The following is a 57,671-nucleotide window of genomic DNA, read 5'->3' as shown; positions in this document are numbered from 1 at the left end:
CCTTATAATCACTTGCCATCTTATCAATTTCATCAAGTAAGAAGACAGGATTCATGACACCAGCTTTTTTCATACCCTGAATAATTCTACCCGGCATTGAACCTAAATAAGTTCTACGATGTCCTCTGATTTCTGATTCATCAGTGACACCACCTAAAGAAATCTTCACAAATTTACGATCTAATGCACGTGCAATAGATTTAGAAATAGAAGTCTTACCAACACCTGGTGGGCCTACTAAACAGATAATAGGTGCCTTTAAAGACTGGGTCATCTGTTTTACAGCAAGTTGTTCCAAAATTCTTTCTTTAGGTTTCTTTAAACCAAAATGATCTTCATCAAGGATCTGTTCTACCTTAGTTATATCCTGATTATCTTCAGTCATTTCAAACCAAGGAAGTTTAGTCATCCAATCAAGATATGTACGAACAACATTGGCTTCAGGTGAAGTAGAAGGCATCATTTCATAACGTGCTAACTCTTCAGTCAACTTATCTTTAACATTCTGTGGATAAGGATTATCTTTGATCATAGAACGGAATCTCTCAACTTCATCCTCACCATTAGGTGTATCACCTAATTCTTCTTTAATCGCTTTAAGCTTTTCTCTTAAATAGAATTCTTTCTGGTTTTCATCAATACTCTTCTTAACACGATTATTGATAGAATTTTCAATTTCATTTATTGCCTTTTCTTTCTGCATACATGCAAGAACTAATAAAAGACGCTTATTTACATCAGGCTCGGCAAGAATCTTTTCTCTTTCAACAAGTTCAGAGTTAATATAATGACCGATAGTATCAGCAAGTTCACTTGCTGATAAGCCGTTAGTAATATTTGCAATCAATTCTCTAGGTAATAGCTGATTTGCCCCATTCATCGACTGCATCTGTTCAGTAATTCTACGTACTAAAGCAATTTCTTCATTTTGATCACCATGGATATCTTCTAAATAGCGTACCTTTGCATAATAGCATTCACCTTCAGTATAAAGTGATTCTAATTCAACACGCTTTTCACCTACTACAGTAAGCTTGATAGTACCATGATTATCTTTTTTAATACGTTTTGTAATTTTACAAAGTGTGGCATGGTGGTAAACCATGTCAAAATTTATTTCTTCTTCTAAAGGATGGATCTGTGACACTAATACAATATTAGAATCATGCTGACTAACAGATAGATCCATTGCATTTAAGGAAAATGTACGTCCTACATCTAAAGACAATTCATGTCCTGGAAATACAAGCATACCGCGCGTACAAATAACAGGAAGATCAACTGTCACATTTAAATTTTCCATAACCTATTTCTCCTTTCTTAGAAAAAATAAGACGCGTAGGCGTCTTATTTCACATTATCTTTTATTAACTGAAGAGCCTTTCTGTGAGTTAAATCACCCTTTAATACATGTTCCTGACCACCAAGAACCTTCTGAACTTCTTCAAGTGGCATGTTGTAGTATGTAGCGATTTCTTTCATTTCATCTTCCATTTCTGCATCAGTCACTTCAATGTTTTCAGCCTTAACGATCTTATCAAGGATTAAGTTTAACTTAACTCTTTCTTCAGCCTGATCCTTAACATCAGCCTTGATATCATCCATTGTCTTACCAGTCATCTTAGTGTATAATTCAATGTTTAATCCCTGCTGAGATAAGTTCTGGTTGATTTCGTTAATGATGTTCATAACTTCGCTATCAACCATTGCATCTGGTACATCGATTGTATTGTTAGCAACAACAGCCTTAATTACTTCTTCGTTGAACTTGTTTTCAGCTTCAGCCTTCTTCATAGTTCTGATTTGATCTTTGATCTTTTCCTGTAACTGTTCTAATGTTTCAACACCTTCAATGTTAACATCTTTTGCTAATTCATCATCAATTTCAGGTAAAACCTTTGCTTTGATTTCATGAACTTTAACCTTGAATACTACTTCAGCACCTGCTAAATCAGCTGCATGATATTCTTTAGGGAAAGTTAAGTTGATTTCTTTTTCTTCACCAGCAGTCATACCAATTAGACCTTCTTCAAATCCAGGGATGAATGAGTGAGAACCGATTTCAAGTGAATAGTTTTCTGCTTTTCCGCCTTCAAAAGCAACACCATCTTTGAAACCTTCATAATCGATAACAGCTGTATCGCCTTCTTCAACTGTTCCTTCTTCTTTAACTACTAATTCAGCAAACTGCTTCTGGTAGTCATTTAATCTTTCTTCAACATCTTTCTTAGTTACTCTTACCTGAGTCTTCTTAACTTCTAATCCTTTGTATTCACCTAATTCGAATTCAGGTTTAACTGGACAAGTGAAAGTTACTTCTAATTCAGTTTCAGTAGACTTAACAACGTTTGCAGTTGGCTGAGCAACTGGAGTTACATTGTTGTCAATGAAGATCTTAGCATAGTTTTCGCTTAAGATTTCTTCAACAGCCTGTTCTCTTAATGCCTTAGCACCAATCTTAGCTTTTATTAAATTCTTTGGAGCATGTCCCTTTCTGAAACCATCTAACTTAACTGAACCAGCTAACTTATTTAAAGCCTTTTCCTGAGCTGCTGCCCATTCTTCTGTATCGAAAACGGCTTTGATTTCAACCATTGATTTCTCAAGTTTTTTAACTTCTGTATTCATTTCTTAATCTCCTTTACTATTTGCAATTGCTATTATACATGAAAGATTCATGCAATGCAACAATTTAACACTCTAATTGTTTGAGTGCTAAGATTTCTTTTTCAACGTCTGATAAATCGCAATTGTAATCAATTTCTATATCAGATGGATCGACTGGTATATTCTGTAAAGTCGCAACATAATAGTGTATAGTTGCTGCAACTAGGTCACAGTCTTCTGGCATAATATCTTTAGGATAGAGAGTATAAAGATAATATTCCAAATAATCGAGACATTGTGAGAGAAGCGTAGGATTATGATCTTCTAATACTCTTGAAAGAGATTTACCAATCAATATGTAACATTCTCTTTCTAATACTAAAGGACTATAAGAGCCATTAAAGTAATATGTTTCATCACCTTTCACTACAGTGAATTCTTCATCCACCTGTTGATCAATCAAGATTTCCATAATAAGTGTCTTCGCAAAAGATGACTTATGAGGATTTTCTAAGAATCTTCCTACTTCAGGAATGATCATACGGATGTTTAACTGCTGCAATTGATCAAGTGCCATATAAATCAAATCATCATTCACTTCATCTCTATCAAGCAGACGACCAATTTCCTGTGCAGACATAATGGTACTCTTGTTTTCTAGCTGGTAATTCTTTTCCTGCTTCATAAGAATAATTTCATCATAAACCGCATTGAATAAGTTTTCATACTGCTGAGGGATATAAGGCATGGATAATTCTTCAATAAGAATATTAATTGCCTGTTCATATTCTTCAAGTTCTTTTAAAGCATTTAAATATAAAGCAGTCACTTCATAATAAGTGTTATTGGCCTGCATTTTCGCAACGGCCCCTTCCTGCATACATCTTTGATAATCTTCTAATGCATTCAAGCATACAAGACGATAATATCTAGTCATCTCGTCATCCATATCTGTCAAACGACTTAATGCGACTTGATACTGGCCTTCTTCAATAAGTTCTTCTATCATTTTTGCCTCCTTGAGTTTCCATTTTATCAAAATTAGACTATCTGTCAACATAATTAAAAAACCTTACAAAATGTAAGGTTCTTGTCTTATTATTCATCACCAAATGATACGCCCATGGCTTTAGCAGCCTGAACAAGATCTCCATTAGGATCAACAAGCTTCTGCTTACCAAACTTCGCATCACCGATTACTTCTTCAAGTGAAGTATATTCCATGTTGCCACCCTTTAATGATACAACATTTCCAAATAAGCCCTCATCAATCATAGCACATGCCTTATTACCAAATCTGATAGATAAGATTCTGTCATATGCATCAATATCACCACCACGGATAATATGACCCGGATTGACAGAACGTACTTCATGATTAGGAATGACTTTTTCTAGATCATCAGCTACCTTTGCAGCAAGTCCAGAATAACGAATTGGATCTGGTGAATCTTCTACAATCTTGCCGATTGACTTTGTACCATCTGCATACTTAGCACCTTCAGCTACTGCAATAACAGTATATGGAAGACCTGCTTCATCACGTTTCTTAACTGCTTTCGCAATATTTTCAATAGTAAATGGAATTTCAGGAATCAATACAACACCCGCATTACCTGCAAGACCTGCATACAATGAAATCCATCCAGCTTCTCTACCCATTAATTCACAACAGATGACACGATGATGTGATTTTGCAGTAGTCTGAAGACGATCTATGAATTCAGTACCAACACTCATCGCACTGATGAACCCATATGTTAAATCTGTAGAAGTAAGGTCATTATCCATAGTCTTTGGTACACCAATGACATTGACACCTTTTCTGCTGAAATCTCTAGCACTTGTTAATGTACCATCGCCACCTAATACAACTAATACATCAACACCATCTTTCTTAAGATTTTCAACGCCTACATCACTTACGTCTTTTCTTACTTTCCCACCATTTCCATCATCTACAAGATAATCGAATAGGTTATCCTTATTAGAACTATAAAGAATAGTTCCGCCTTCCTTATATATATCCTCTACCTTGTCTACAGTTAATTCAACATAATTATTATTATACAATCCACGATAACCATATACAAAGCCAATGACTTCCCAATTATATTTTTCAATCGCAATCTTAGTGATTGTTCTGATTACCGCATTTAAGCCTGGGCAATCTCCTCCGCCAGACAATAGCGCAATTTTTTTAACTTTTGAATTCATGATATTTCCTCCTTATGTAAATTCCACTCTCTATTATAAATTAAATTGTTAGCGTTTTCAATATAAATATGAAGCGCTTACATGTAAGCATAAAAAAAGAAGCCTATAATGGCTTCTCAATCATTGTTTCAATGACTTCTATTACATGCTTTACTGGGAGTCCAATGACGATATCAATATCTCCCTGCACTTCTTCAATGAATTTTCCTGCAATACCCTGAATCGCATAAGCACCCGCTTTACCCTTCCATTCATCAATAGAAAGATAATCATCAATCATATCATTGATATTCTTGAATGTAACTTTTGTTTCATCTACAAATGTACAAACCTGATTTTTATAGAATACAGCTACTGATGTAAACACACTATGTGTATCACCACTTAATGATTCAAGAATTTCTCTTGCTTCATGAGCACTGTGAGCTTTACCAATAATCTTTCCATTATGATAGATTGTTGTATCAGCACTGATTACAACATCATCAGGATATTTCTCATGAATAGAAATACCTTTATCATATGCGAGTTTCTTAAGTCTTTCTTCTATTTCTAGAGACGAATCAAGATATTCAGTAATAGAAGAGGCATCGATAATAAAATCAATGCCTTCTCTTTCAAGCAGTTCTTTTCGTCTAGGAGAAGTACTTGCAAGAATAACTTTCATTATTTCTTTTCCTCAGCAGGTGCTTCATGTTTAACGATTGGTTTTGGTAATAATGCTTTTCTAGAAACATTCACACCCTTATCAGTAATCTGAGTTACTTTAACCTTTACTGTATCGCCAAGATTGATCACATCGCTGACTTTATTTGTTCTATCCCAAGCAACATCTTTTACATGTAAGAATCCATTTGTACCAGGGAATAATTCAATAAATGCATACTTTTCTTCAACTCTTACAGCCTTACCATCGAAGATTTCGCCTACTTCAACTTTTCTAGTTAAATCCTTGATCATACCCATTGCATGGTCAATGGCTTCCTGAGAGTAATGATAGATAGTAACATTACCTTCATCATCAATATCAATCTTAACATTATCACTTTCCGCAATAATCTTATTGATCATATCTCCACCCTTACCGATTACATCTTTAATCTGTTCAGGTTCAATCTTCATCATAGCAACCTTAGGAGCATATGGACTTAAGTGATCTCTAGGTTCACTAATTGCTGACATCATGCAGTCCATGATTTGTCCTCTTGCAACCTTTGCCTGAGCTAATGCTTCCTGTAGAATTTCTTTAGTAATACCATCAATCTTGATATCCATCTGTAATGCACAGATACCGTTCTTTGTACCTGCAACCTTGAAATCCATATCACCAAGATGGTCTTCCATACCCTGGATATCAGTTAAGATTGTATAGTTTTCGCCTTTTTTAACAAGACCCATAGCGACACCAGCCACTGGATTACTAATTGGAACACCAGCAGCCATTAAAGCCATAGTTGATGCACAAATAGAAGCCTGTGAAGAAGAACCGTTAGATTCTAATACTTCAGCAACAACTCTGATTGTATATGGGAATTCTGTTTCAGAAGGAATAACCTGTCTTAAGGCTCTTTCACCTAAAGCACCATGGCCGATTTCTCTTCTGCCTGGAGAACCCATTCTTCCTGTTTCGCCTACACAATATGGTGGGAAGTTATAATGATGCATGAAACGTTTCTGGTCTTCCATTCCAAGACCATCAATTTTCTGAACTTCACCTAATGCACCAAGTGTGCAGGCAGATAATACCTGAGTTTCGCCACGAGTGAACATAGCAGAGCCATGTACACGTGGTAATAAATCTACCTGTGCGTCTAACGGACGTACTTCATCTACTTTACGACCATCAGGTCTTACCTTTTCTTCAGTAATAAGACGTCTTACTTCTTCTTTTTCAAGATCACCAAGAACCATCTTAACCTGTTTAATAGTCTTATCATGTTCCTCAGCAGTTGCATATTCTTTTTCTTCAAAAGATTCCACAACCTTAGCATCTAATTCATCAATAGCAGCATATCTTTCAAGCTTACCAGGAATAGAAATGGCTTTGATCATTTCTTCCTTAGCCATTGCTTCTACGCTAGAAACAATATTTTCATCTAATGCAAATAGTGGAACATCAATCTTTTCCTTGCCAACAGCTTCTACAATCTGTTCCTCGAAAGCAATTAATTCCTTAATCTTTTCATGACCGAATATCAATGCATTCAACATTGTTTCTTCGTCAACTTCTTTTGCATCAGCTTCAACCATGTTAATAGCATCCTTTGTACCTGCTACTTCAAGGTTGATTTCACTTCTAGCCATATCTTCAGGCCCTGCGTTGACAGTAAATTCACCATCAATTAAACCTACGTTAACACCTGCAATTGGACCATTGAATGGAATATCAGAAATACATAATGCAATTGATGCACCAAGCATTGCTGCCATTTCTGGAGTTGCTTCCTGATCAACTGATAGTACAGTATTAACAACCTGTACTTCATTTCTGAAACCATCTGCGAATAATGGACGGATAGGTCTATCAATCATTCTTGCAGTTAATGTACCATGTTCACTAGGACGGCCTTCACGCTTTAAGAATCCACCTGGAATCTTACCTACAGAATATAACTTTTCTTCATAAGTTACTGTTAATGGGAAGAAATCTACATCTTTTGGTTCTTTCCCTGCACATGCTGTAGAAAGAACGACTGTATCATCATATCTTACTAAACAAGAGCCGTTTGCCTGTTTAGCCATTTCACCGACTTCAACCTGGATTTTCTTACCATAGAAATCCATACTAAAAATTTGTTTTGCCATAAATTCACCTCATATTCTTCAAAATTATATCATAAATCAACTATTACACAAACAATTATTTGACAGAGACATGAAAAAAAGCCCCATAGGGCTTTTGTTTTTTATCTTCTTAATCCTAACTTATCAGTTAAAGCTGTATATCTATCAAGATCTTCACTCTTAAGATACTTTAATAAGTCTCTTCTCTTACCGATCTTCTTTAAAAGACCTCTGTTAGAATGATTATCCTTTGGATGCTGTTTGAAGTGACCGTTTAACTTGTTGATATCAGCAGTTAATAATGCAATCTGAACTTCTGGAGAACCAGTATCCTTTTCTACGCGACCATATTCAGCCATGATCTTAGCTTTTTCTTCTTTAGTTAACATTATGTTTTCCTCCTAAATTATACTCTTCGCAATATCCAAGCTAGATGTAAGAGGTACAAATATCCTAGACATTGTTGCAAGGCTTATTCTACACTATTTTGATATAAAGTCAAATACTTTTTCATGACTTGACTTAAATATTTCTTGTCTTCTGTTAACTGTGTTTTTAGTCCTTCTAATCCATTAAAAACAGTTTCTTCACGCTTATATAAATAGAAAGTAACCTCTACTTCTTTACCATACACATCTTCATCAAAATCAAAAACGTTGACTTCTAATGAAAGACGATTGATATCATTGAATGTAGGATTCATACCAATATTCGCCATTCCTATATAATAACGATGATTGATTTCTACAATTGTGCCATATACCCCTCTTTTAGGTAAGTATTTCATGCCATAATCAATATTTAATGTAGGAAAGCCAATCAAGCGTCCTCTTTGTTTACCATGAATAACTGTTCCCTTTACTTGATAAGGTCTATCAAGCAATGTATTGACTTCTTCAATCATTCCCTGATCCATCAGTTTCTTAATAAGAGTTGAGGATACTTTTTCCGTTTCATTATACATAACAGCATCTTTCACAATAAGATCAAATGACTGTTTTTTCAGATCTTCTATATTACCGCTGTTATGAACACCAAAATGGAAATCATAACCACATACAAGTCTTTTCAAAGGAAGCTTATTTAAATATTCATCAATAAATGCCTGTGGACTTAATGCTGCTACTTCCTTAGTAAAATGAATAACAAGGAGATAATCAATCCCCATTTCTTCTAGAAGCTCTTTTTTCTCTTCTAAAGTGATAATTGATTGTCTCTTTTCACCCTTTAAGACACATAAAGGATGCACATCAAAGCTCATGACAGCTGTTTTTGTTTCTCCTTTATATTTCAATACTTCATTAATCAAAGACATATGACCAAGATGTAAACCATCAAAAAAGCCAATTGCAAGAGAAAGAGGTTCTTTTAAATTCGCCTCTTCCATTTTTATGACCTTCATTAGAAAAGCCCCCTCAAGCTCTTTAAAGAACCTTTTCCATCTGGGCCATATATTGCAAGTAACTTACCTTCCTTTGAATAAACAGCCACATTATGATCTATGTCACTCTTGATTTTCTGACCAGTCATGACAATTCTTTCATCTACGACAATAGAATCATAATAAGAGAATACTTCTTCTAACGGAATCACTGGTCCATTGTTTTCTTCAAGTTCAACTAAAGTCACTGCCTGATCAATAGTGAAATGTCCTGACTGATTTCTTACTAATGCAGTCATATGAGCAGGATAGCCTAATGCCTTCCCAATATCTACACATAAAGAACGGATATATGTTCCTTTAGAGCACTTAACATCTATAGTTATTTCATCATCATGTGCATTGACTAAATCAAGTTTATAAATAGTTATTGGCCTTTCTGGAACTTCTACTTCTATACCTTCTCTGGCATATTCATAGAGCTTCTTACCATTAATTTTAATAGCTGAATACATCGGAGGCTTCTGCATAGAATCTCCTTTAAAAGAAGATAGTACTTCATCTAGATGATCATAACCAGTAAAAGGCTTAGTTTCTAGAACCTTACCCTCAGAGTCATATGTATCTGTAGCACTGCCAAGTTTAAGGGTCGCACGATATTCTTTTTCTTCACTCATTAAAAACTGCATTGCTTTAGTGGCTTTATTAATACCAATAACTAAAACACCAGTCGCCAAAGGGTCTAGTGTGCCACAATGTCCTACTTTTTTAGTATGCATAATACGTCTCACATAATTAACGACATCATGACTTGTCATACCCTGTGGTTTATTAATTAAAATAATACCATCCATCTACTCACATCCTTCCTAAAAAAAGCAGACTATTGTCTGCTTAGATATGATTAATAACGAAGTACTTCTTCTTACCTCTTCTAATAACAGTCACCTTGCCACCAAAAGCATTATCTTTAGATACAACAAACTTTTCATCAGTGACCTTTTCACCATTTACAAGAACACTTCCACCTTTTACGAACTGTCTTGCTTCACGATTACTAGAAGCAGCACCTGCTTTTACTAATACATTTAAAATCTGTTCATCTTCAGTGACATCAATACTTGGCACACCATTGAAGCACTGTTTTACCTGTTCATAAGTCATGCTCTTGATATCACCACTGAACAATTTTTCAGAAATGTTGACAGCTTCTTCATAAGCATCTGCACCATGAATGAAAGTAATAACTTCTTTCGCAAGTGCTTTATGTGCTTTTCTTAAGTGTGGTTCATTCTTATTTGATTCTTCTAATGCTTCAATTTCTTCTTTAGATAAGAAAGTGAGATATTTTAAGTAATCAATAACTTTGCTGTCTTCACTATTAATGAAGAACTGATACATCTCGTATGGTGAAGTCTTTTCTCTGTCTAACCAGATTGCATTTCCTTCTGATTTACCAAACTTAGTACCATCACTCTTAGTAAGTAAAGGCATAGTGAATCCATATGCTTCATCACCAGTCTTCTTTCTAATTAATTCAATACCTGCAGTAATATTACCCCACTGGTCCTGACCAGCAACCTGTAAATCACAGCCTTTATTTTCATGTAGGTAATAGAAGTCCATTGCCTGCATAATCATATAAGAGAATTCAGTGAAAGTGATTCCTTCATCTAATCTTCTTCTGATAATATCCTTTGATAACATGTAGTTGATATTAAAATATTTACCATAATCTCTTAACCAGTCAATGAAATTTATATCCTTAGACCAATCTAAGTTATTGACTACTTCAAAACCGAATAAGTCTTCAGCCTGCTTCTTTAAGCAGTCGAAGTTATGCTGTACCTGTTCTTTTGTGATCATTGGTCTTTCAGTTGTTGGCTTTGGATCCCCAATCTGTCCAGTTGCACCACCGACTAAAAGAATTGGATGATGACCTGCATCCTTTAATCTCTTAGACATTAAGAAAGATGAGAAATGTCCAATATGTAAAGAATCCCCAGTTGGGTCAGTACCAATATAGAATGTCATTCCTCCTGCATTTAACTTATCTTTTAAGTCTTCAGAACTTACATCTTTAATGAGGCCACGCCACACTAATTCATCATAAAATGTCATAATTTCCTCCTATAATATAAAAGAGAATCCATCCAAAGGACGAATTCTCGCGTTACCACCTTTATTCATGTCATAGACATGCTCTCTTGTTGATAACGGTGTACTCACCGTCTAGACTTTGCATCTAGAAGCTCCAAAGTGTATTCGTTCATACTGCTGCTCTTATTTTCACCAGCCATAAGTTCTCTAAACCAGCGCATATGAATTACTTGTCTTCTTCATCGCAATTAAAAGTCTACATGAATTCATGATGTTTGTCAATATCAGCTTGTAAAGACACTTTCCAACATCAGTTTCGTCTCATCAAGGTGGAATGCATCTACTAAGACAATGACACGATCTCCTGAAATAAGCTTAGTATCTCCTTTTGGAATGATTTCTTCTCCACCACGAATAACGGAAACAATCAAACTGCGGCGTGGCAGCTGCAAATCCTTAATATACTGATCACAAGTTTTTGAACCAAGGCCAACTGTATAGCCAATGAGTTCCTTACTATCCGCATATTCATCCATAGAATGATAAGGCTGATTGTTTAAAAGATTTGTTAAAAGACTCTCATAAATTGGTTCGCTATGTAAAAGATTGGCGACATAGTAAGAAACAAAGGATACTAACGCAATTGGTAGGAGCATCTTTAAAGTTCCACTCATTTCCGCAATAAGTACAATACCAGTAATCGGTGCTCTTACAATGGCACTAAAGTAAGCAGCCATTGCCATAATAATGAAGTTCATAAAATACTCAGAAGGAACACCACACATAATAGCAACCTTACCTACACTTGCACCAATCAGACTTCCAAGAATGAGTAATGGAAAGAAGATTCCTCCAGCCGCACCTGATCCAAATGAAACACATGAAATCAATAATTTTAATATAAACAATAAGACAAGAGTAGATAAAACAAGATTTGGTTCATTGAGATATTCTACAAGTTTATGTCCTCCACCCATGACAAGTGGACAATAAAATCCTAAAATTCCAGATAACACCAAGGGTATAAAGACTCTTTGATGTTTCTTTAAGAGTGGTGTTTTCTTATAAAGTTTAATAGTTCCCATTGTAACCTTATTATAGAAAGCACCTAATATACCAGCGACAATACCGAGAATAATAACCCAGAAATAATTCTTTAAAGGGAATGTCTCTTTGATTGAGAAAGCTAAAGTAGGTGATAACCCAAAGATATTTCTACTTAAGAAATCCGCAGTAATAGATGCAATCATTACAGAAACAAGTGCACTTGTAGAGAAGTTCTTATGAACTTCTTCTAAAGCAAACATGATACCTGCAAGAGGTGCATTGAATGCGGCTGATAAGCCAGCTGCGGCACCTGCTGTCATTAAATAACGTTCTTCAGTTTTTACACGTTTTCCTTTTTTCGCAAGAGCTTTACCAACCATACCACCTAGCTGGATACTTGGACCTTCTCTCCCTAATGATAAGCCGCCTACAAGTGCAAGTGCACCTGCACAGAATTTTGCAAGTAAGACTCTCCACCAGCATTCATCAATACGTCCCTGTACTTCTGCTTCTAGCTGTGGAATACCAGAGCCTCCAATCATAGGCTCCCACTTTAAAAAGACTGAAATAATAAGACCTAATACAATAAGGCCAATGATCCACAAAGGCCAATAAGACACGTTATGTGCGACAAAGTCCCTTATAGTAAAATAGATAGATTCTGCATTTGATAAAACAAGACGATAAACGATACAGACAGCACCTGACACGATACCAACAAGTAAGCCTTCATAAGCCAAGCGCTTATTGAGTTTGCTTCTTTCTCGTAATATATTTGCAGTATCAGACTGATTTTTAAGCATATATAATCCTCCCAGTAATTATAATGAGCCATACTATTTTAGCACATTCTAAACCAGTAAAAAAGGATGCCTCAGCATCCTTCTTTGGTTATTTAGTTGTATTACGCTTAATGAACGCATAGTGCATTGGCACTTCTGCTTCATCAATTTCTTCATGATTTAAAATCTTTGTAAGAAGTCTAATTGCGATAGCACCCATATCATATACAGGTACATGAATAGTAGTAAGAGGTGGACGACAAATATTAGCATAACTTGTATCCATCATACCAACAACCTGCATATCTTCAGGTACATTGATACCATGATCAATTGCTGCATTGACAACAGCGACCGCTTCCTTGTCATAGCCTGTTAAAACAACATCATGCTTATGAGTATCAAAATATTCCTTTAATTGAGGATAGCTTTCTTCATAATGGTTAGAAACATCCACAATATAATCTTCAGGAAGTGATACACCACTATCTTTAAATGCTTCTTCAATACCCTTCGCAAAATCATTTAAATCAACTAAGTTTTGAGTTGCTCTTACAAAGCAGATATCCTTTTTACCCTGTTCAATAAATTGTTTAGTCATATCATATGCAATACTCTTTGCATCAACATATACAGAACAGATATCTTCATCAGAAATCTTATATCCAACAACAACTGCAGGAATACGGTATTTTTTAATGAGATCAATTTCTTTATTAATACAGTTATTATTGAATAATACAATCCCATCAGCTCTTGATTTAATAACTTTCTCAATTACTTCTTCAATCGGATTACCTAAACCAAGTTCATCAGTTGTATATATAATGATATTGAAATCTAAAGTACGTCCAGTATCTCCAATACCACCAATCATATCTTTTACATGTCCAAATAGTGACTGTGGGAATACAACTGCAATAGTTGTAGTTTTACTAGTTGCAAGACCTCTTGCAATCTGATTAGGCTTGAAATCGAGTCGTTTAATTGTTTCAAGTACACGTTCTCTTGTTGCAGGCTTTACAACATTTGAACCATTAATTACTCTTGAAACTGTTGCAAGTGAAACATCAGCTGCTTCTGCAACATCATAGATTGTTACTTTCTTCTTCATACTAGTCCTTGATTTCCTCAATCATTTCATCTAGCTGTTTTTCAACATCATCAATTTGCTGATCAATCACATCATCATCAATCACGGCAGCCTTATCATTAATCATTGTTTTCACTTCAGCAATTTTCTGATTCACACGTCCAGTTACTTCGACAACTGAACCTTTCACCTTATCAAATTTTTCACTAGATTTTACTTTTTCTGCTAGAATTTCTAACTTTTTCTGTACTTCATCTACTTTTTCTTTAGTAGTTTCTTTAAAATCATCAGGATCAAATTCATCTACTGACTTTTTAATATTTTCAATTGTTTCTCCTAATTTAGCTTCAACATCTTCTCTAGTAAGACTTGCTAAACAGTCATAAGTAGATTTTGATTTAGCTTTGATGTCTTCTCTTAATTCGCTACCTTTCTTAGGTGCAAATAATAAACCAGCTAAAACGCCTAATCCTACTCCGAATAATACTTTTCCGAATTTCATAATTATACCTCCTATTTTTTCTTAAAGATATTTTTCAAGCCTAGTACCGTTCCTAAAACACCTGCGCCTGATCTCTTCCTATTAAAAATACCACTTACCACATTGATAGGTTCATTGAGCTTATCCATTTTATAGTTAATATCATCCACTGTAACATTTACTTTAGAAACTGTTGTTTCTAAATGCTGTGCCAAATGACTGACATCCTTTAAAGTTGTAAGTGCATGGATAAGAAATACTCCTAGAGACACTAATGCAAATACACCAGCGAGCACTAGAATACATAGACAAATTGTTAAGATATCCATGGGATGTCCTCCTATGCTTTTTCTTTTTCCTTAATAACTAAATCTTCTAACTTATAAATATCCTTAGGACTCATAAATAAGAATACTGCATTATCATATTGAGCCAATTCTTTTGCACCTGCTTCATCTTCAGTGACCACTTTAGAACGAGGTAGGTTCTTAGTAATAACACTGACATCAATATCGATTCCTGGTTCTTTTGGCGCATTTTTAGGGAAATCTACAAAATATGGATGATCAACTGTATCCATGATTCGTGCATAATCCTTCGCAAATCTTAAGCCACGAGAATATCTATCTGGCTGATAAACCGCAACAATCTGCTTACCAGGGAAACGTGTTCTTGTTTCTTCAATTACATATTTAATAGCTGTTGGATGATGTGCATAGTCATCAACATATACGTTATTGCCTACTTCTTTCACTGCATAACGTCTCTTAGTTCCCTTAAATGTACTTAACTGACTCTGCATATAATCAAAGTCCATACCTTCAAGATAACCTAATGTAATAACACCTAATGTGTTATAAAGTGTATGCATACCATAGAATGGTAAAGTGAAATGTCCAAAAAGATCACCATAGATATATACATCAAATGAAAGACCTTTTTCATTATTAATCACATTTTTAGCCTGAACATCATTACCGTCTTTTACACCGAATTTTACAACTCTCTTTGTATAATTCAAATGTGGAAGATGTGGATCATCACCCCAGATGACAATAGCCTTTTTTGCCTGGTTGGCATATTTTTCAAAAGACTGTTCATACTGTTCCATTGACTTGAAATAGTCTACATGATCCATTTCAATATTGTTGATATAAGAATAATCTGGATGATACCATAAGAAATGATCTTTATATTCACAGCATTCAGCTATAAAATACTTAGCACCCTTAGTAGCATAGCCAGTACCATCTCCAATTAATACATTTGTCTTATCATAATCTTTAAACAAATGATAAGCCATACCTGTAGTAGAAGTCTTACCATGTGTACCTGCAATACCGATAGTAATATGATCATCCATAAGCTTAGCTAGGAAATCATAATAATGGTGAATTGTTACATTAGGATTATCTTCTGCAGCAGCCACTTCTTCATTAGATCGATCAAATGCATTCCCTACAATAACATCCATACCGTCTTTAATGTTGTCTTTGTTAAATGAATAAATAGGAATATTTCTTTCTCTTAATCCATCTTCAAGGAAGATATACTTATCAATATCACTTCCTGCAACTTCATAACCTAAATCATATAGAATTCTCGCAAGAGAAGCCATTCCTGAACCTTTAATACCTATAAAATAATACATATATTTTGTCACCTCGATAATATATTAACACAAATTAAATAATGATTACATAGATATCACTTAAAAATGAAAGTATTTTCATAAATTGGTAAGAAAAGGATCGTCTATCCTAAAAGTTGGTGTATCAAATATCTCACTTTCACCCAAATGAATAGTCAAAACCTGTTCAATAGTGAGTCCAATAGTTTCACCATCTTTAAATACCACATTGTTCATAATAACATAGAGTGCAGTGTCTTTAATGAAGTCTAATACAGCCATAGGTTCCCCAATAGAAGAAACTTCTATTTCATGATAGCCGAGCTTTTCAAGACCATCCGTATAAGCCCCTACTCCATTTTCTAATGGATATAAACCAAACCAGATGACGTTATAAATAGGAAACATATCCTGATCAATCATCTTGGCCATTGTTTGATAAAAAGATGGTTCATAAATGACATCATTCATATAAACTCCTACAACATTCTCATCAATGTTTGAACATACTTCTTCTACAAATAAAGGACAGTCTGTCTGAATGGTTTCAATTGCCTTATGGATATGAATCATTCCCGTATGATTTTTAGTACATGCATCTGCTTCTTCCCACATAAAATTATTTAAAGCTGCATTAAGACGTACTTTGTCATCTAATGGCTGATTAATATAATCACTTGTTTCATTGAATGGTTCTTTTACTAATAAAAATGCTTCTAATTCCATCTTTACTCTCCCTCAAACAATAAGTCTTCTAACTCTTTTACAGACTCGACATAATAAGTACATTTATTCTTGATATCTTCTTTGATTTCCTTGATATCATGAGCCCATCCAGCTCCACATGCATCAATATGCGCATCTCGTGCCATCTGTATACCTGGTAATAAATCATCTACAAGTAAGACATCTTCTTTATTTAAATGAAGTTCTTCAATAATTCTTTCAACAGGCCAAATAGATGGTTTACGCTTTTCAGGAGGTAATTCCCATCCATATATAATAGAAGGCTCAGGTAAATCATTATTCTTATAATCACGTATAATAGTATGCTTCATTGAATGAGATATAACACAGATAGTGCCACCTTCATTCACATAACGCCATAATAAATCATGAATGCCATCAAAACATACTGGTGCATGACCACGAATATAAGACTGCCAGTTGTTTTCCTGTATATGCATTTCTTCTTCAGTGAACTTAAGTATATCAAAACATAATGCAGTAAATCCTGGCTTATAATTATACTTAAAATAATCTTCACAAGTCATAGTAACACCAGGGCGCAATTTACTTAATGAGTCTAGGAATGCAGGAAAGTTCACTGTACGTGTGCTATCTACAATCGTATCATCATGATCTAGTATCAAACATTTATATTTCATTTGTTTCTCCTTTTTGATATGCAAGACATGTTATACCTTGCGTATTGACTATTGTCCCACACTGTTTAAATCCACAAGATTCTAATAAATTCTGCATAGGGATATTTTTGATTCCCGTATCCATCTTTAAATTAGGAATCTGACTATAAGCCCAGTTCAAGATAAACTTGCAGGCCCCTTTCATAATATGTGCAGAAACAACACGATGAACAACACCATAAGGTGCATCATTGAGCCATTGTCCCTCTATTTCCTTATAATCTTGATCTTCTTCTATCGCATAATAGAAAACAGCCGCAATTTGATTTTCATACATACATAAATACATTTTATCTATATCTTTAGTAATCATTTCTTTTGAAGGATAACCTAAAGGCCACTGATCTTTATTGCCATGATTATCCATAAATATCTTTGCATCTTTATAAAGACTCATTATTTCATCTATATGAGCCCTATCTGCTTTTTTTATTTCCATAGTAAACTCCTTTATTTAATATAATAGCACAAAAAAGGGTCTGAAAAAATCAAGTAACTAAATAGACTTGAGGTTAACTCAAGTTTTAAAACTGCCAGGGTTGTGAACTCCTAGCAGTACTTTTAGGATGTAAACTTTTTAGAGGCAGTTTTTCGCTATCTATTTTGTTTATTTCATAAATCATTTATCATATTCTTAAGATCAATAAATCTATAGAAAGAAAAAAAGGATAAGCATCGAAAGTCTGGCGACGAGATGCTTATCCTTTCAATAAGAACACTATGGTAATAATAAAACTTTTTGAATACCCATAATCAACAGGTGACGATTTAAGAGAAGTGTGGAGCAGAAATATTCAGGATATAGACTATCTGCCTATGACTGATAGGAAATGATTTCTGCAGGTACTTCTTGATTTTATCCATAACAGTCTTTCCCATATTTCTATGGTTAAATCTATACTCCTGTTCATTCAGGAATAAAGGCATCTCTCTTTTAGTTATTCCATGATATATCCCAGTAATATTATTTTTAATATTACCGATTATTATATTTAACCAGAGTAGTCTATGATTCTTTTCTTCATAGCTGATTTTCTCGTTCTTTACCTGTATTTCTGTGCCTAATGTATTAAAGCCTTTCTCGCCATCAGTATTAAGCAATGCAGCATGTGATAATACACAGCACTGTTCTATGTTTTTCTTAAGTGACAGACCAGTATAATCATTGATGAGTCTTAACTTAATAAACCGGGGATAGTTATTCTCTTTATCTGTAGATAGAATGCCCAAAACAGGTTGCTGTTCACTTGCACGACCCGCTTTATTCTTGGATTTTGCGCCAATATTAAAGACATCTGCTTCATAGAAAAGGCTGTTGAGCAGCTTGTCTGAATTGCTTAGTGACATAAGAATTCTACACTTGCTTTCAAGAAGAAGTGCAGTCTTATAGTTGACGTCTAGTATTGAACATAACTCTACTGCACTGATTCCTTTATTTTTATTAAAGAAAAGGAAGATACCTAACAGAAGCTTGTATAGATCAAGCTTGCAGCTCTGAAAAATAGTGTCTGAAAGCAGTGAGTGCTGCTTATGGCATGAACTGCATTCAAGAACATATGAAGTCTTGGTCTTTCCTACACGCTTGACTAGGTAATACTTATGACAGCCACAACGGTCACATGAAAAGCCGTCAGGCCATTTCATGGATTTGAAGAATTCAATGCAGTTATCAATATTGTTGGAATATTTCTGAGTGAACTGATAAAGAGAAGCTTTCTTAGGCTTTAATACTTTGTTTGACATATGATTATACCTCCATCTGATTTCTAATCTAATTATAGAACAGATGGAAATTTCGTGTGTCCGGTTCAGCTTCATGAACGCCGTTTAATCGGTGCTTATGAAATTTAATTTTCACTAACCTGTGGTTTGTGGGTATTCAAATAAAACTTTCATCCAAAATCAAGCATATTACTGAAAATCAATATAAAAAGATTATTCTACCTATATATGAATTAACATAGTTAATAAAAAAGATTCCGATAATATTAAATACTGAATGTATAGTGATTGAAATTTCATTTTTTCAATAAATCTTTCAACAAGCAAAAAAGGATAGCTAGAATCTACATCCTAACTATCCTTTCTACATAAATTATTCAATTATAGTTAATTCCTTTGGATAACTATTTAATACCTTACAACCATCTTCAGTGACCATAACTAAGTCTTCAATACGAACTCCAAAATCACCCTGTAAATAAACACCAGGTTCAATTGAGAAGATCATACCAGGCTTTGCGATAATATCACTCACAGAAGATACATCACCAAATTCATGTACATCTTTACCAATGAAATGACCTAAACGATGATTGAATTCTTTACCATAACCTGCTTCAGTAATGATATTTCTTGCGACTGCATCAATTTCAGATAATTTCATACCTGGCTTGATAGCAGCTTCAGCTGCTTCATTTGCCTTTAATACAAGATTGTATACTTCTTTCTGCTTTTGGGATACTTCTTTATAGAAGAATGTTCTTGTCATATCAGAACAATATCCTTTATAGATACATCCCATATCAACGATAATAGAATCTCCTGGCTTTAAACGGCTATCATCGCATGAATGATGAGGGTTAGCCCCATTGGCACCATAACCCATGATTGGACTAAATGAATGCCCTGATGCACCTAATGACTTGTAGTAAGCAAGTAATGCTTCATCCATTTCAATTTCAGTCTTATCTGTTGCAAGTAATCTTTTTACTTCAGCCATTGCTGTATCATTCATTTCACTTGCTTTAAACATAAGTGCCTTTTCTTCATCATCCTTCTGCATTCTTACTTCATCCACGCATAGTGATCCTAAAACATATTTCGCATTGACGCGATCCTGTACAGGAATCAAGAAACGTGCTGGCATATTCTTATCTACACCAATTACTTTTGCATCCTTTAAATAATCTGCAAGTAATGCTGGAGCATTATCTGTATCATCAAACCAAGTAATAGGCATGCCTAAGTCCTTTTCTACATAGAATAAGTTATTGAAGAATAACTGATGATTTCCTTTAGAAGAAAGAACCATGACATACATTCTTTCACCTGGATGATTAACATAATCCAATAAATAATCGATAGAAACAGGGTCAGCGACTAATAAATAGTCAATGCCTCTTTCTTCCATCTTTTCTAATACTTTATTTATTCTCTTCTGATTCATATTCAGTAACCTCAATTCCTAAATCCTTTAACTGATCATTATCTACTGGTGTAGGTGCTTTTGACATTGGACAAGTTGCACTTGTATTCTTAGGGAAGGCAATAACGTCTCTTAAAGAATCACATCCACATAATAACATTGCGAAACGGTCTAATCCTAATGCGAATCCAGCATGAGGTGGTGCACCATATCTAAATGCATCCACAAACCAGCCAAACTGTGCATCAATTCTTTCCTGTGTGAATCCTAAAGCCTTGAAGGCACGATCCTGTAATTCTTCTTCATAGATTCTCTGAGATCCGCCACCAAGTTCAAAACCGTTTAAAACAATATCATAAGCATCTGCTAAGCAGTTTGCTGGATCTGTATCAATCTTATCTAGATCAGAATCCTTTGGACGAGTGAATGGATGGTGCATTGCATAGTATCTTCCATCTTCTTCAGAATATTCAAACATTGGGAAATCAACAACCCATAAGAAGTTGAACTGACGAGGATCATATAACTTTAATTCTTTACCTAAATGATTTCTGATTGCTGCAAGAGCATCACATACAACCATATAATGAGTATCACTCACAAATAGTAATAAATCTCCTACCTCAGCATTCATCTTTTCTAATAAGGCGCTCATCTGTTCTTCAGTAAAGAATTTTGCGATAGGTCCAGATACACCCTTATCAGTCACTTTTAACCAAGCAAGACCTTTAGCCTTATATTTCTTAGCAAGTTCAGTTAAAGCATCAATCTTCTTACGTGAATAGTTATCTGCTTCCCCCTTGACATTAAGACCTTTTACATGTCCTCCTGCTTCAAGTGCACTCTTGAATACGACAAAGTCAACATCCTTCACTGTTTCATTTAAATTAACGAGTTTCAAATCAAAACGTGTATCAGGCTTATCGATACCATAAGTTTCCATCGCATCATGCCATGTCATTCTTGGAAATGGTAATTGAACATCAATATTCATAACATCCTTCATAACCTTCTTGATTAAGCCTTCACCAATACCAATCACCTGATCAGTATTCATGAAACTCATTTCTACGTCCACCTGAGTGAATTCTGGCTGACGGTCAGCACGTAAGTCTTCATCACGGAAACATCTAGCAATCTGATAATAACGTTCAAAACCAGCTACCATTAATAACTGCTTAAATAACTGTGGAGACTGTGGTAATGCATAAAATGAACCATTATGTACACGTGAAGGTACTAAGAAGTCTCTTGCACCTTCTGGTGTAGATTTATTTAAATATGGTGTTTCAATTTCTACGAATTCTTCACTATCTAAATATTCATGAATAGCTCTGACAATCTTAGCACGTCTTATGATGTTCTTCTGAAGAGCTGGACGTCTTAAATCAAGATAACGATATTTCATTCTTGTTTCTTCTAAGGCATCAGTTTCATCCGCAATAATCATAGGAGTAGTCGCAGCCTTATTGACAATCTTTACTTCTTCAGCCTGGATTTCAATATCACCAGTTGGCATATCTGGGTTCTTAGAACTTCTTTCTACGACAGTACCTTTGATATCAAGAATATATTCGTTCTTAACATCTTTTAACTGTTCATTGAAAGATTCATCAAATATTACCTGTGTAATACCATGACGGTCTCTTAAGTCTACAAAGACTAAAGCACCTAAGTTTCTCTTTTTAGCTACCCAGCCAATAAGTTCTACTTTTTTATTGACATCAGTGATTCTTAGTTCTCCATTGTTGTGAGTTCTATTCATGTTCATGATCTCCTTCATAATGATTTTCAATATAACTTAAGATATCTTCTAATTTAACTTCACTCTGTTCTTTAGAATGATTGCAGCGGATATTTACATATTCACCCTTTACTTCATCTTCACCAATAATAATAGAAAGATGAGCACCAAAACGGTCACTAGACTTGAACTGTCCTTTTAAGCCTCTACCTGCATAATCCATATCACAAGTAAAGCCGTTTGCTCTAAGCATTGTGATGATCTGCATCGCTAAATCTCTTGCTTCATCACCTAATGGCATAACATAAACATCAATACCATTTTCTTCATCATCTTCATCATCTAATGCAAGCATTAGTCTTTCCATACCAAATGCAAAGCCTACACCAGGAGTCGCAGGACCTCCAAGTTCTTCAACAAGACCATTGTAGCGCCCTCCACCACCAATAGTAGAGCCAGCTCCTAACTTTGGATCATCACTGATGATTTCAAATACTGTATGAGAATAGTAGTCTAATCCTCTTACTAAATTCGTATCTACAACATATTCGATTTCTAAATCATCTAATAAATTGCAGACTTTATCGAAATGTGCTTTCGCTTTTTCACTTAAATAATCAATTGTACGAGGAGCAGAAGCCATTACTGGATTTTTTGCATCGACTTTGCAGTCTAGAATTCTTAATGGGTTCTTTTCAAAACGAGCCTGACAGTCTTCACATAAATCATTAAGCACAGGTCTGAAATGATCCTTTAAAGCTTCTCTATATGCAGTTCTTGATTCATCATCACCTAATGAGTTGATATGCAATTTGATATTCTTAATACCTAATGCTTCAACGATAGTCACCGCCATAAGCATACATTCAACATCTACATATGGTGATTCAACACCTAACATTTCTACACCGAACTGATGGAACTGTCTCTGTCTACCATTTTGTGGACGTTCATATCTGAACATTGGTCCCATATAGTAAACTTTCTGTAGCTTTTCAGGTAAAGCATACATCTTATCTTCTACATAAGCTCTCGCAATACCAGCAGTACCTTCTGGTCTTAAAGTAAGAGAACGATCTCCCTTATCTTTAAATGTATACATTTCTTTAGTCACTACATCTGTAGTATCACCAACTGCTCGACTAAATAGTTCTGTGTGCTCAAAGATTGGTGTACGCATTTCTTTTACGTTGTAATTTGCTGCAACAGTTCTTAATAGCTGTTCCATTTCAATCCATTTTTCTGAATTTCCAGGGGTAATATCTACTGTCCCTCTTGGTCTATTGTATTTCATAGGTTCCTCCTTTTTAAACAATAAAAAAACGCCCTCAATCTAAGGACGTTTTATACGCGGTACCACCTTAGTTCATGAATAAATCATGCACTTTATTTAGTTATAACGTTACCAACGTGCTTTTTTAAAGCATTCTCCAAAGTGTCCCATAACTTCTCATTAGTCATTTCCACCAGCCATGACCTCTCTATGAATGTCCGTTATTTAATCTTCTTCACTGAATATAAGGTGATTATAAATCAAAAGTATATTTAATTCAAGTCACTAATGACTGACTACTCCCACGGGCAAGCCTGTGGGGTTCTTACTGTCAAGTTTAGCTTGTAATCGTACATCATTTTTAGACTTTGGAATACAAGTGTAAATCTATTTAAGTAAGAACTTCTATTACCAAGCAGTCCAACGACCACATTAACGGTAAATTTTTATCTTACGATATGGAAGTATAATCAATCTCCCTGATGTTTAGTTTATACTATTTTGATTCATTATTCAATACTTTGATTTTATTAATCTCAATTGTAAATTGTAAAAATTATTTGGTTTTCATCCCATAGGTAAGCCTATGAGTTTTTCGCCACTAATGAATAACACGGCGAATTTCTGCAACACCTTGTACTTTATTCATGTTATCAATTGTATTCTGTAAGATTTCTGCATTTTCTACAGATAATGTTAAACGAATATGGGCATCTAAATCCATAATATTCGCATTGATCTTAAGAATATTCACTTTCACCTGACTTAAGCAAGTTACAATATCACTTAATAAATTAGGACGGTCTAGTCCAACGACTTCCAGATCCACATTAAAGCGCTTCTGTTCAATATTAGGATAATCCCAATAAACATCAATCAAACGTCCTTTTGCGACACTCTTGACGTTTGGGCAATCCGCGCGATGAATCTTGATTCCCAGTCCTTTAGATACGAAACCAACAATCTTATCACCAGGAATAGGATTACAACATTTAGATAACTGCATCTTTAATCCATCTACACCAGTGACTGCCACACCAATACTCTTTTCATGTTTCTTATTTAATTCCTGAATATTGTTATTGTGACGAAGAATCTGTGACAAATTATCAAAGAAACCTCTTTTTTGCGGAGCCACCTTATCTAGAAGTGTAGAAGCAGTCGCATGCTTCTTACCTAATGCGAAAAGTACATCATCAAATGTATTGGCACCAAATGAGCCAAGATATGTTCTATAAGTATCTGGACTCATATAAGTCTTCTCATCAAGCTGTCTTGCCCTGATTTCATCCCTAAGAAGTCTTCTTCCTTCTTCAATAATCTGTTTTTTATTTTCTTCTTCATGTTTTGTGATATATTGACGAATCTTATTACGAGCGCCCGCTGTTCTTACAAACTTCAGCCAGCCTTCACTTGGACCAGAATTCTTATTGGTCTTGATTTCTACGATATCACCTGTTTTTAATTTGGTATCAAAAGGAACCATAACACCATTCACAATTGCTCCAACCGCATGATGTCCAACTTCTGTATGAACACGATAAGCAAAGTCAATCGGTGTAGACCCATTCGGTAATTCCACAATACGACCTGCAGGTGTTAAAGCATAAACATTGGCTTCAAAGATATCACGCTGTAACGTATTATAAAAATCTTTAGCCTCATTATCCTTCATTTCATCACTTACAGTAATGAACTCACTCATCCACTGAAGCTTTTCTCCAATTTCCTTCTGTTCCTGTTTCGCATTATACTTCTTACCTTCTTTATAACGCCAATGAGATGCAACCCCTCTTTCAGCGAGTTCGTCCATCTCTTCAGTACGAATCTGGATTTCAAATACATAGCCCTTTTCACCAATAACAGATGTATGTAATGACTGATACATATTAGGCTTAGGCATGGCAATATAATCCTTAAAACGTCCAGGAATCGCACGATACTTTTCATGCATGATACCTAATACTTCATAACATTCATTCTTAGTTTGTACAATAATACGCAAAGCATTTAAATCATAGATTTCATCAAAACGCTTATGCTTATAAACCATCTTTTTATAGATAGAATAAATATGCTTTGCACGACCCTTAATACGATATTTGATATTTGTGCCTTCAAGATTCTTTTCCACTGACTTAATCATTGCATCAACTGAATCTTTTCTTTCACTCTTCTTCTTATCAAGGAGCGCAGCAATTTCTTTATAGGCTTTTGGATCAAGATAAAATAAACATAAATCTTCTAATTCTACTCGAATATCATTAATACCTAAACGATGCGCTATTGGCGCATAGACTTCTAATGCTTCTCTAGAAATACGCTGCTGCTTTTCAGGGCTCATATATTGAAGCGTACGCATATTATGAAGTCTATCAGCTAATTTAATCAAGATAACACGAATATCCTTAGCCATCGCAATATAGATTTTACGATGATTTTCAGCATGGAAATCACTTTCTTCCATATAAGGCATCTTAGTAATCTTTGTAACACCTTCTACAAGTGTAGTGACTTCTTCACCAAATTTTTCAATCATTTCTTCTCGAGGTACATCACAATCTTCCATGACATCATGAAGTAATCCAGCAGCGATAGTGATTGGTCCAGTCTGTAATGTTGCAAGAATATAAGCAACCCAGATCAAATGAATTGTATAGGGTTCACCACTTTTTCTTTTCTGTTCCTTGTGCTTCACCATGATAAAATCATAAGCTTTCTGGATCAGAGCCAAGCTTTCTTCTTTTGTGATATATGTCTTAACAAGAGCAAGGACGTCGTCGTAACTCATTGGGTCCCCTGCGCCTTTATATTTCATAATAACACCCCCCTCATATATTACCTCAATTATAACATAGTTCACTCACAACAAAAAGAGACTAAGAATGGAATGATACAAATATCACTTCACTAATTCTGATATTTCCTATTTATTTGTGTTAATCAGAAATATAAATTCATTTAAATAAAAAACTCCAAAAAAGGAGTTTTCCATTAGTATTTAACCTGAGAATAAATATTGTATTTACTTAATTTTTCAGTTGCTTTTAATTCTTCTAGTTCAATAACAAATTCCATACCAACAACTTCTCCACCCATTTCTTCAATAAGTGCAGCAGCTGCTTCTACAGTTCCACCAGTAGCAAGTAAATCATCGACAATCAAAACTTTCATACCTGGCTTGATGCTGTCTTTATGCATGAAGATTTCATTTGATCCATATTCTAGATCATACTTCTTGCTTACTGTTTCTCTTGGTAATTTTCCTGGCTTTCTGATTGGTACAAAACCACATCCTAATTCTAAAGCCACTGGACATCCAAAGATGAATCCTCTTGATTCAGGTCCAACAACGATGTCAGCACCTAAATCCTTTGCATGTGCTGCTAAATCATCAATACAAGCTTTGAATGCATCCTTGTCTTCTAATAAAGGTGTTACATCTCTAAAGATAATTCCTTCTTTTGGAAATCCTGGAATAGATGCAATATGCTGTTTAAAATCCATAACGAATCCTCCTATACAATACATTATTATATCATCACAAAACGATGAATACAGTATAAATTCAAAAATAAATCCTTACAGATTATATGAATTATAAGATTTCTTCTACAATAAAGTTAATTGACTTATTTCCTCTAAAAACATTGATAGATAAAGTACCCACCAAAGTCATAGACTCTTTATGTACAACTTCCTCATACTTCTGCCCTTTATTAAAAGCAAGGGCAGAAACCTGTTCATCTCCTAAATGGAATTTCAAATGTTTACCTTCAGACAAACGGTCTACTCTACTACACGTAACATCTTCCATAATAAAGAGTGGTGCTTTATTTTCTTCACCATAAGGAGCGAGTAAACTTAAAGTTTCTACATTATGAATTGTCGTATCATCAAGAGTAATAGGAATCACTGATTCACTCACTTCAAAATGACAGTCCTGTAAATCATTGACAAGAGCATCATAGACTAAAGGATAGTTTGACTTTGTGATAGTGAAACCACCTGCCATCGCATGACCACCATATTGTACAAAGAGATCTTCATGATGCTTAAAGAAATCATAGATGTTAAAACCATCAATTCCTCTCGCACTCCCCTTATATATTTCTTTTTTAGAATCATAATGCATGACAAATGCAGGCTGTTCATATTCTCTGGCATACTTACCAGCTACAAGTCCCACTAATCCTTCATGCATATCTTCTGATCCATAGAATAAGCAAGGTGAGGTAGTATCAGTCACTGCTTCCTTATATAAGGAAGTCGTCATGGATTGTCTCTTAGAATTCACTTTAGATGCATAATTTGATACCTTTTCTAAGTAGGCAGGATTTGTTCCTTTTAAAAAGTACTTTACTAAGCATACCGGATTTACGAGTTCAGGTAAACGGCCAAAGGCATTAATACGAGGTGCTATTGTAAAACCAACGGTTGTCACATCATAGTCTCTACTTCCTTTTAACAGTTCTAATGCAGGGTATTTATATTGTTTCATGAATTGTAAGCCACGTTTTACCAAGCTTCTATTTTCATCCAATAATGGCATCATATCAGATAGAGTTGTAATAGCTGCTAAAGTAAACAAATAGGGATCATGATGTTTTAAAAGAGCTGCTGCAAGCTTATAAGCTATAAAGCCACCACATATTTCTTTAAAAGGATAACGAGGTGACATCTTTGTATGAATAATAGAATAAGCTACAGGTACTTCAGCATCAAATGCATGATGATCAGTTATAATCACATCAATACCAAGTTCTCCTGCTTTTTCTACTGCATCAAATGCCTTGATTCCATTATCTACAGTAATAATCAAAGAATAGCCCTTCTCTGCCATCTGTTCTACGCGAGTTATATTAAGGCCATAACCATCTGTAAAGCGATTTGGAATATGATAGCCTACTTCTACACCTCGTTCATGAAAAGCCTGTACAAGAATAGCTGTCGCAAGAATACCATCACAATCATAATCTCCATAAATGCAGATTTTTTCTTTATTCTCTATTGCCTCTTCAATACGCTCGAGTGTTTCGTCAGATTCTTCAAACAAAGAGAAATCATGATATATAAGATGAGGATCCATAAAGGCTTCAAATTGTTTTTGATCTATTTTTTTACTTTCTATTACTTTAGCCATTAAAGAATTGACACCATATTTTTGCATAATTTCTTCTGTATGGCTTAATTGTATTGTTTTATATTTCATAAATAACCTCTTTAAAATTAACTACCTTACTATATTAATAAATATAGGCATAAAAGTCAAAATAAGTGTTCTAATCAAAAAGTGGCTGTTAAGCCACCTTTATTTGAAATAATGAGTTATTTCATGATCAGACTTTGAAAGTCTGCTAAGTTTTTAGTTTCTGCTTCCTTAATGACTTTAGCTTGTAGATATTCAAAAATTGTTGAGAACTGCAAAGACATAATATCATCAATCATATCACAAAAAGAAAGAGATACTTTATTTCTCCATGTGACATTTCTTAGATAATCTTCAATATCTTGTGCAACAATCTTTTCTACGCCATCCCTCTGAAATTCATAAGCTTTAGAACGAAGGATAAATACAACTTCATCAGGAAGCGGCTTTGATAAATCGATTTCCATATTCTTACGCTCCCACGAGTAAACATTATATAAGAATTATAAGATAATGAAAAGACTTAATTACTATTTTGTACTGACATTATGTATTAGCTGTGTAATACATAAAACAACTAAATTCACAATGACAATAGAAGCACCTGTTGGAGCTGCATAGAGATAAGAAATAGATAAACCAATAATAAAACAAATAGAAGAAAGGATGGCAGAAGAAATTACTACATGTTTGAAATCCTTGCAGAAATACATGGATGTAAGACAGGGGAAGATTGTCAAACTTGAAATAAGTAATGCGCCCATCATACGCATACCAAGTACAATTGTCAATGAGCAAAGTATCGCAATAATGATGTTGTAGAATTCTACGTTAATACCTGTACTTTTCGCAAAATCTTCATCAAAAGTCAAAGCAAACATCTTGTGATAAGAGAAGACATAGAGTATTAATACAACCAAAGACAATACAATACTAATTATCATATCCTGATTATTGAGTGAGAGGATACTACCAAACAAGTAATTATTGATATCTGTATTGACACCACTTGTGAGTGAGATAGCCATGATTCCAATGGCAAGTGAACTAGATGATAAAACTGCAATAGCACCATCACCATGAATATGATGATTGTTGTTGAGTTTAAGAATAGCCACTGCCGCAATAATTGCGACTGGCACAGCTAAATAAAGTGGTGCTACGCCAAGTACTGTTGCAATCGCAAAGCTACCAAAAGAAACATGGGATAACCCGTCACTAATCATCGCATTCTTTCTTAATACAAGATTTACACCGAGCATTGCTGCACATAATGAAATGAGTAAACCGACAATAAATGCACGAATAATAAATGTATAGTTAAACATATGGAGTAATGTACTCATTATTTTACTTCCTCCATTCTATAATTATCTTTATCTAGATGAAGAATTTTATTACCAATGACTTCATGTGAGGCTAAATCATGAGTAATCATAATAATAGTGAGACCTTTTTGGTGAAGTTCTTTTAAGACAGCATAAAATTCTTCTTTAGAATCATAGTCTAAATTATTAGAAGGTTCATCTAGAACAAGGCATTCTCTTGTTGCGCAGAGGGCTCTTGCAAGTAGGACCTTCTGTCTTTGTCCTCCTGATAATTCTCCAAAAGAACTGTTTTTTAAATTCTCTATATGTAGTGTCTTTAAACATTCTACAGCCAGTTTCTTCTCTTTGTTGTTAAAGAATGGTCGATAACCAACTCTATTTAATGCTCCAGATAATACTATTTCATATACAGAGGCAGGAAAGTGGCGATCTACCTTAGTTTCCTGAGGCATATAACCTATTTCTCTTTCATTCATATAATATGTGATCTGTCCTGCCATAGGTTTGATAAGACCAAGCAGTCCCTTAATAAGGGTACTTTTACCTGCACCATTTTGTCCTAATACTGTAATAAAATCACCTTGTTGTATATCAAAAGATAAATCATTAATCACTTCTTGATTGTCATAACCTAGATGTAAATGATCCACTTTTATAAGTGTCTTCATTGAAGTGCCTCCTTTACCGCCTTTACGTTTTTACGCATAATTGAAACATATGTTTCACCATTATTAAAATCTTCTGCACTCACATTATGCATGCTTTGAATAGTGAGTACTTTTGTACCTGTTTCTTCAGAAATAGTACGTGCTATCTGTCCATTGGATAATTCAATTTTAAATATAGCAGGATTGTGATCCTTCTTAACCTTATCGATGAGGTATGAAATTGTTGCAGCACTTGGTTCGGTCTGTTCAGAACATCCTGGAAATGCTGCACTATATGTAAGACCATATTCTTTCGCAAAATAGAGCAAAGGAAAACGATCTCCTACAACTATGTCTTTTCTTTTCGCATTTTTAACTACTTGTTTAAACGAATAATCAACAGACGCAATCTGTTCAATATAGTTTTCAGTATTCTTATTAAACTTTGAGGCATGATTTTTGTCCAAAGCACACATTCTTTTATTTAATCCTTCGACAATCTCCATTGTATTTTTAGGACTTGTCCAGACATGTTCATCATATTCTTCTTCATGTTCATCATGTTCTTCATGTTTTTCTTCTTCCATCCCTTCAACATGTTCTTCAAGCTTAAGATTTGAAACAAGATCAAGCATCTTTACAATTCTTTTTGGATTCATATCTGCAAGCAGGCTACCCACCCAATCATCTGATTCTCCTCCTACATAAAAGAATAAATCACTCTCTTTAATAGCAACCATATCCTGTGGTGTTGGTTCATAGGAATGAGAATCCATTCCTGGTTTAATAAGCATCTTTATAGAGATATCCGGATCATTTTTAGTAATTGCACGAACAAAATCATAACAAGGAAAATTAGTGACAACGATATTAAAAGATTGCTCTTTAGTCGGCGTTGTACAGCCTGTCATCAATAATAAAGAGAGAATCAATAAACCAATCCTTTTAAGCATGAGTAGTCTCCCTGCAATCTTTACATAATCCTACAATTGTAGAATCCTTACAATCAATCTCAAAGCCGTGATCTTCTAGTAAATGAGTACGAATGATATCCATCAAATCACATTCTAAATGAGTTATTTTCCCACATTTCTTGCATAATAAATGAAGATGATGATTGCACTTTTCTTCTCTGGCATATTGATAATACACACTGTCTTCATCTGAAAGTGTATGCTTCTGCAATAATCCCTGCTGTGATAATTTATCTAAATTACGATAAACTGTCACAAGATTCACATTTAATCCTTTATCAACTAATGCTTGATAGATATCCTTAGCACATAAACGATGATCTTCATTCTGTTTCATATAGTCAATAATAACATCTTTATATTTAGTACGATATTGTTTCATTGAATACCTCCGATGCAAATGATTTGCATATTGTATTATAATGATTCTCATATCTATGTCAATGAATATGCAAATCATTTGCATATAATAAAAAAGAAGCAATTAATCTGCTTCTTTAATATGCGAATGAATCCAGGAAGAAAATGTTTCTAATCCTTCCTTGATTATTTTTGAATCTGAAGTAAAACCAAAACGTAAATGATACTCCTTATTAAATGCCATACCTGGCACAAAGAATACACCTGTGTCATTCTGTAATTTCTCACATACTTCTTTTGAGGGCATATCAAATAAATAATGTAAGAAACATACAGTACCATCTTCTGGTATGACACATTCAACAAGGTCTTCTTTTTCAAGCCATTCTTTTAATATTCTCTTGTTTTCAGCAATGATATGTCTGCTTCTATCAAGTATTAAATCCTTATTTTCTAATACGACAGTAGCCAAATAATCATTCCATGGACCCGTAGAGATTATTGTATAATCTCTTCTAAAATTGATTTCATCAATGAGTTCTTTAGGTCCCTTGATCCATCCTAATCTAAGACCTGCAAAAGAGTATACTTTAGATAAAGAGGCTGTCGCAATACCTAATTCATACATATCAGAAATACTATCACATAGAGTATTATTCATACCACGGTAGATTTCATCCACAAGAATATAGATAGAATGACTTCCTGCAAGCTCAATTAACTCTTCCATCAAAGATTGTCTAATTACAGTACCCGTAGGATTATTTGGACTATTTAATATAAACATTTTTGTTTCAGGCTTAATAAGTTTCTTAAAATCTTCTATGACAGGTTCCCAGTTATTGTCTTCGTCAAGTTCTATTAAGTCATAATCACACCCTAAAGATGCTGGATAAGAATAGAACTGCTCATAGGAAGGTGTTAATGCAATGACATGGTCTCCTTTATTGAGTAAAGTATCCATTACATGTTCATTAGCATTAATCGCCCCATGAGCGACTGCAATATTATCTCTTGTTCCTGTCTTATATAAAGAAAGAATCGCATCCTTTAAAGAATCAGAGCCTGTAATAGGTCCATAATCCATACGCATATGCATAAGATCTCCCATAAGATCTTTTTGAATCAGAGATTCTAATTCATGAATGGACATGTCTGATACACATGTATCGGCTAAATTGTATTGACAATTTTGTTCATGGTTCGTCATCCATGTTTCTACATCAAATTCCTTTAAATACACGTCTTCTTTCTCCTTTATTTATTAATGCATAACCTTAGATAAGAAATCTTTCGCTCTTTCACTTTCTGGATGAGAGAAGAAAGTTTCTGAATCATTTTCTTCTACGATTTTTCCGTTTTCTAAGAATATAACACGATCTGCAACAGTTCTAGCAAATCCCATTTCATGAGTAACGACCATCATAGTCATACCCTGTTTAGCAAGATCCTGCATAACTTCTAAGACTTCAATAACCATTTCTGGGTCTAATGCACTTGTAGGTTCATCAAATAACATCACTTCTGGATTTAGACAAAGAGATCTTGCAATAGCCACTCTCTGTTTCTGACCACCAGACAATTTATTAGGATAAGTATCCTTCTTATCTTCAAGACCTACTTTCTGCAAGTACTTTATAGCTACAGCATTAGCTTCTTCTTCAGTCATACCCATAACCTTTAATGGTGCTAAAGTAAGATTTTCTAATACAGTCATATTAGGGAATAAGTTGAAATGCTGGAATACAAATCCCATCTTTCCTCTAAGTTTAGTATATTGAGGTGTTCCTTCTTTTAAAAGTTCACCATCGATATAGATAGAACCTGCCTCAGGCTTTTCTAAATGGTCAATACATCTTAATACTGTACTCTTACCACTACCTGAAGGTCCAATAAGGCAGACAATTTCCCCCTTCTTTAATGTAAGAGAAACATCATCTACAGCTTTTAATTTACCAAATGTTTTTGTAATGTGATCCACCTGGATCATAATATCGTTAGTCACTGACAGCTAATCTCCCTTCTACATATCTTGCAATAGCTGAAATACAAAGTGTCATTACTAAATAAATAGCACCTGTTGCAGTTAAAGGTACAAGATAGTTAAATGTATTGGCACCAATAACACTTGCAGTGGCAAGTAATTCTACTGCACCAATTGTGAAAATAAGTGATGAATCCTTAATTAATGTAATAAATTCACTAATTAGAGGTGGAATAATACGTTTAAATGCCTGTGGTAAGATAACATAACGCATGGTCTGAACATAGTTTAACCCAATTGTTTCACATGCTTCCCACTGACCTTTATCAACACCTAAAATACCAGATCTAATTAATTCTACCTGATAAGCACCACTGTTTAAGCTCATAGCAATTAAACCACATACATATGGATCAGCCTGGAATCTTTGTCCTGTAATAGACTGAACAACAGTAGGTACTGCAAGATATAAGAACATGATCTGTAATAACATCGGCGTACCACGGAAGATTTCTACATAAACATTACCGATTGCTCTTAATACAAAATGTTTAGAAAGTTTTAAAGCCGCTCCAATAATTCCAAGAATAACACCAAAGAACAAAGCCCCCATTGCAAGCAATAGAGAATACTTTGCGCCAGTGAAAATCATGAATTGAATATTAGAGAGCGTAAGAATATCCATAATTGTTTTCATTCGCATTAACTCCTTAATAATAAAAAATTAAGTGCAGACAGAACATGTCTGCACTTATATATTTAATAAATTAGCAACCCCATTTAGTTTTTAATTCATTGTATTTGTCAGACTTAACAAATTCATCAACAGCTTTGTTTACGTCTTTCATTAACTTGTCGTTACCCTTTTTAGTGATGATCATGTTTTCTTCTTTGATTAATGGTTCATCAATCATCTTTAAACCAGCATTCTTAGCATAGTTTTCAGCAACAGCACCATCAAGAACAACAGCATCTAATCCACCAGATTTTAAAGTTTCAACTAAGATCTTAGCATCTTTAACAGTTGTAACAGTAGCACCTTTAATGCTCTTAGCAGCATCTACACCAGTAGCACCTAACTGAGCACCAACCTTCTTACCTTCAAGATCAGATACTTTTGAGAAAGGAGAATCACCCTTTACTAAAGCAATCTGTTCAGAAGTGTTATATGCATGAGACCAAAGAATGTTTTTCCATTCTTTATGATAAGTGAAACCAGAAATACCTAAATCAACCTGATCAGAAGTGATTGAAGATGAAATAGCATCAAAACTTAAAGGTTTAAATTTGTAAGAATAGTTTCCACCATTCTTATTCATGATCTTAACTAATTCTTTAGTCATATCAACGTCAAATCCAACTACTTCTTTCTTATTGTTATAAGATTCATATGGTGGATAGTCTGGAGATACTCCAATTAATAATTCAGTTTTACCATTAGATGATGATCCACAACCAGTCATTCCAACAGCAAGTAACATAACTAATACTACGCTTAATAATTTTTTCATAAATATGCCCTTCCTTTTTTAATATTAAGAAAACAAAAACGCCTCTTGCTTTCGCAAGAGACGTCAATTAACGCGGTACCACTCTTCTTGATTTATTCCTAAATCCTCTCTTATCCTTAAGGCGGAACACCGATGACCCTATGTATTCAGACCATCCTCTCAAAAGTGCGGTTCATTCAACTTTCCATGCTGACCTCTCACCTACGCCAGCTCGCTGCAATTTCCAGTTAAACTACTCTCTTTGTCATTGAGTTTTCTTTGTATGTGTCTTATTATAACCAGACGATTTTAATTGTCAACAAGAAAAATGATATTTTTCATATTTTTATGTAAAATCTATATTTTCTATATATATTTATGTTATTCGTAAACTTTAGATGATTTATTTCATAAAAGAGTGTATTTTATGAAAAACTTTATAAGTAAAATCAATTGGTTTTTCATATTGAGACAAGATCATCTGGATGTTTTCTAAATCTTCATCCTTCCCTTTTAGTGCTTCAATCCATTTTAATGATGCATCATGAAACTGGTCAATCATTGTATAAGCATAAATCAATTTAAAAGAAACAAATATTAATAACCCGCTCGCACATAAACAAAGAGCAGATAAGAATAATTTCATAAAAATCCCTCTTTTCTGCTCTCATTATATCAAATCAAATTGTTATTTAGAAGCCTCAATCATAAGCTTTGTGATCTTATTAGAGAAATCTACAGGATCATCAATAGAGAATCCAGCAATAAGTAAAGCCTGATCAAATAGGATAGATGCATATTCATCAATCTTTACAGGTTCTTTTTCATAAACAGACTGCAATGATTTAAATAAATCGTGATCCGGGTTAATTTCAAGAATTCTTCCTGCTTTGATACCCTGTGCATCTGGCATCTGGTTTAATACCTTTTCCATTTCAAATGAAACGCCATCACCACTTGCTAGACATACTGGATGAGATTTTAAACGATGAGATAATTTAACATCTTGTACCTTATCACCTAAAGCCTTCTTAACGATTTCTAGTAACGGCTTGTTATCTTCAGTCTTCTGTTCAAGTTCTTTCTTTTCATCTTCTGTTTCTAAGTCTAAATCACCTTGAGTGACATTCTTGAATGTCTTAGAATCATAGTCTCTCATCATCTGTAAGCAGAACTCATCCACATTATCAGTCATATAAAGAACATCATAGCCTTTAGACTTAACTGCTTCTACTTGTGGTAATAAATCACATTTTTCTACTGTTTCACCAGAAGCATAATAGATTTCCTTCTGATCTTCAGGCATAGCTTCTACATATTCCTTTAATGTAATAAGTTCTTTCTTATCAGAAGAATAGAACATCAATAAATCCTGAAGTTTATCTTTCAACATGCCATAACTGTTATAAATACCAAACTTCAACTGCATACCGAAGTTTTTAAAGAATGTTATATATTCATCACGGTCATTCTTAAGCATCTTTTCAAGTTCAGTCTGGATACGTTTTTCAATCTTATTTGCAATAACCTTCATCTTTCTATCGTGCTGTAACATTTCACGAGAGATATTTAAGTTTAAATCCTGTGAATCAACAAGACCCTTTACAAATCTGAAATGTTCAGGGACTAGGTCTTCTGCATGATCCATGATGAAGACACCACGAGAATAAAGCTGTAAGCCTTTCTTATAATCCTGTGAATAGTAATTCATAGGTGTTTTAGATGGGATAAATAGTAATGATGTATAAGAAACAGCACCTTCTACAACATTATGCATGACTCTCTGAGGAGCTTCAAAATCATTGAATTTAGCCTTATAGAATTCATCATATTCTTCTTTTGTGATATCTTTCTTCTGACGTTTCCATAAAGGAACCTGTGAGTTTAAAGTCTTGTTTTCTACAACATCTTCATATTCATCACTGTCTTCCTTCTTTCTAGAAGTAGTTACATCCATCTTGATTGGGTAATGAACGTAGTCTGAATATTTCTTAACAAGTCTTTCAATTTCATACTGATCGAGATACTTACTATAATCTTCTTCCTCTGTATCCTTCTTTAAGTGGAGAATGATTGTAGTACCATGTTCTGCCTTTTCTACTTCTTCAACAGTATAGCCATCACTTGTATCACTCTTCCATAAATAAGCTTTATCTTCACCATATTTCTTAGAATAAACTTCTACTTCATCAGCCACCATGAAGGCACTATAGAAACCTACACCAAACTGACCAATGATATCAACGTCGCTTACACCTTTTTCTAAGGCATTCTTGAACTCATAAGAACCAGAATTTGCGATAGTACCTAAATGTTCTTCTAGTTCTTCCTTAGTCATACCGATACCTTCATCAGCAATTGTAAGGGTTCTATTTTCTTTATCAACAATGAGGTTGATAGCCATATCTTCTCTTGAGAAACTTGTAATATTTTCTTGTAATGCTTTATAGTAAAGTTTATCACTTGCATCACTTGCATTTGAAATCAATTCTCTCAAGAAGATTTCCTTATGAGTATAAATAGAATTAATCATTAAATCGAGGAGTCTTTTAGACTCTGCTTTAAATTCTTTCTTATCTGACATTTTTATACGCTGCCACTCAAAATGTGATTAAACATACTCACATCGAGATAATGTAAGTTCTCACAAACATTACTTACTATGTCATCGTGCATGCTTTGGATTGACCAAAATCATATCTACTCACAAGTTCTAGTGCACTCCATAGTCTTAAATTCCCGAAATAGCCTTCGGTACATACTTACGTTTGCGTTTATTTATGCAACTTCGTAAGTTGTAGCATCTCTCAGATTAAGTGCAGCATTGAAATCTCTGTCTTCGATATAGCCACAGTCACATCTGAAAATTCTATCTGAAAGCTTTAAATCTTTCTTGATATGCTTGCAACAATGACATGTCTTAGATGATGGGAACCATCTATCTACAATTCGAAGTTCAATTCCAGTCTCCCTGCATTTAGCTAGAAGCTTTGTTTTAAATTCATAAAACTTCTGCGAAGCAACTGCCTTTGAAAGATGTCTGTTCTTCATCATTCCTGATACGTTTAGATCTTCAATCGTTATATGAGATGGCTTGGTTTTCACTATCTCTGCGATTATCTTATTGATGTAATCAGTACGAATATTATCAATTCTATGATGAAGCTTCTGTATCTTGAGCCTTTGTTTCTGTATATTTTTCTTTTGAGTGGGCTCTCCTTTCTTTATATTTTCATACTTTCGAGAAAGACTTCTCTGTTCTCGAATAAGCTTCTTTTCAAGCTTCTTTAATTTTGCAGATTTATTGATGTTCTTATAAGTCTTTCTATTAGAAACAACCGCAAAGTCCTTTAATCCAAGGTCAATGCCAATTCCTTTACTGGAATTATTAGCTGTCCTTCTATCTGGGATTTCTATAAGAACTGAAACATAGTATCTGTCAGCTTTTGTTGAGACATGACCGCTCTTAATTACGTATCCATCTTTTGTTGTGGGAATATACCCTTTCTCTTTGATGCGGACCCACCCAAGTGACGGAATCTTGATTCGGTGTCTTTCACAGAGACAATCTTTTGAATTATTCCTTACAAAATACATTTTCACATCAGATCTGCCTTTCTTTTTAAACTTTGGAAAGGCGCTCTTGTGATTAAAGAATCTTTTAAATGCGGTCTGTCCGTTATTTACTGCCTGTGTTACTGATTTTGAATAAGCTTCCTTGATCCAGGAATATTCTGGATGGCTCGGAAGAAACTCATTGTTGAGCCATACTCTAAACTGGCTGCTGCTCATAAACTTTTTGCCACTTTCATGAAGTTCCTTATTATGAGCAAGATAGAAGTTATAGATAAATCTGCAAGTACCTATTGTTTTACGAATCCTGACTTTCTGCCCCTCTGTTGGATTTATTTCCGTCTTGAAGCTCTTCAGCAATTTCCTCATCCCTTTCTATCAGTTTTTTTATACTTACAAAACCCAATGCAATCTGCAGGAGAACACATGAAGTATTGAAACAATATCCTGCATAAGTTCTTCATCTGATTTCTAACCTAATTATAGTACAAATGAAAAATCCATGCATCAAGTTCAGCTTCATGAGCGCCTATTAATCGGCGTTAATAAAATATTTTTTTCACTAGCCTGTGGTTTGTGGGTATTCAAATATTTCTTTTACATTACAAAAGCATTTTAAAAATGCAACTTGATTTAGTAAATACTGATTATAAGTATAATAATGCCTCTTAGTTTGGGTTCGGTTTGCCTTTAAAGTTCCTTCTCTATCTCAACATTATAATATCTTGACAATTACGCCTAAAAATTCAACAAAATCCTTTAGTTCATAATTTGTGATATTTGTTGTGTTCATTTTTACATTCTCCTTTGAGGGGGTTTTGAATGCATTCAATCACAACGGTCAATATATTTAGTTACTTATATTCTCCTCCTTTAGCACTCTAGTATTTTAAATGCTAAAGACAGTATACACACCTTTATTAGCATTGTCAATATTTGAGTGCTAAACATTTAAAAAGACTGAAATGAATCAGTCTTAATCCTTTAGTATACTTATATGATAAATATCTTCGATGAGAATGGTTGTTTTATCTAGTAGTAGCACTCTTTTATTGATTTCATCAATATCTTTAAACTGCCCTCTTACCGTTACATAAGATCCGCCCTCTTTATGCTCATCTTCTAGAAAATAATCTATCGTGATAGAAGGATGTTCTTTTTTATTAATAAGTAGATTGTTAAGTATTCTATTTAATACTTGTCTTTGATCTTCATCTAATACACGTTTTTGAGTAGTAAGTCTTCCTGCTTCACTTATTTTATCTACATGTGTTTTAAAAGCCGCAAAAGGTGCAAACTGAGCCGCTCTATTATTCATGGACATTCTTGGATGATTTGTTGAAGTAGGATGTTTCATATTAATTATATCGTCATAATTCATGCTTTATGTCCTCCTATCATCTTATTTCTTTCTCTAGTTGTGGCACCTTCCTGAAGGTCGGCCCCTTTAAGTAAGGCGTTCTTGCCATACTTCTTCTTAATATCAAGTGTTACACCCTGCAGTTTCTTTTCTTTAGATAAATCCACTTCTATCTTTTCTTCATCAAACAAAGAAAGCTGTTTATAGGTCATAGGAATATCGTCATCACTTCTTACCTGCGTTGCATTGAGCTGAATTCTTCTTATTGTAAGTGTATGATTTATATGTAAGTGATAGAAACGTAATAAGGCATCGCACATGAGCTTATAAGAAGATGTGTATCTATCTAGATTAATTGTTCCATGAAGATGCTTTGGAAGTTTCCTTCCATAACGATCTTCCATGATTTCTCCACGATAATCCTTCATATTCTCAATATCATAGCCAATTGTAAGAACAAGTTTATTAGTCACTAGATGCTTTTCAAATAAATCTAAACTCAAGGATTCAATCATTTCCTTTAAAATGATTTCAGTTTGCTTATAATCATAAGCACATGATAATACCTGCCCTGTTCCTATACTTTTAGAAATTGCTTTATAGGCTTTAATGGCAGACATGGTACAAGGTTCCCAGCCCCAGGCATGATCAATAAGCAGTTCTGCATTGACTCCAAATAGATTGTATAGTTTTTCTTCATCTTCTAATGAGCATCTTGCGATATCTCCCATTGTATATAACCCGATATTATTGAGTTTCTTAGAGACACCTTTACCTACTCTCCAGAAATCAGTCAAAGGTGTATGAGACCATAATAGTTTTCTATAGGCATATGTGTTTAAGTACGCAATACGTGCTCCTTTTTCATCTGGTTCTTTATGTTTAGCGACAATATCCATAGCCACCTTTGCAAGATAGAGATTCGTTCCTATGCCTGCAGTCACAGTAATACCTACCTCTTTGTATATATCATGAATAATATTTTGAACAAGATGAAAGGCATCTAACTCATATGTATCAAGATAATGTGTTGCATCAATAAAGACTTCATCAATAGAATAGACATGAATATCATCAGGAGAGAAATACTTTAAATATATAGAATAAATGCGTGTTGAATATTCTAGATAGAGAGACATACGAGGTTTCGCAATAATATAATCTATGGCTTTATGTTTATTCTTATTAAGATTTGATGCAAGAAAAGAACTTCCATCAAGTGGTTCTCTTTGATGATTGAGTTCTTTTAGTTTAGAAATCACTTCAAATAATCTTGCACGTCCAGGAAGACCATAGGCTTTTAAACTTGGAGAGACGGCAAGGCATATTGTTTTTTCTGTACGTGAAGCATCTGCAACAACAAGATTAGTATCTAGTGGATCGAGTCCTCTTTCAAGACATTCTACAGATGCATAAAATGATTTAATATCTATCGCTAGATATGTTGGAACATATGCCATAGTCTCACCTCCTTGAGAAACCTATTATAACACAAAAAAGACAGGCACAGCCTGTCTTAAGCTTCTTATAATGCGTTTGCTGCAAGATAACCAGATTCAATAGCTGAATTGATGTCTGCAACCTTATTTGCATCACCAATTGTTTGCACATGGATGTTCTTTTCTTCTAATGCAGCTGTGTCAAATGCATTAGATCGAGCACCTACTGCAAATACTACATAATCGCATGGAAGAGAAACTTTACCTTCTGCAGTTTCTGCTTCTACTGTAGTTGCAGTGATTTCTGTTACCTTAGTATTAGTGAACTGTTTAACACCATGCTTTTCAAAATCAGCCATCATTTCTGGACGAATTGTAGTTGATTCTTCTTTTGCGATAATATCCATCATTTCAACGATACTGACATCATTACCTCTAAGTGCAAGGTATTCAGCTGTTTCAGCACCTACAAGTCCACCACCGATTACAACGATTCTTCCTGCTGGGAACTGTTCATTAGAAAGTACCTTCCAAGCATCCTGTACATGAGGCATATCCTTGCCTGGGATATTTAAGATGAAATTAGAAGCACCTGTTGCAACAATAACTTCATCAGGCTGATCAGCTAAGATATCTTCGCAAGTAACAGCTTTACCTAAACGTAAATCAACGCCTAATACTTTTACTTCATTTGCGAGATAATGAATAGCACGATTCATTTCTTCTTTTCTAGGTGGTACAGAAGCAATGTTTAACTGTCCGCCTACTTTAGTATCCTTGTCATAAACAATAACGTCATGACCCTTCACTGCAGCAACTCTAGCAGCTTCTAAACCTGCAGGTCCTGCACCCACAATAACAACCTTCTTCTTAGTATCAGCAGGTGTAATTGTTCTTTCATATTCATAACCATTTTCTGCGTTAAGGACACAGCTTAAGAACTTTCTGTTCTGGATAGAGTCTGTACATCCCTTATTGCACATCATACATAAACGAATTCTGCATGGCTGTCCATCTTCAATCTTTTTAACATAATCAGGATCAGCTAATAATGAACGTCCATAACCTACGATATCACATATACCATTTTTGATTAAGGCTTCACCATTCTGTGGAGTAACAATACGTCCTACCGCAGATACTGGAATACTTACAGCATCTTTAACTCTCTTAGTATATGACTGCATGAAGCAATATGGCTGAGTCCCCATTGCTGGAATAGTATCATTCAAGTTACCTGTATGGTTAGCCTGTCCAACATGGATCATATTAACGCCTGCTTCTTCAAGTTTTTTAGCAAGTTCAACAGCTTCATCAATCTTTAATCCACCTTTACCTCTTAATGGGTTATCAGTAATGATTGGAAGTTTATAATCAATACAGATATGAGGGGCATGTTCTTTAATGCTTTCAACAACCTGTAATGCAAAACGTGTTCTATTTTCGAAGCTTCCTCCGTATTCATCTGTACGATGATTTAATACTGTAGAACATAAAGCACCTACTAAACGGTCTCCATGAACTTCTACTACATCTACACCTGCTTCATAAGCACGTCTTACGCATTCACCCATCTGTTTAAGAATTGTATTTAATGCTTCTGGTGTCACTTCATCAGTGAAATGAAGCATATCATGATGTAATTTAGCACGAGCAGCCTGCATATCACCTTTCTTAAACATTTCAGCTAGAGCCTGAACATCATATTCCGGATGGAAAATCTGAATACCTAATTTACAATCAAATTCATGTAATGCATCCGCTAATTCTTTATAAGCCGGAATCTGTTCATCCTTAAATAATTTTGGTGTTGGAGAAACAGTATTTACTGGTGCGACGTCTCCAAGTACGATATAAGATACGCCACCTTCTGCAATACGTTTATAGAAGTTGAAGCTCTGTTTAGAAATTGAACCATCACGTTCTTCATAGCCAGTTGTCATTGGTGGGAACATGATACGGTTTTTCAATGTGATTGGACCTACTTTAATTGGTTCTAATAGTTTCATATTATCAATCTCCTTACAATACATTTTAACCATTCCTATTATAGCGCTTTCATTTTGCAAATGATAGTAATTATATGGAATTTATAGGGTGTATTTTGTCATCAAAATATTAAACTATACATTTTTTAAGACAAAAAAGTGCGTACACAAAAGTACACACCTATTTCTTTAATATTCTTTCATGAATACGACCTGTGATGATTGTTCTTTGAAGCCATTTTTCTGATAAAAGTAATAAGCAGGAAATTCTCTTTCCGTAATCAACATAATACGGTCTATTCCTCTTTTTTTCGTATAATCAACAACTAAATCCATAAACTGTGAGCCGAATCCTTTAGATTGCTCATCCGTCATAATTCCAAATTCATCAATCCAGAATTCTCTTCCATTATACCAATGTTTGATACGACCTAACGCAATTCCAATTAGTCTATCTCCATCATATAAACCAATAGAAAGAGATAAGCGATTACCTACTAGATCATGCATATAAATAGATAGGTCCTCTTCATTCCATTCATCATTCCATGGTTCCCTGGAGAATATTTCATTAAACAATTGTGATATCTCTTTGACATGTGCCAAGCATATTTCTCTAACTTCCATAAGATCTCCTATTATAATTCTTCGGGAAGAATAGAATATACAACATCATCTACCACTCCCTGATTATTTTTTCCATATTTTCTAAAGGTTCCCTCATATTTCATACCTGCTTTTTGCATCACTCTACCTGAATGAGGATTATTTTTATCATGTCTTGCACGTACAAGATCATAGCCTTCCTTAAATAAGTAAGAAATAACTTCTTTAAGCGCTTCTGCAACATATCCCTGACCCCAATAAGCCTGCCCAATACAATAGCCGATTTCTACTGTGTTTGTTTTTTGATCAATCTTTGTGACAGAAATATTTCCAATGAGTATACTCTTTTCCTTTACTACAATTCCCCAGTTATATGAGTCACCCTTTTCATATAACTTAATCCAGAAAGCAAGTAACTGCTTTGTATCTTCTATACTTTGATGAGGTAGCCAAGTCAAATAACGAGTGACCTTTTCATCATTGGCCCAATGATGGTACATATCAGCTGCATCTTCTATTTTAAATTCTCTTAATATTAAACGTTCAGTTTCTAAATAAGCAGTTCCATGACGTACTGTTGTTTGACACGAATATTGCTTCTTTAATTGTTTCAAGATATCCATATGAGGCTGCTTCAAATGTTTTAATTGTAATTCTTCAGATACCCAGTCTTCTTGTAAATAAAGAACAGTATCATCTATAGGTGTATAAGAATATTTGAGACATCCTTCATCCAATAATGATAATTCCTGAATATGATTGTCTCTAATAGTTTGATAAAAGGCATCTCTCTCTTCTTTATTTCTAAATGTATAGGTAACAAATATCTTCATTATAAATCCTCCAATAATTGTAGTGCATAAACCTTGAAATCTTCTTCTATATCACGATAATAATATTCCTTTAAATCAGGTGTACTCATCAATGTAACAGAAGCTCTATTTTCTTCTAGAGGCATCATCTCTTTTAATTCTGCTTCAAGTAATAGATGATCCATTTCTTTCCAGATTGTTTTTTCATCATTCTTCAATTTAATATGAAAAGCTTGAAATATTGTTTCCAGTAGCTGGTCTTCTATTATCTGGTATTCTTTCATCTGTTTTTTTATAGGAGTGATGAGATCACTCATATAAGCTTCACTTGCATCATGAAATAAACATGATAAAACAACATGTTTACTATAGCCTCTGCTTTGTGCTTCTTTCGCGCAGTTGAGAGAATGCTGAGCCACAGAGTAGAAATATTTAATATGACCATTCCCTCGACATATAAGACTTAATGCATGAGCGATATCCTCTAGATAAATATCATCTTCCTTGATATGTAATGGATCTATTCTGTGACCACTAAACAAATTCATCAATAACATAATCTTCTTAAACTACCTTCCTCAAATGTATAATCAGGTGTTTCAAATGGGTATTTGACTTCATCTTCATAATACCAAGGATCATCATGTGATGGATTCTTTAATAAATGAAATTCCTGAGCAGGCATATAGCCTTGTGCAAGTAATAAAGCCTTCTTACCTTCTTTATTTGTACAAACATCTACAATCATAACAACATGTCCTGGTGAACCACCTTTCAAAAATACATCTCCTGCTCTTATTTCATTTAATTTGATTGGTGTTGATTCACTCATCATGCTCGCACTTCCTGAATAGGCAAATACAATACGCAAGTATTTTTTAAAGCATTCATAAGAATCATCATAGGAAGCACTTTTTACATAACTGGCATGATCATTCTTAATAACAACGCGATTGCCTTCTCTCCATTTATTATAAGACAATAAAAATCCATCGCTTAAATGAAACTGAATCTTATCGTATTGTTTGGTGTTCCAGTAATATTCTGCATAGACTCTCATAACTGAGTCTGCACATTGCTGGAGGTTTTCATTTTCTAGTGGAAGCTTAAAGACAGCAATCTGTGAATTTTGATTAAATTTCTTCTTTCCATTATATAAATGAACAGGACTACCATTTTCCTTTAACGGATATGTCTGTAAGAAATGAGCAAAATCACTTTGTTCTCTTTGATATCCTTTTGGTACAAGAATACGTGTTTCTAATGTCGTTCCTTCTGAGTTAATATATTTTTTATTTTTAGTTATTGAAGATCGTGTACAAGCTGTTAAAAGTACACCAAGAAGTATTATTATTTTCTTCATAATTGACCTCAAATGATAAACAATGCAGCACAACACACCAATACAAAACCACTAAATATAAGAAAATTAGTGAATCGTATAGGAAATAGTTCTTCTTCAATGATAAACGTATCAGGAGAGTTAGGATCATAGTCCACTGTAACACGTTTATTATTTTTAAAATATTTCATCTGAAAATAAGTGATACAAGGTTTTCTTTCTATAAACTTACCTTCTGCATAATATTGAATTGTCATGATATAGAGATAAAGTTCATCCTGTTTGATATCTATGATTTTTCCTGGAGCCTGCAAGGAACAGCGTGTCGCCTTTAGACGATATTTAAAACGAGCAATCAGCCCTTTAACCATCATTACAATACCTAGGATGCATATAAGTACAAGTAATATTTTTTCCATAATAACCTCTAAAAAAAATAATGGCCTGATAGGCCATTAGATACGATAATTTCTGAATAAGTTCTCTTTTTTTACAAAGATATCTTTAAAGAATATAAGTGCCCATAGTCCAATCGCAATATAGGCAAAATACTGACTAATAAAATAAGAAAGTATGGCACCTACGCTTAATATAATGAACCATTTCTTAAATGCTCTTCTTTGAGCACGGCTTATTCTTCTCTTATCATAATAACGGCTTTCTTCACGAGGTACATCCTTAAATGCACTAATACAATAAACCCCTAATCCCTTAAGACATGAACAAACTATATAATAAAACAAAAATGTCAATGCAAGAATTGCACAGCATATACATCCTGTATTAATCATAAACATACTAACAACTCCCTTCACCCTTCTATTTCTATTCTATCACAACTTGATAAAGGATTTAAAGAGACGATACCATTTATAACCAATATAATTGATTACTTCACGTTTAAGAAATTTAAACTTCGTATCTCTTGTACGAAAACGAGAAGAATGTGTAGGAGAGGTATATGCTTTAATCCCAGCATCTTTTGCTTGAAGCATAGCTCTTTTCATATGTAACGGATCACTTACAATTAATGCCGTCTGATAATTATATACATCCATAATCTTTTTCGCATTAATCAGATTCTCTAATGTGACTGTAGATTGATCTTCTGTAAGAACATCATCTTCTGGTACACCTTGACCGACTGCATAAAGCTTAGCATTATAAGCATCACTCACAGGATTTCCTTTTCCATATCCTCCTGTCATAATGATTTTCTTTACAAGATGCTTATTATATAAATCAACAGCATGATTAATTCTTTCCTGATAAACAGGTGATGGATGCCCATTATATGTAGATGCACCTAATACAATCGCAACATCAGCATTTCTTGCATCATCTTTAAAACTATATATATAAATACTGACTGCATTGGAAAATACGTAACAAATCATCAATGCAACAATAATAATCAATTTCTTTAAGATTTTCATGGCACTACTAAAAACCCTCCACAAAAACATCTTAAACTATTTCTCATATTTTTCAATCCTTGGATTAAAAATACATAGAATTTACATATTTATTTTTGATTGATTTAAGAATATGTAAATTAAGCTAAGCAGAAAGCATGTGCCAATCATAATCAGATACATCATACTTTGTGTTACAGTATGTCCCATAAGCTTGAATGATATATCAAAATTTTGATGGATTTCATTCATTACATTGACAGGAACTTTTGTACCTAGTTTTAGAAATAAACTTTTTAATAAATGATTACGAATAAGCGATGTGCCATATGTTCCTGGTAAGAACTTAATAAATGTACGTACTGCAGGTGTAAATTGAGAAATAGGCATATAAGCACCACATAAGAAACCATATCCTGCACTCACTACACTACTAACAGCTGAAATCTGGCCTTGTGTTGTTAGGAAATAATTAATAATAGATGATAAAGATGCACCAAACAAAGTAAGTAAAAAGATATCTAGCAAACAATATAATATATCCTTTACTGGTAAGACAAAGTAACTTGTACCTAATACAATAAAACATGCAAGTAAAGCAGTTATATTAATAATCATAGTGATAAGTAAAGTAGAAATAAAATAACTAAGAGCTAATGTTGTTTTACTGACAGGTGCTATGAGTAAGTCCTTTATTTTATGATATGCTTTATCTTGTACCATAATCATATTTGAACAGAATGATACTGTGACACAACTCACCGCAAGTAATGAAGAAAAGAGATAACCATTCACAAAAGCATCAATAGTATTTTGAGATACATTAAAGTATTTCACTATACTATCTAGTGAATCATGATAGATAGTACCTAAAAATGTCATATAGAGAACAATGAGTACAATAGGTGTAATTAAAGCTGTTAAGAAACGTCCTTTATCCTTAAAGAATAATACTGTATGTCTTAATGTGAGATGATAAAGTTGTTTCATGATTGTTCACCTCCTGGGAGTTTATTTCCTGTTACATTTAAGAAGACATCATCCATTCTTCCTTTTACTAGCTCAAAGTCATTAAACATTTCTGGTTTTTGAAGAATCATTTCTTTCACAACACCCGGATGATTAATACGGATTGTGTAATGATCCTTATTATATCTATATGGATGTCCTAAAGACTTGATGTCCTCTTCTTTTACATGATAGATATTTAAATAATCATAAGCATATTTCTGTTTTAATTCATGTGGTGTTCCAGAAGCTATTTGACGGCCATGATCAATAATAACAACTTGATCTGCTTCAGCTGCTTCTTCCATATAATGAGTCGTAAGAAATACAGTCATATGTTTTTCTTTTCTTAAATTATCAATAACTTTCCATAATGTTTTTCTTGTTTGAGGATCTAAACCAGTTGTTGGTTCATCTAAGATAAGAAGTTCTGGTTCATGAATAAGAGCACGAGCTATATCTATACGTCTTCTTTGTCCTCCTGATAGCTTATTTAAAGGTTTCTTTAAAAAGTCTTTGAAATCTAATAATATAGAGAGTTCTTCTAGTTTCTTCTTAAAAGAATTCCCTGTAATACCATACAAAGCAGCACGATACTTTAGATTATCATAAACTGTGAGCACATCATCTAATGCAGAAGTTTGATAAACAACACCTATAGTAGTTCTGACTTCATTCATATGTGTTTTAGTATCTTTGCCTTCAATGTATATTTCTCCTGTATCACTTGTAAGTTCACCACATATCATAGAAATAGTCGTACTTTTGCCAGCACCATTGGTACCTAAAAAAGAGAAGAAAGTCCCCTTTTCTACACTAAAGCTTAAGTCATCTACCGCTTTAATATCACCAAAGCTTTTAGTAAGATGTTTAATTTCAATACTGTTCATACGTTCACCCTTTTCTACTCTTAAGAGCTTTATTCATTTCATTTGCAAGGTGCCAATCATTTAAATAATTAAATAGTCTGACTAAAATATCTACTACAAGTATTATGAAAAAGAAAAGTAATCCTCCTAAGACATCCTCATACATACCAATTTGATATCCAGCAATTAAAAGAATGATTTCTAAGAGTGTTGTATGAAGAATAGTCTTCACTAATACATTTTGAGACTTAGAATAATAGATAGTCGTAGGAAGGCAGGCAAGAAAAGAAAAGACTGCCACCTCTCCTAAATAAGATACAGGAAGCATTTTTATTTGAGGCTGATCTATATGACAAAACAAGATTGTCGCAAACATTGATAATGTATAAATCACAAAATATTGAATAGTTATTGTATGTATCATTTCATTTTTATCCATTTTTCTTCTCCTTATAATCCAATCATGTGTTTAAGTACACGTACATATTGTCTAGATACTATGAGTTTCTCATTGTTTTTTAGTACAACTTCAAATCTTCCTGATAAGGAAGGTTTGATAGAATCAATCTTATCTGCATTAATAACAAGTGACTTAGAAGCACGAAAGAATGATGTACCTTCTGTTTCTTGTTCAAATTCATAAAGTTTCATCTTTGATTCATATATTTCTTTTTTACAATAGAGAAATGCTTTTTGATCAACTATTTCAAAATAATATATATCATTGATATTCAATAGATAGGCAGTTCCCCTTTTGTATCCAATTATTCTTTTTTCATTTTCTATGAAAGAGATCACACTTTGTATTTCATCTGTTATCTGATAGCATTTAATGACGACTTCTTCATTTTGATCTTCAGATATCAATTCAATTCTTGTTTTCATAGTCTTCCTCCGTCAAAAAAATGATAACATAATAGATTATATTTGGACATCTTATCCTATTAAGTTGTAGAAATGATTGTATAAGATGCAAAAAAAACTAGGCCTTAGCCTAGTTGATTTCAATGGAGCCACATGCCGGAGTCGAACCGGCGTCCTCTGCATGGCAAGCAGATATAATAGCCATTATACGAATGCGGCATATGAAGTTTTAAAATTGGAGCCACATGCCGGAGTCGAACCGGCGTCCTCTGCATGGCAAGCAGATATAATAGCCATTATACGAATGCGGCCTCACTAACACTCGAGGAGTTCTTATTTAGAATACCAAATAATAATATATGTGTCAATAAGATTTGTAAAAAATGAAGGGAAAAAATGAAGGATCAGTGACGATCCTTCTTGTTCTTATCATATATGATTTTTAAACCTTTAAATGTAAGTTCCTGATCATAAATATCAATTAAGTCAGTTTCTTTCGCAATAAGCTTACCTAAGCCTCCCGTAGAAACTACTTTTAGATTCTGACCATACTCTTCTTTAATCTTCTTGATAATATATTCAGTCTTCCCAATATAGCCATAGACTACCCCTGCCTGCATTGCAGTGACTGTGTTTTTCGCAATAATATGCTGTGGTTTGACTAATTCAATTTCAGGAAGCTGAGCAGCCATAGAAGAAAGAACACCAGCTTCTATGCCGATGCCTGGTGCAATTACACCGCCAATAAAAACACCTTTCTCTGTAATAACATCATAAGTAGTCGCTGTACCAAAATCAATAACTAAGCATGGACCACCATAAGTATAATATGCCCCTGCTGCATCTACTAAACGGTCTGAACCAAGAGTAGATGTATGATCAATTTGAATATTGATGCCTGTTTTCACACCTGGGCCAACAAATAGTGGTCTAATATGAAAGTATTTAATAATGGAACTTGAGAAAGAATAGTTAATCTTTGGTACAACAGAACTAATAATAACATCTTTCACATCTTCTACATTCAAGTGAGATGCTTGAAGGTATGAATGAAGCATTAAGCCATATTCATCTGATGTACGTTCCATACGTGTTGTCATACGAAAACGACCTACTAAATGATCTTCTTTGTAAACACCAATAGTAATATTTGTATTACCGATATCTATAACCAATAGCATTCTTATTTCTTAGCTCCTATTTTCATACATTCTTTCAAGATAATATAGCTTAAATCTGATTTAGACATCTTATCGATATCCTTCATAGAATCCTGAGTAATAATAGTAACAACATTTGTATCACCCTGGAATCCTGCACCCTCTGTTTTAAGATGGTTCGCAATAATCAGATCACATTGTTTTTTATTTAATTTCTTTGATGCATTTTCAATTAAATCTTGTGTTTCCATCGCAAATCCACATATCACTTGATGTTCAACTTGATGATGCCCTATATAATCAAGTATATCTGGATTCTTTTTTAGTTTAAGAATAAGTTCATTGTCATTTTTCTTAATCTTATCTGTAGATGTTTCTACAGGTGTATAGTCAGCTACTGCAGCTGACATAATAATATAGTCATAATGTGTATGATGTCTTTTTACACATTCAAATAAATCCTGGGCACTTGTAATAGATTGATTGATAATATAAGGCACTGGCTTTAATGATGTAGGGCCATGAATTAATCGTACCTTGGCACCAAGTATAAATGCTGCACGTGCAATGGAATAGCCCATCTTTCCAGATGAATGATTTGTCAAGAAACGAACAGGATCAAGAGCTTCTTGAGTAGGTCCTGCAGTAACCAAAACTTTCTTGCCCTGAAATGGATGGTCACTAAGTGCATATTCCATCATTAAATGAAGATGATCATAATCTGCAAGTTTTCCTTTACCTGTATCACCGCATGCAAGAAGACCTACAGCAGGTTCTACAAATAAAACACCATCATCCTTTAAAGTTTGGATATTACGCTGTGTTGCTTTATTTTCATACATATGTACATTCATTGCAGGCGCAATGAGTTTAGGACATGTGGCTGCTAGAAAAGCAGCTGTCAACATATTATCTGCAATACCATTCGCACATTTCGCAATTGTAGTTGCACTTGCTGGTACAATCATAAATAAATCAGCATCCTTGACGATATCTACATGTGTAATACATCCTGGATCATCATCAAAGACATCAATATATGTTTTCTTCTTTGTGAGAGCAGAAATAGAAGTTGGTGTGACAAATTTAGCTGCACTTGGTGTCAGCATGACTTCAATTTCATATTTTTCTTTCACTAGATCACTGATGAACTGTACAGCCTTAAATGCTGCAATAGAACCAGTAATCCCTATAATCAATTTTTTCATCTATTAATACCCTCTTTTCATTTATAGATTATCCACGCTTCATTAAAGCGAAGAGAGGTTTTGTGACAATTACCACAATAACAACACCCACAAAAGCTTCAAGTAAGCTCTGAGTGCTTGATACTGCTAAGAAATAACTTCCAAGCTTGCTTGCATCCTGACCAATAGCCTTAGCATAAGATGTACCAAATAAAGCCCAGATACCACCTAATACTAATACTGTATTTGTTAAAGCACCTAGGAAAGCAGCGACTGCTATCGCAATAGTCTGCTGTTTATTCTTAATTAACTGATAAATAGAACCTGATACAAACCCAATCATAACTCTTGGTACAATCGCAATAACTGCACTGAGTAGTGATCCACTAATAAATGGTGAGAAGACGAAAGATGTCACTGTTGGCTGCATTGTGTTCATTAATAATGAAGATAAACCAAATACAAGACCAATCAAGCATCCCTGCTTAGTACCTAACACAATTGATGCAATAATAACTGGAACATGAAGCAATGTTGCTCTTAAAGGTCCAATTGGGATAAATCCTAAAAATGGTACCATGACCATCACTGCTTCAATCGCAATAAATAATGCAAGTAAAGTCAGATTCTTTGTTTTTTTGTTATTCATTTGTTTCCTCCACTGTCATTTGCATACGCAATATGACGTAAATATAATTTTGCCAGCAGAATATTAAGTTAGCTCCTAAATAGGTAGCCACAGGGCATATCCTACACAGCAAAACCATTATATACTCATTTTTCGGAAATGAAAAGCATTACATTTTCCCATATTATATATCATTAACTGGAGAACGAGCCGGATGTCTTGCATCCTTTGTTTTATCATAACTGACTTTTTTCTCTAAGTTTCTATTATAATCACGTTGGAATATACATGAGAAAATAAGATTTAAAATATAGTCCATAGAAAGATTTGAGGCAAAAGGAGCTATTTTAGTAAAGATTTTCTCTCTTGAGCCAACTCTTAGTATCACATCACCATAATGTGATAGCTGATTATCTCCTAGAGAAGTGATTACAATCATCTTTGTCCCCTTTTCTTTTAAAGTCTGGGCAATACGGATGATTTCAGCTGTTTCTCCTGAATAAGAGAGAATCATTGCAAGATGTGATGAAGAAGAGTTATAAGCTAAAAAGATCTGTTCTCCTTCTAATGTACGAATATTTACGTTACGTCCTATACGTGTCATCTTATGCTGGAAGCTTAATGCTTCTAACATGGAGTTACCATTTCCATATATATCTATAGACTCATATTGATTCATAAGTTCTATTGCTTTACGCAAATCATCAAAATCTATCAATTTAATTGTATCTTCAATAACTTCTCTGCTCATTGTACCGAGTTTATAGGCAATTTGTGGATAGTTGTCTTCTGGACCAAAGGGGAAGTTAACATCGATTCTTTTAGTTTTAGTAAGTGTATATTGTAGTTCTGCTGAATACTTGATCTTAAAGTCATTATATCCTTCTAATCCTAGTTTGCGACATAATCTAACTATAGTGGCAGGAGATGTATACGTTCTTTTGGCCAATTCCTTACTTGATAAATTTAGTACATCTTCTCCATGATTCAATATGTAATGGGCGATTTCCACTTCAGCATGTGTGAAATCTAATGCAAACTCTAATTGTGTCATTATACTCATTGTTTATCACCTGATTTAATTATATCATGAAACGTTTTTTCAATAAACTTGATTTTTAACACTGATTTTTGAAACAAAATTAAAACTCTATCCGTACATATTTACTTCTCTAAATGGTTATATGAAAATATTTTTGTACTAAGGAGGACGAATAAATGGAAAAGAAATTACCAAAAGATTTTTTCTGGGGTGGCTCAGTATCATCATTCCAGACTGAAGGAGCCTGGGATGAAGGCGGAAAAGGTTTATCAATTTATGATGTAAGACCTACACCAGAAGGACATGCAAACTGGAAAGTTGCAATTGATGAATATCATCGTTATAAGGAAGATATTCAGTTAATGAAAGAAATGGGATTCAACTTCTACCGTTTCTCTGTTTGCTGGAGCCGTATTATTCCGAATGGAGATGATGAAGTCAATGAAGAAGGTGTACAGTTCTATAATAATTTAATTGATGAATTAATTGCGAATGGTATTACTCCAATGATTACATTAGTTCATTTTGATATGCCTTATCATCTAGTAAAGGAATACAATGGTTTTGCATCACGTAAGGTTGTTGATTTATTTGAACGTTATGCAAGAGTTTGTATGGAACGTTTTGGTGATAGAGTAAAACATTGGATGTCATTTAATGAACAAAACCTACATTCTTGTAGCTTAATCTATTCAAATGCGGAAATTATTCCTGAGGGAAAAACTAAAGCTGAACATCTATACCAGGTCGCACATAATGTTATGATTGCTCATTGTAAAGCTGTTAAGGCTTTAAGAGAACTCGTACCAGATGCTAAGTTTGGTGGCATGACAACTATTACTAACTTCTATCCTGCAACTGATACACCAAAGAATAACTTATTCTGTCAGAAGGCTTATGATTTAGTCAATGACTGGGTATGCTATGTACAAGCAAATGGTAAATATCCTAGATATTATACAGCATACTTAAAGAACAGAGGTTGGTTCCCTGTATTTGAAGAAGGCGATGAAGAGTTATTAAAGTATACATGTGATTATTTATGCTTCTCTTACTATCGTTCTAATACACTCACTGAAGGTGAATTTGATATGACTACACCCTTCAATGATATTGTAGAAAAGCATGTTGTAAAGAACCCTCACCTTGAAGCAACTGAATGGGGTTGGGAAAAGGATGCCATTGGATTTAGATGGGTCATGAATACTTTAAGCGAAAGATATGATCTTCCTTGCTTCGTATTAGAAAACGGTATGGGTGCAAGAGAATCATTAAATGAAAATGATACTGTAGATGATGATTATAGAATTGAATATCATCGTAATCATATCCAGGAAATGAAGAATGCGATTCTAGAAGATGGTGTTGACTGTCTAGGATATATCACTTGGGGTCATATTGATATTCCGTCTTCTAGCTGCCAGATTGCCAAGAGATATGGTTTCGTATACGTTAATAGAACTGATGAAGAACTATTAGACTTAAGAAGAGTACCTAAGAAATCATTCTATTGGATCTCTAAAGTATTCAAATCTAACGGCGAAAATTTAGACTAGTATCCTAAAGCCTCATTCGTGAAACTTTTCTTTTTTTCTTAATTTCGCTTAGTTTTTTCCTATTTTCTTAAGAATTTCTTAATAAAATTGAGTAGATTAACTGTAATAGTTTGATTTTCGAATATAAATAGTGTATTATGGCGTTGGTAAAAATGATTGAATACTTTTACTAGAGGTAAAAGTGGAGGTATCTAATGAAAACAAGTTTAGTTATTATGGCTGCTGGTATCGGCTCACGTTTTGGTGGAGGAATCAAGCAGTTAGAACCAGTTGGACCTAATGGTGAAATTATTATGGATTATTCAATCCATGATGCCATTGCGGCAGGTTTCAACAAAATTATCTTCATTATCCGCAAGGATATTAAAGCAGACTTCAGAGAAGTCATTGGTGATCGTATTGAAGAAGTCGCAAAGAAATATGATGTAGAAATTGCTTATGCATTCCAGGATTTAAAGGCATTACCAGAAGGAATTGAATGCCCTGAAGGACGTACTAAGCCTTGGGGTACTGGTCAGGCAGTTCTTGCTTGTGATGGTTTGATTCATGAACCATTCGCAGTTATTAATGCAGATGATTATTATGGTAAAGAAGCATTTGTACAGATTCATGATTTCTTATTAGACTACACACCTGAACATCCAGAAAAACTAGCTATGGCAGGATTTATCTTAAAGAATACTTTAAGTGATAATGGTGGTGTAACGAGAGGTATCTGTGCAGTCAATGATGAAGGATACTTAACAGATGTAGAAGAAACTAAGAATATTGAAAAGACATCTACTGGTGCACGTGTAGGAGACAGAGAAATTGATCCTAACGTGAATGTATCTATGAACTTCTGGGGATTAACTCCTGAATTCGTAAATACTTTAAAAGAAGGTTTTGTAGAATTCTTTAAAAACATCAAGGATCCACTAAAGGATGAATATTTATTACCTATCTATATTGGTGAACTTCTAAGAGAAAACAAATTAAGTGTTAAGGTATTAGAAGTACAGGATTCATGGTTTGGTGTAACATATAAAGAAGATGCACCTGTTGTAAAAGCTTCATTTAAAGAATTAATTGACAACAACATATATTCAACTGATTTATTCAGCGATATTAAGAAAGTAGGCTAACCTATCACTAGGCTAGCCCCTTATCAAACCGTACGTGCACTATTAATGCATA

57 protein-coding genes, 2 tRNA genes and 3 other annotated features (1 of these 62 running past the window's edge) are annotated in these 57,671 nt (G+C 34.1%); of the genes, 2 read left to right on the top strand and 57 right to left on the bottom strand.

The genetic code is table 11. The features are described from left to right. The 57 genes from lon to ACFOZZ_RS00015 form a co-directional block, all read right to left on the bottom strand. A protein-coding gene (lon, locus tag ACFOZZ_RS00295; protein ID WP_329966301.1) for an endopeptidase La crosses the window boundary here: on the bottom strand, positions 1-1,303 show its 5' portion. The gene continues 1,022 nt to the left of window position 1, outside the view; the window shows 1,303 of its 2,325 coding nt (coding positions 1-1,303); it begins with the start codon at positions 1,301-1,303; the stop codon falls past the left edge of the window. 44 nt (positions 1,304-1,347) lie between these two features. After that, positions 1,348-2,628, bottom strand: coding sequence for a trigger factor (gene tig, locus ACFOZZ_RS00290; protein ID WP_376814478.1), 1,281 nt, complete (start codon positions 2,626-2,628; stop codon positions 1,348-1,350). A gap of 64 nt (positions 2,629-2,692) precedes the next feature. Beyond that, positions 2,693-3,616 (bottom strand): hypothetical protein, encoded by a 924-nt coding sequence (locus ACFOZZ_RS00285; RefSeq protein WP_278860722.1) that lies wholly within the window; start codon positions 3,614-3,616, stop codon positions 2,693-2,695. A gap of 89 nt (positions 3,617-3,705) precedes the next feature. After that, positions 3,706-4,824, bottom strand: a complete 1,119-nt coding sequence (locus ACFOZZ_RS00280; protein ID WP_006504354.1) for a 6-phosphofructokinase — start codon at positions 4,822-4,824, stop codon at positions 3,706-3,708. A 103-nt stretch (positions 4,825-4,927) separates the two neighbouring features. Then, positions 4,928-5,491 carry a Maf family protein gene (locus tag ACFOZZ_RS00275; RefSeq protein WP_376814477.1) on the bottom strand — a complete coding sequence of 188 codons (564 nt, stop codon included), beginning with the start codon at positions 5,489-5,491 and terminating at the stop codon, positions 4,928-4,930. Continuing rightward, a complete protein-coding gene (gene pnp, locus ACFOZZ_RS00270) occupies positions 5,491-7,629 on the bottom strand; it encodes a polyribonucleotide nucleotidyltransferase (RefSeq protein ID WP_278861796.1) in 2,139 nt (712 codons plus the stop codon). Before pnp ends, ACFOZZ_RS00275 begins: the two co-directional genes overlap by 1 nt. A gap of 101 nt (positions 7,630-7,730) precedes the next feature. Next, on the bottom strand, positions 7,731-7,997 hold the full coding sequence (rpsO, locus tag ACFOZZ_RS00265) for a 30S ribosomal protein S15 (protein WP_006504357.1): 267 nt from the start codon (positions 7,995-7,997) through the stop codon (positions 7,731-7,733). A gap of 83 nt (positions 7,998-8,080) precedes the next feature. Beyond that, positions 8,081-9,010: a bifunctional riboflavin kinase/FAD synthetase gene (locus ACFOZZ_RS00260; RefSeq protein ID WP_147556416.1), complete on the bottom strand. Its 930-nt coding sequence runs from the start codon at positions 9,008-9,010 to the stop codon at positions 8,081-8,083. Then, a complete protein-coding gene (gene truB, locus ACFOZZ_RS00255; RefSeq protein ID WP_147556417.1) occupies positions 9,010-9,843 on the bottom strand; it encodes a tRNA pseudouridine(55) synthase TruB in 834 nt (277 codons plus the stop codon). The genes ACFOZZ_RS00260 and truB overlap by 1 nt, the downstream gene beginning before the upstream one ends. A gap of 40 nt (positions 9,844-9,883) precedes the next feature. Next, the gene (gene tyrS, locus ACFOZZ_RS00250; protein ID WP_055288714.1) at positions 9,884-11,110 is read right to left on the bottom strand and encodes a tyrosine--tRNA ligase; all 1,227 of its coding nucleotides are present in this window, start codon (positions 11,108-11,110) and stop codon (positions 9,884-9,886) included. A 32-nt stretch (positions 11,111-11,142) separates the two neighbouring features. Next, positions 11,143-11,341: a binding site (T-box leader), on the bottom strand. Positions 11,342-11,373: 32 nt separating this feature from the next. Continuing rightward, entirely contained in the window at positions 11,374-12,939 is a 1,566-nt protein-coding gene (locus ACFOZZ_RS00245; RefSeq protein ID WP_278780003.1) for a ClC family H(+)/Cl(-) exchange transporter, read from the bottom strand. 88 nt (positions 12,940-13,027) lie between these two features. Further along, positions 13,028-14,032, bottom strand: a complete 1,005-nt coding sequence (locus ACFOZZ_RS00240) for a LacI family DNA-binding transcriptional regulator (RefSeq protein ID WP_055288712.1) — start codon at positions 14,030-14,032, stop codon at positions 13,028-13,030. A 1-nt stretch (position 14,033) separates the two neighbouring features. Next, positions 14,034-14,513, bottom strand: coding sequence for a YtxH domain-containing protein (locus ACFOZZ_RS00235; RefSeq protein WP_376814476.1), 480 nt, complete (start codon positions 14,511-14,513; stop codon positions 14,034-14,036). A gap of 11 nt (positions 14,514-14,524) precedes the next feature. Further along, entirely contained in the window at positions 14,525-14,821 is a 297-nt protein-coding gene (locus tag ACFOZZ_RS00230; RefSeq protein WP_055233432.1) for a DUF948 domain-containing protein, read from the bottom strand. 11 nt (positions 14,822-14,832) lie between these two features. Further along, entirely contained in the window at positions 14,833-16,143 is a 1,311-nt protein-coding gene (locus ACFOZZ_RS00225) for a UDP-N-acetylmuramate--L-alanine ligase (RefSeq protein ID WP_006504365.1), read from the bottom strand. Positions 16,144-16,221: 78 nt separating this feature from the next. Further along, on the bottom strand, positions 16,222-16,848 hold the full coding sequence (locus ACFOZZ_RS00220; RefSeq protein WP_278780000.1) for a DUF4261 domain-containing protein: 627 nt from the start codon (positions 16,846-16,848) through the stop codon (positions 16,222-16,224). A 2-nt stretch (positions 16,849-16,850) separates the two neighbouring features. After that, positions 16,851-17,510: an HAD family hydrolase gene (locus tag ACFOZZ_RS00215; protein WP_055233434.1), complete on the bottom strand. Its 660-nt coding sequence runs from the start codon at positions 17,508-17,510 to the stop codon at positions 16,851-16,853. Next, the gene (locus tag ACFOZZ_RS00210) at positions 17,500-17,988 is read right to left on the bottom strand and encodes an N-acetyltransferase (protein ID WP_279068737.1); all 489 of its coding nucleotides are present in this window, start codon (positions 17,986-17,988) and stop codon (positions 17,500-17,502) included. Before ACFOZZ_RS00210 ends, ACFOZZ_RS00215 begins: the two co-directional genes overlap by 11 nt. Positions 17,989-18,317: 329 nt before the next feature. Continuing rightward, positions 18,318-19,292, bottom strand: a complete 975-nt coding sequence (locus ACFOZZ_RS00205; RefSeq protein ID WP_320803638.1) for an IS1595 family transposase — start codon at positions 19,290-19,292, stop codon at positions 18,318-18,320. 352 nt (positions 19,293-19,644) lie between these two features. Beyond that, on the bottom strand, positions 19,645-20,718 hold the full coding sequence (locus tag ACFOZZ_RS00200) for a M24 family metallopeptidase (RefSeq protein ID WP_055233436.1): 1,074 nt from the start codon (positions 20,716-20,718) through the stop codon (positions 19,645-19,647). Continuing rightward, a complete protein-coding gene (aspS, locus tag ACFOZZ_RS00195) occupies positions 20,696-22,462 on the bottom strand; it encodes an aspartate--tRNA ligase (RefSeq protein ID WP_055288728.1) in 1,767 nt (588 codons plus the stop codon). The genes ACFOZZ_RS00200 and aspS overlap by 23 nt, the downstream gene beginning before the upstream one ends. Continuing rightward, positions 22,455-23,735, bottom strand: a complete 1,281-nt coding sequence (hisS, locus tag ACFOZZ_RS00190) for a histidine--tRNA ligase (RefSeq protein ID WP_376814475.1) — start codon at positions 23,733-23,735, stop codon at positions 22,455-22,457. Before hisS ends, aspS begins: the two co-directional genes overlap by 8 nt. A gap of 38 nt (positions 23,736-23,773) precedes the next feature. Then, positions 23,774-23,962: a binding site (T-box leader), on the bottom strand. A gap of 353 nt (positions 23,963-24,315) precedes the next feature. Continuing rightward, complete coding sequence (locus tag ACFOZZ_RS00185; RefSeq protein ID WP_376814474.1) at positions 24,316-26,532, bottom strand: RelA/SpoT family protein; 2,217 nt, start codon at positions 26,530-26,532, stop codon at positions 24,316-24,318. A 176-nt stretch (positions 26,533-26,708) separates the two neighbouring features. Then, entirely contained in the window at positions 26,709-27,221 is a 513-nt protein-coding gene (locus tag ACFOZZ_RS00180) for an adenine phosphoribosyltransferase (RefSeq protein WP_040389871.1), read from the bottom strand. A gap of 91 nt (positions 27,222-27,312) precedes the next feature. Continuing rightward, positions 27,313-28,926, bottom strand: a complete 1,614-nt coding sequence (gene recJ / locus ACFOZZ_RS00175) for a single-stranded-DNA-specific exonuclease RecJ (RefSeq protein WP_278860538.1) — start codon at positions 28,924-28,926, stop codon at positions 27,313-27,315. A gap of 116 nt (positions 28,927-29,042) precedes the next feature. Continuing rightward, on the bottom strand, positions 29,043-29,330 hold the full coding sequence (locus ACFOZZ_RS00170) for a post-transcriptional regulator (RefSeq protein WP_006505709.1): 288 nt from the start codon (positions 29,328-29,330) through the stop codon (positions 29,043-29,045). 63 nt (positions 29,331-29,393) lie between these two features. Next, positions 29,394-30,209 (bottom strand): metal ABC transporter permease, encoded by an 816-nt coding sequence (locus ACFOZZ_RS00165; RefSeq protein ID WP_147556444.1) that lies wholly within the window; start codon positions 30,207-30,209, stop codon positions 29,394-29,396. Further along, entirely contained in the window at positions 30,209-30,859 is a 651-nt protein-coding gene (locus ACFOZZ_RS00160; RefSeq protein ID WP_055233795.1) for a metal ABC transporter ATP-binding protein, read from the bottom strand. Before ACFOZZ_RS00160 ends, ACFOZZ_RS00165 begins: the two co-directional genes overlap by 1 nt. Beyond that, a complete protein-coding gene (locus ACFOZZ_RS00155) occupies positions 30,856-31,791 on the bottom strand; it encodes a metal ABC transporter substrate-binding protein (RefSeq protein ID WP_055233794.1) in 936 nt (311 codons plus the stop codon). The genes ACFOZZ_RS00160 and ACFOZZ_RS00155 overlap by 4 nt, the downstream gene beginning before the upstream one ends. Next, complete coding sequence (locus tag ACFOZZ_RS00150; protein ID WP_040389869.1) at positions 31,784-32,194, bottom strand: Fur family transcriptional regulator; 411 nt, start codon at positions 32,192-32,194, stop codon at positions 31,784-31,786. Before ACFOZZ_RS00150 ends, ACFOZZ_RS00155 begins: the two co-directional genes overlap by 8 nt. Positions 32,195-32,296: 102 nt before the next feature. Next, complete coding sequence (locus ACFOZZ_RS00145; RefSeq protein ID WP_055233793.1) at positions 32,297-33,415, bottom strand: aminotransferase class I/II-fold pyridoxal phosphate-dependent enzyme; 1,119 nt, start codon at positions 33,413-33,415, stop codon at positions 32,297-32,299. Positions 33,416-33,436: 21 nt separating this feature from the next. Further along, positions 33,437-34,162 carry an amino acid ABC transporter ATP-binding protein gene (locus ACFOZZ_RS00140; protein WP_055233796.1) on the bottom strand — a complete coding sequence of 242 codons (726 nt, stop codon included), beginning with the start codon at positions 34,160-34,162 and terminating at the stop codon, positions 33,437-33,439. A 7-nt stretch (positions 34,163-34,169) separates the two neighbouring features. Beyond that, entirely contained in the window at positions 34,170-34,853 is a 684-nt protein-coding gene (locus ACFOZZ_RS00135; protein WP_055233792.1) for an amino acid ABC transporter permease, read from the bottom strand. Between the two features lie 70 nt (positions 34,854-34,923). Continuing rightward, positions 34,924-35,667, bottom strand: a complete 744-nt coding sequence (locus ACFOZZ_RS00130) for a transporter substrate-binding domain-containing protein (protein ID WP_055233791.1) — start codon at positions 35,665-35,667, stop codon at positions 34,924-34,926. Between the two features lie 53 nt (positions 35,668-35,720). After that, positions 35,721-35,924: a binding site (T-box leader), on the bottom strand. Between the two features lie 125 nt (positions 35,925-36,049). Continuing rightward, positions 36,050-36,292: a hypothetical protein gene (locus ACFOZZ_RS00125; RefSeq protein ID WP_279067326.1), complete on the bottom strand. Its 243-nt coding sequence runs from the start codon at positions 36,290-36,292 to the stop codon at positions 36,050-36,052. Between the two features lie 42 nt (positions 36,293-36,334). Next, positions 36,335-38,230: a molecular chaperone HtpG gene (htpG, locus tag ACFOZZ_RS00120; RefSeq protein WP_055288706.1), complete on the bottom strand. Its 1,896-nt coding sequence runs from the start codon at positions 38,228-38,230 to the stop codon at positions 36,335-36,337. 194 nt (positions 38,231-38,424) lie between these two features. Beyond that, the gene (locus ACFOZZ_RS00115; RefSeq protein WP_376814473.1) at positions 38,425-39,588 is read right to left on the bottom strand and encodes an RNA-guided endonuclease InsQ/TnpB family protein; all 1,164 of its coding nucleotides are present in this window, start codon (positions 39,586-39,588) and stop codon (positions 38,425-38,427) included. 607 nt (positions 39,589-40,195) lie between these two features. Further along, complete coding sequence (locus ACFOZZ_RS00110; RefSeq protein ID WP_286696462.1) at positions 40,196-40,600, bottom strand: hypothetical protein; 405 nt, start codon at positions 40,598-40,600, stop codon at positions 40,196-40,198. Beyond that, positions 40,597-42,039 carry a DNA methylase gene (locus ACFOZZ_RS00105; RefSeq protein ID WP_376814472.1) on the bottom strand — a complete coding sequence of 481 codons (1,443 nt, stop codon included), beginning with the start codon at positions 42,037-42,039 and terminating at the stop codon, positions 40,597-40,599. Before ACFOZZ_RS00105 ends, ACFOZZ_RS00110 begins: the two co-directional genes overlap by 4 nt. Positions 42,040-42,104: 65 nt before the next feature. Next, complete coding sequence (gene bilR / locus ACFOZZ_RS00100; protein WP_376814471.1) at positions 42,105-44,027, bottom strand: bilirubin reductase, long form; 1,923 nt, start codon at positions 44,025-44,027, stop codon at positions 42,105-42,107. Between the two features lie 168 nt (positions 44,028-44,195). Then, positions 44,196-44,633: a GNAT family N-acetyltransferase gene (locus tag ACFOZZ_RS00095; RefSeq protein WP_055233788.1), complete on the bottom strand. Its 438-nt coding sequence runs from the start codon at positions 44,631-44,633 to the stop codon at positions 44,196-44,198. A gap of 11 nt (positions 44,634-44,644) precedes the next feature. Continuing rightward, on the bottom strand, positions 44,645-45,445 hold the full coding sequence (locus tag ACFOZZ_RS00090; protein WP_279147631.1) for a GNAT family N-acetyltransferase: 801 nt from the start codon (positions 45,443-45,445) through the stop codon (positions 44,645-44,647). Continuing rightward, on the bottom strand, positions 45,445-45,972 hold the full coding sequence (locus tag ACFOZZ_RS00085) for an HD domain-containing protein (RefSeq protein ID WP_376814503.1): 528 nt from the start codon (positions 45,970-45,972) through the stop codon (positions 45,445-45,447). Before ACFOZZ_RS00085 ends, ACFOZZ_RS00090 begins: the two co-directional genes overlap by 1 nt. After that, the gene (locus tag ACFOZZ_RS00080; protein WP_278778983.1) at positions 45,972-46,787 is read right to left on the bottom strand and encodes a DUF4846 domain-containing protein; all 816 of its coding nucleotides are present in this window, start codon (positions 46,785-46,787) and stop codon (positions 45,972-45,974) included. The genes ACFOZZ_RS00085 and ACFOZZ_RS00080 overlap by 1 nt, the downstream gene beginning before the upstream one ends. Positions 46,788-46,795: 8 nt before the next feature. Continuing rightward, positions 46,796-47,185 carry a DUF3592 domain-containing protein gene (locus tag ACFOZZ_RS00075; RefSeq protein ID WP_055233786.1) on the bottom strand — a complete coding sequence of 130 codons (390 nt, stop codon included), beginning with the start codon at positions 47,183-47,185 and terminating at the stop codon, positions 46,796-46,798. A gap of 36 nt (positions 47,186-47,221) precedes the next feature. After that, a complete protein-coding gene (locus ACFOZZ_RS00070) occupies positions 47,222-47,563 on the bottom strand; it encodes a DUF3784 domain-containing protein (protein WP_050772171.1) in 342 nt (113 codons plus the stop codon). A gap of 36 nt (positions 47,564-47,599) precedes the next feature. After that, a complete protein-coding gene (locus ACFOZZ_RS00065; RefSeq protein ID WP_376814470.1) occupies positions 47,600-48,202 on the bottom strand; it encodes a YdcF family protein in 603 nt (200 codons plus the stop codon). Positions 48,203-48,283: 81 nt separating this feature from the next. Then, positions 48,284-49,171 carry an ABC transporter permease gene (locus tag ACFOZZ_RS00060; RefSeq protein WP_376814469.1) on the bottom strand — a complete coding sequence of 296 codons (888 nt, stop codon included), beginning with the start codon at positions 49,169-49,171 and terminating at the stop codon, positions 48,284-48,286. Continuing rightward, positions 49,168-50,079, bottom strand: a complete 912-nt coding sequence (locus tag ACFOZZ_RS00055) for an ABC transporter ATP-binding protein (protein WP_286696465.1) — start codon at positions 50,077-50,079, stop codon at positions 49,168-49,170. The genes ACFOZZ_RS00060 and ACFOZZ_RS00055 overlap by 4 nt, the downstream gene beginning before the upstream one ends. A gap of 4 nt (positions 50,080-50,083) precedes the next feature. Continuing rightward, on the bottom strand, positions 50,084-50,497 hold the full coding sequence (locus ACFOZZ_RS00050) for a DUF3021 family protein (protein ID WP_055289977.1): 414 nt from the start codon (positions 50,495-50,497) through the stop codon (positions 50,084-50,086). A gap of 11 nt (positions 50,498-50,508) precedes the next feature. Next, on the bottom strand, positions 50,509-50,943 hold the full coding sequence (locus ACFOZZ_RS00045) for a LytTR family DNA-binding domain-containing protein (RefSeq protein WP_376814468.1): 435 nt from the start codon (positions 50,941-50,943) through the stop codon (positions 50,509-50,511). Positions 50,944-51,066: 123 nt separating this feature from the next. After that, positions 51,067-51,141, bottom strand: a tRNA-Gly gene (locus tag ACFOZZ_RS00040). Positions 51,142-51,158: 17 nt separating this feature from the next. Beyond that, positions 51,159-51,233: transfer RNA gene (locus ACFOZZ_RS00035), tRNA-Gly, on the bottom strand. 93 nt (positions 51,234-51,326) lie between these two features. Continuing rightward, the gene (locus tag ACFOZZ_RS00030) at positions 51,327-52,103 is read right to left on the bottom strand and encodes a type III pantothenate kinase (protein WP_006505182.1); all 777 of its coding nucleotides are present in this window, start codon (positions 52,101-52,103) and stop codon (positions 51,327-51,329) included. Positions 52,104-52,105: 2 nt separating this feature from the next. Continuing rightward, complete coding sequence (gene coaBC / locus ACFOZZ_RS00025) at positions 52,106-53,290, bottom strand: bifunctional phosphopantothenoylcysteine decarboxylase/phosphopantothenate--cysteine ligase CoaBC (RefSeq protein ID WP_376814467.1); 1,185 nt, start codon at positions 53,288-53,290, stop codon at positions 52,106-52,108. 28 nt (positions 53,291-53,318) lie between these two features. After that, positions 53,319-53,918 carry an ECF transporter S component gene (locus ACFOZZ_RS00020; RefSeq protein ID WP_376814466.1) on the bottom strand — a complete coding sequence of 200 codons (600 nt, stop codon included), beginning with the start codon at positions 53,916-53,918 and terminating at the stop codon, positions 53,319-53,321. 163 nt (positions 53,919-54,081) lie between these two features. Further along, positions 54,082-54,960 carry a MurR/RpiR family transcriptional regulator gene (locus ACFOZZ_RS00015; protein WP_278778969.1) on the bottom strand — a complete coding sequence of 293 codons (879 nt, stop codon included), beginning with the start codon at positions 54,958-54,960 and terminating at the stop codon, positions 54,082-54,084. A 155-nt stretch (positions 54,961-55,115) separates the two neighbouring features. On the opposite strand from ACFOZZ_RS00015, the gene ACFOZZ_RS00010 reads away from it, so the two are divergent. Beyond that, entirely contained in the window at positions 55,116-56,495 is a 1,380-nt protein-coding gene (locus ACFOZZ_RS00010) for a glycoside hydrolase family 1 protein (protein ID WP_376814465.1), read from the top strand. A 194-nt stretch (positions 56,496-56,689) separates the two neighbouring features. Then, positions 56,690-57,619: a nucleotidyltransferase family protein gene (locus tag ACFOZZ_RS00005; RefSeq protein WP_376814464.1), complete on the top strand. Its 930-nt coding sequence runs from the start codon at positions 56,690-56,692 to the stop codon at positions 57,617-57,619. The last annotated feature ends 52 nt before the right edge of the window (positions 57,620-57,671 follow it).

It is taken from the genome of Catenibacterium sp. GCM10023432, assembly GCF_042651925.1.
In the GTDB taxonomy this organism is placed as follows: domain Bacteria; phylum Bacillota_I; class Bacilli_A; order Erysipelotrichales; family Coprobacillaceae; genus Catenibacterium; species Catenibacterium mitsuoka.
Note: the sequence above shows the minus strand (reverse complement) of the source record. Positions and strands in the feature narration are given on the sequence as shown.

Coding starts and splice junctions, on each gene's coding strand:
- tig (WP_376814478.1), bottom strand. CDS start 2,628: ATGAATACAGAAGTTAAAAAACTTGAGAAATCAATGGTTGAAATCAAA.
- ACFOZZ_RS00285 (WP_278860722.1), bottom strand. CDS start 3,616: ATGATAGAAGAACTTATTGAAGAAGGCCAGTATCAAGTCGCATTAAGT.
- ACFOZZ_RS00280 (WP_006504354.1), bottom strand. CDS start 4,824: ATGAATTCAAAAGTTAAAAAAATTGCGCTATTGTCTGGCGGAGGAGAT.
- ACFOZZ_RS00275 (WP_376814477.1), bottom strand. CDS start 5,491: ATGAAAGTTATTCTTGCAAGTACTTCTCCTAGACGAAAAGAACTGCTT.
- pnp (WP_278861796.1), bottom strand. CDS start 7,629: ATGGCAAAACAAATTTTTAGTATGGATTTCTATGGTAAGAAAATCCAG.
- rpsO (WP_006504357.1), bottom strand. CDS start 7,997: ATGTTAACTAAAGAAGAAAAAGCTAAGATCATGGCTGAATATGGTCGC.
- ACFOZZ_RS00260 (WP_147556416.1), bottom strand. CDS start 9,010: ATGAAGGTCATAAAAATGGAAGAGGCGAATTTAAAAGAACCTCTTTCT.
- truB (WP_147556417.1), bottom strand. CDS start 9,843: ATGGATGGTATTATTTTAATTAATAAACCACAGGGTATGACAAGTCAT.
- tyrS (WP_055288714.1), bottom strand. CDS start 11,110: ATGACATTTTATGATGAATTAGTGTGGCGTGGCCTCATTAAAGATGTA.
- ACFOZZ_RS00245 (WP_278780003.1), bottom strand. CDS start 12,939: ATGCTTAAAAATCAGTCTGATACTGCAAATATATTACGAGAAAGAAGC.
- ACFOZZ_RS00240 (WP_055288712.1), bottom strand. CDS start 14,032: ATGAAGAAGAAAGTAACAATCTATGATGTTGCAGAAGCAGCTGATGTT.
- ACFOZZ_RS00235 (WP_376814476.1), bottom strand. CDS start 14,513: ATGAAATTCGGAAAAGTATTATTCGGAGTAGGATTAGGCGTTTTAGCT.
- ACFOZZ_RS00230 (WP_055233432.1), bottom strand. CDS start 14,821: ATGGATATCTTAACAATTTGTCTATGTATTCTAGTGCTCGCTGGTGTA.
- ACFOZZ_RS00225 (WP_006504365.1), bottom strand. CDS start 16,143: ATGTATTATTTTATAGGTATTAAAGGTTCAGGAATGGCTTCTCTTGCG.
- ACFOZZ_RS00220 (WP_278780000.1), bottom strand. CDS start 16,848: ATGGAATTAGAAGCATTTTTATTAGTAAAAGAACCATTCAATGAAACA.
- ACFOZZ_RS00215 (WP_055233434.1), bottom strand. CDS start 17,510: ATGAAATATAAATGTTTGATACTAGATCATGATGATACGATTGTAGAT.
- ACFOZZ_RS00210 (WP_279068737.1), bottom strand. CDS start 17,988: ATGGAAATAAAAAAAGCAGATAGGGCTCATATAGATGAAATAATGAGT.
- ACFOZZ_RS00205 (WP_320803638.1), bottom strand. CDS start 19,292: ATGTCAAACAAAGTATTAAAGCCTAAGAAAGCTTCTCTTTATCAGTTC.
- ACFOZZ_RS00200 (WP_055233436.1), bottom strand. CDS start 20,718: ATGAATCAGAAGAGAATAAATAAAGTATTAGAAAAGATGGAAGAAAGA.
- aspS (WP_055288728.1), bottom strand. CDS start 22,462: ATGAATAGAACTCACAACAATGGAGAACTAAGAATCACTGATGTCAAT.
- hisS (WP_376814475.1), bottom strand. CDS start 23,735: ATGAAATACAATAGACCAAGAGGGACAGTAGATATTACCCCTGGAAAT.
- ACFOZZ_RS00185 (WP_376814474.1), bottom strand. CDS start 26,532: ATGAAATATAAAGGCGCAGGGGACCCAATGAGTTACGACGACGTCCTT.
- ACFOZZ_RS00180 (WP_040389871.1), bottom strand. CDS start 27,221: ATGGATTTTAAACAGCATATTGCATCTATTCCAGGATTTCCAAAAGAA.
- recJ (WP_278860538.1), bottom strand. CDS start 28,926: ATGAAATATAAAACAATACAATTAAGCCATACAGAAGAAATTATGCAA.
- ACFOZZ_RS00170 (WP_006505709.1), bottom strand. CDS start 29,330: ATGGAAATCGATTTATCAAAGCCGCTTCCTGATGAAGTTGTATTTATC.
- ACFOZZ_RS00165 (WP_147556444.1), bottom strand. CDS start 30,209: ATGAGTACATTACTCCATATGTTTAACTATACATTTATTATTCGTGCA.
- ACFOZZ_RS00160 (WP_055233795.1), bottom strand. CDS start 30,859: ATGAAGACACTTATAAAAGTGGATCATTTACATCTAGGTTATGACAAT.
- ACFOZZ_RS00155 (WP_055233794.1), bottom strand. CDS start 31,791: ATGCTTAAAAGGATTGGTTTATTGATTCTCTCTTTATTATTGATGACA.
- ACFOZZ_RS00150 (WP_040389869.1), bottom strand. CDS start 32,194: ATGAAACAATATCGTACTAAATATAAAGATGTTATTATTGACTATATG.
- ACFOZZ_RS00140 (WP_055233796.1), bottom strand. CDS start 34,162: ATGATCCAGGTGGATCACATTACAAAAACATTTGGTAAATTAAAAGCT.
- ACFOZZ_RS00135 (WP_055233792.1), bottom strand. CDS start 34,853: ATGAAAACAATTATGGATATTCTTACGCTCTCTAATATTCAATTCATG.
- ACFOZZ_RS00130 (WP_055233791.1), bottom strand. CDS start 35,667: ATGAAAAAATTATTAAGCGTAGTATTAGTTATGTTACTTGCTGTTGGA.
- ACFOZZ_RS00125 (WP_279067326.1), bottom strand. CDS start 36,292: ATGAAATTATTCTTATCTGCTCTTTGTTTATGTGCGAGCGGGTTATTA.
- htpG (WP_055288706.1), bottom strand. CDS start 38,230: ATGTCAGATAAGAAAGAATTTAAAGCAGAGTCTAAAAGACTCCTCGAT.
- ACFOZZ_RS00115 (WP_376814473.1), bottom strand. CDS start 39,588: ATGAGGAAATTGCTGAAGAGCTTCAAGACGGAAATAAATCCAACAGAG.
- ACFOZZ_RS00110 (WP_286696462.1), bottom strand. CDS start 40,600: ATGAATTATGACGATATAATTAATATGAAACATCCTACTTCAACAAAT.
- ACFOZZ_RS00105 (WP_376814472.1), bottom strand. CDS start 42,039: ATGGCATATGTTCCAACATATCTAGCGATAGATATTAAATCATTTTAT.
- bilR (WP_376814471.1), bottom strand. CDS start 44,027: ATGAAACTATTAGAACCAATTAAAGTAGGTCCAATCACATTGAAAAAC.
- ACFOZZ_RS00095 (WP_055233788.1), bottom strand. CDS start 44,633: ATGGAAGTTAGAGAAATATGCTTGGCACATGTCAAAGAGATATCACAA.
- ACFOZZ_RS00090 (WP_279147631.1), bottom strand. CDS start 45,445: ATGAAGATATTTGTTACCTATACATTTAGAAATAAAGAAGAGAGAGAT.
- ACFOZZ_RS00085 (WP_376814503.1), bottom strand. CDS start 45,972: ATGAATTTGTTTAGTGGTCACAGAATAGATCCATTACATATCAAGGAA.
- ACFOZZ_RS00080 (WP_278778983.1), bottom strand. CDS start 46,787: ATGAAGAAAATAATAATACTTCTTGGTGTACTTTTAACAGCTTGTACA.
- ACFOZZ_RS00075 (WP_055233786.1), bottom strand. CDS start 47,185: ATGGAAAAAATATTACTTGTACTTATATGCATCCTAGGTATTGTAATG.
- ACFOZZ_RS00070 (WP_050772171.1), bottom strand. CDS start 47,563: ATGTTTATGATTAATACAGGATGTATATGCTGTGCAATTCTTGCATTG.
- ACFOZZ_RS00065 (WP_376814470.1), bottom strand. CDS start 48,202: ATGAAAATCTTAAAGAAATTGATTATTATTGTTGCATTGATGATTTGT.
- ACFOZZ_RS00060 (WP_376814469.1), bottom strand. CDS start 49,171: ATGAAACAACTTTATCATCTCACATTAAGACATACAGTATTATTCTTT.
- ACFOZZ_RS00055 (WP_286696465.1), bottom strand. CDS start 50,079: ATGAACAGTATTGAAATTAAACATCTTACTAAAAGCTTTGGTGATATT.
- ACFOZZ_RS00050 (WP_055289977.1), bottom strand. CDS start 50,497: ATGGATAAAAATGAAATGATACATACAATAACTATTCAATATTTTGTG.
- ACFOZZ_RS00045 (WP_376814468.1), bottom strand. CDS start 50,943: ATGAAAACAAGAATTGAATTGATATCTGAAGATCAAAATGAAGAAGTC.
- ACFOZZ_RS00030 (WP_006505182.1), bottom strand. CDS start 52,103: ATGCTATTGGTTATAGATATCGGTAATACAAATATTACTATTGGTGTT.
- coaBC (WP_376814467.1), bottom strand. CDS start 53,290: ATGAAAAAATTGATTATAGGGATTACTGGTTCTATTGCAGCATTTAAG.
- ACFOZZ_RS00020 (WP_376814466.1), bottom strand. CDS start 53,918: ATGAATAACAAAAAAACAAAGAATCTGACTTTACTTGCATTATTTATT.
- ACFOZZ_RS00015 (WP_278778969.1), bottom strand. CDS start 54,960: ATGAGTATAATGACACAATTAGAGTTTGCATTAGATTTCACACATGCT.
- ACFOZZ_RS00010 (WP_376814465.1), top strand. CDS start 55,116: ATGGAAAAGAAATTACCAAAAGATTTTTTCTGGGGTGGCTCAGTATCA.
- ACFOZZ_RS00005 (WP_376814464.1), top strand. CDS start 56,690: ATGAAAACAAGTTTAGTTATTATGGCTGCTGGTATCGGCTCACGTTTT.